53 protein-coding genes (1 of these 53 running past the window's edge) are annotated in these 57,671 nt (G+C 73.5%); 21 read left to right on the forward strand and 32 right to left on the reverse strand.

Annotated features, from left to right (window positions below; translation table 11 throughout):
* The first annotated feature begins 162 nt into the window (after positions 1–162).
* Complete coding sequence (locus ACRYR8_RS03200; RefSeq protein ID WP_432482721.1) at positions 163–918, forward strand: transposase family protein; 756 nt, start codon at positions 163–165, stop codon at positions 916–918.
* Between the two features lie 231 nt (positions 919–1,149).
* Here ACRYR8_RS03200 and ACRYR8_RS03205 read toward each other — a convergent pair whose 3' ends face one another.
* The 6 genes from ACRYR8_RS03205 to ACRYR8_RS03230 form a co-directional block, all read right to left on the reverse strand.
* On the reverse strand, positions 1,150–2,055 hold the full coding sequence (locus ACRYR8_RS03205) for a nucleotidyl transferase AbiEii/AbiGii toxin family protein (RefSeq protein WP_432482627.1): 906 nt from the start codon (positions 2,053–2,055) through the stop codon (positions 1,150–1,152).
* Entirely contained in the window at positions 2,052–2,636 is a 585-nt protein-coding gene (locus ACRYR8_RS03210) for a type IV toxin-antitoxin system AbiEi family antitoxin domain-containing protein (RefSeq protein ID WP_432482628.1), read from the reverse strand. The genes ACRYR8_RS03205 and ACRYR8_RS03210 overlap by 4 nt, the downstream gene beginning before the upstream one ends.
* A gap of 20 nt (positions 2,637–2,656) precedes the next feature.
* Positions 2,657–2,938 carry a TerD family protein gene (locus ACRYR8_RS03215; RefSeq protein WP_432482629.1) on the reverse strand — a complete coding sequence of 94 codons (282 nt, stop codon included), beginning with the start codon at positions 2,936–2,938 and terminating at the stop codon, positions 2,657–2,659.
* Positions 2,939–3,219: 281 nt separating this feature from the next.
* Positions 3,220–4,035 (reverse strand): DUF72 domain-containing protein, encoded by an 816-nt coding sequence (locus ACRYR8_RS03220; protein WP_432482630.1) that lies wholly within the window; start codon positions 4,033–4,035, stop codon positions 3,220–3,222.
* Positions 4,036–4,050: 15 nt separating this feature from the next.
* The gene (gene map, locus ACRYR8_RS03225) at positions 4,051–4,833 is read right to left on the reverse strand and encodes a type I methionyl aminopeptidase (RefSeq protein WP_432482631.1); all 783 of its coding nucleotides are present in this window, start codon (positions 4,831–4,833) and stop codon (positions 4,051–4,053) included.
* 291 nt (positions 4,834–5,124) lie between these two features.
* On the reverse strand, positions 5,125–5,583 hold the full coding sequence (locus ACRYR8_RS03230; protein ID WP_432482632.1) for an Lrp/AsnC family transcriptional regulator: 459 nt from the start codon (positions 5,581–5,583) through the stop codon (positions 5,125–5,127).
* An 85-nt stretch (positions 5,584–5,668) separates the two neighbouring features.
* Between ACRYR8_RS03230 and ACRYR8_RS03235 the strand changes: the two genes are divergently transcribed.
* Positions 5,669–6,103: a rhodanese-like domain-containing protein gene (locus tag ACRYR8_RS03235; protein WP_432482633.1), complete on the forward strand. Its 435-nt coding sequence runs from the start codon at positions 5,669–5,671 to the stop codon at positions 6,101–6,103.
* A 424-nt stretch (positions 6,104–6,527) separates the two neighbouring features.
* On the opposite strand, the gene ACRYR8_RS03240 is transcribed toward ACRYR8_RS03235, so the two are convergent.
* The 7 genes from ACRYR8_RS03240 to ACRYR8_RS03270 form a co-directional block, all read right to left on the reverse strand.
* Complete coding sequence (locus ACRYR8_RS03240; RefSeq protein WP_432482634.1) at positions 6,528–8,174, reverse strand: amidohydrolase; 1,647 nt, start codon at positions 8,172–8,174, stop codon at positions 6,528–6,530.
* A gap of 76 nt (positions 8,175–8,250) precedes the next feature.
* Positions 8,251–8,796 carry a hypothetical protein gene (locus ACRYR8_RS03245; protein ID WP_432482635.1) on the reverse strand — a complete coding sequence of 182 codons (546 nt, stop codon included), beginning with the start codon at positions 8,794–8,796 and terminating at the stop codon, positions 8,251–8,253.
* The gene (locus ACRYR8_RS03250; RefSeq protein WP_432482636.1) at positions 8,793–10,247 is read right to left on the reverse strand and encodes an APC family permease; all 1,455 of its coding nucleotides are present in this window, start codon (positions 10,245–10,247) and stop codon (positions 8,793–8,795) included. The genes ACRYR8_RS03245 and ACRYR8_RS03250 overlap by 4 nt, the downstream gene beginning before the upstream one ends.
* The gene (locus tag ACRYR8_RS03255) at positions 10,240–12,246 is read right to left on the reverse strand and encodes a primary-amine oxidase (RefSeq protein ID WP_432482637.1); all 2,007 of its coding nucleotides are present in this window, start codon (positions 12,244–12,246) and stop codon (positions 10,240–10,242) included. The genes ACRYR8_RS03250 and ACRYR8_RS03255 overlap by 8 nt, the downstream gene beginning before the upstream one ends.
* Positions 12,247–12,381: 135 nt before the next feature.
* On the reverse strand, positions 12,382–12,975 hold the full coding sequence (locus tag ACRYR8_RS03260; RefSeq protein WP_432482638.1) for a TetR/AcrR family transcriptional regulator: 594 nt from the start codon (positions 12,973–12,975) through the stop codon (positions 12,382–12,384).
* 109 nt (positions 12,976–13,084) lie between these two features.
* Positions 13,085–13,909 (reverse strand): MoaF C-terminal domain-containing protein, encoded by an 825-nt coding sequence (locus tag ACRYR8_RS03265; RefSeq protein WP_432482639.1) that lies wholly within the window; start codon positions 13,907–13,909, stop codon positions 13,085–13,087.
* Between the two features lie 163 nt (positions 13,910–14,072).
* Positions 14,073–15,950: an amidohydrolase gene (locus ACRYR8_RS03270; RefSeq protein ID WP_432482640.1), complete on the reverse strand. Its 1,878-nt coding sequence runs from the start codon at positions 15,948–15,950 to the stop codon at positions 14,073–14,075.
* Between the two features lie 441 nt (positions 15,951–16,391).
* On the opposite strand from ACRYR8_RS03270, the gene ACRYR8_RS03275 reads away from it, so the two are divergent.
* On the forward strand, positions 16,392–17,174 hold the full coding sequence (locus ACRYR8_RS03275; RefSeq protein ID WP_432482641.1) for a helix-turn-helix transcriptional regulator: 783 nt from the start codon (positions 16,392–16,394) through the stop codon (positions 17,172–17,174).
* 47 nt (positions 17,175–17,221) lie between these two features.
* Here the strand turns inward: ACRYR8_RS03275 and ACRYR8_RS03280 are convergent, their stop codons facing one another.
* The 6 genes from ACRYR8_RS03280 to ACRYR8_RS03305 all read right to left on the reverse strand — a co-directional run bounded on the left by ACRYR8_RS03280 (position 17,222) and on the right by ACRYR8_RS03305 (position 24,413).
* Positions 17,222–18,667, reverse strand: a complete 1,446-nt coding sequence (locus tag ACRYR8_RS03280; RefSeq protein WP_432482642.1) for an APC family permease — start codon at positions 18,665–18,667, stop codon at positions 17,222–17,224.
* Complete coding sequence (locus ACRYR8_RS03285; RefSeq protein WP_432482643.1) at positions 18,660–18,842, reverse strand: hypothetical protein; 183 nt, start codon at positions 18,840–18,842, stop codon at positions 18,660–18,662. Before ACRYR8_RS03285 ends, ACRYR8_RS03280 begins: the two co-directional genes overlap by 8 nt.
* Positions 18,843–19,150: 308 nt before the next feature.
* Positions 19,151–20,602 (reverse strand): aldehyde dehydrogenase family protein, encoded by a 1,452-nt coding sequence (locus ACRYR8_RS03290; protein ID WP_432482644.1) that lies wholly within the window; start codon positions 20,600–20,602, stop codon positions 19,151–19,153.
* A 201-nt stretch (positions 20,603–20,803) separates the two neighbouring features.
* Positions 20,804–21,655 carry an alpha/beta fold hydrolase gene (locus tag ACRYR8_RS03295; RefSeq protein WP_432482645.1) on the reverse strand — a complete coding sequence of 284 codons (852 nt, stop codon included), beginning with the start codon at positions 21,653–21,655 and terminating at the stop codon, positions 20,804–20,806.
* Between the two features lie 22 nt (positions 21,656–21,677).
* A complete protein-coding gene (locus ACRYR8_RS03300; protein WP_432482646.1) occupies positions 21,678–23,351 on the reverse strand; it encodes a flavin-containing monooxygenase in 1,674 nt (557 codons plus the stop codon).
* A gap of 57 nt (positions 23,352–23,408) precedes the next feature.
* Positions 23,409–24,413, reverse strand: coding sequence for an AraC-like ligand-binding domain-containing protein (locus tag ACRYR8_RS03305; RefSeq protein ID WP_432482647.1), 1,005 nt, complete (start codon positions 24,411–24,413; stop codon positions 23,409–23,411).
* Between the two features lie 337 nt (positions 24,414–24,750).
* On the opposite strand from ACRYR8_RS03305, the gene ACRYR8_RS03310 reads away from it, so the two are divergent.
* The gene (locus tag ACRYR8_RS03310; protein WP_432482648.1) at positions 24,751–26,277 is read left to right on the forward strand and encodes a GMC family oxidoreductase; all 1,527 of its coding nucleotides are present in this window, start codon (positions 24,751–24,753) and stop codon (positions 26,275–26,277) included.
* Positions 26,278–26,295: 18 nt separating this feature from the next.
* On the opposite strand, the gene ACRYR8_RS03315 is transcribed toward ACRYR8_RS03310, so the two are convergent.
* Positions 26,296–27,219, reverse strand: coding sequence for an AraC-like ligand-binding domain-containing protein (locus ACRYR8_RS03315; RefSeq protein WP_432482722.1), 924 nt, complete (start codon positions 27,217–27,219; stop codon positions 26,296–26,298).
* A gap of 143 nt (positions 27,220–27,362) precedes the next feature.
* Positions 27,363–28,082, reverse strand: coding sequence for an IclR family transcriptional regulator (locus tag ACRYR8_RS03320; RefSeq protein ID WP_432482649.1), 720 nt, complete (start codon positions 28,080–28,082; stop codon positions 27,363–27,365).
* 165 nt (positions 28,083–28,247) lie between these two features.
* Here ACRYR8_RS03320 and ACRYR8_RS03325 point away from each other — a divergent pair, with 165 nt between their 5' ends.
* Positions 28,248–30,149, forward strand: a complete 1,902-nt coding sequence (locus ACRYR8_RS03325) for an FAD-binding monooxygenase (RefSeq protein WP_432482650.1) — start codon at positions 28,248–28,250, stop codon at positions 30,147–30,149.
* Here the strand turns inward: ACRYR8_RS03325 and ACRYR8_RS03330 are convergent.
* The 7 genes from ACRYR8_RS03330 to ACRYR8_RS03360 all read right to left on the reverse strand — a co-directional run bounded on the left by ACRYR8_RS03330 (position 30,104) and on the right by ACRYR8_RS03360 (position 39,847).
* Positions 30,104–31,858 (reverse strand): thiamine pyrophosphate-binding protein, encoded by a 1,755-nt coding sequence (locus ACRYR8_RS03330; protein ID WP_432482651.1) that lies wholly within the window; start codon positions 31,856–31,858, stop codon positions 30,104–30,106. The genes ACRYR8_RS03325 and ACRYR8_RS03330 overlap by 46 nt on opposite strands.
* A gap of 155 nt (positions 31,859–32,013) precedes the next feature.
* Positions 32,014–33,336 carry an FAD-binding oxidoreductase gene (locus ACRYR8_RS03335; RefSeq protein WP_432482652.1) on the reverse strand — a complete coding sequence of 441 codons (1,323 nt, stop codon included), beginning with the start codon at positions 33,334–33,336 and terminating at the stop codon, positions 32,014–32,016.
* A 138-nt stretch (positions 33,337–33,474) separates the two neighbouring features.
* On the reverse strand, positions 33,475–34,848 hold the full coding sequence (locus ACRYR8_RS03340) for an MFS transporter (protein WP_432482653.1): 1,374 nt from the start codon (positions 34,846–34,848) through the stop codon (positions 33,475–33,477).
* Between the two features lie 68 nt (positions 34,849–34,916).
* The gene (locus ACRYR8_RS03345) at positions 34,917–36,431 is read right to left on the reverse strand and encodes an NAD-dependent succinate-semialdehyde dehydrogenase (RefSeq protein ID WP_432482654.1); all 1,515 of its coding nucleotides are present in this window, start codon (positions 36,429–36,431) and stop codon (positions 34,917–34,919) included.
* A 31-nt stretch (positions 36,432–36,462) separates the two neighbouring features.
* Positions 36,463–37,524 (reverse strand): 3,4-dihydroxyphenylacetate 2,3-dioxygenase, encoded by a 1,062-nt coding sequence (gene hpaD / locus ACRYR8_RS03350; protein WP_432482655.1) that lies wholly within the window; start codon positions 37,522–37,524, stop codon positions 36,463–36,465.
* Positions 37,525–37,550: 26 nt separating this feature from the next.
* Positions 37,551–39,092 (reverse strand): 5-carboxymethyl-2-hydroxymuconate semialdehyde dehydrogenase, encoded by a 1,542-nt coding sequence (gene hpaE / locus ACRYR8_RS03355; RefSeq protein ID WP_432482656.1) that lies wholly within the window; start codon positions 39,090–39,092, stop codon positions 37,551–37,553.
* A 44-nt stretch (positions 39,093–39,136) separates the two neighbouring features.
* The gene (locus tag ACRYR8_RS03360; protein ID WP_432482657.1) at positions 39,137–39,847 is read right to left on the reverse strand and encodes a GntR family transcriptional regulator; all 711 of its coding nucleotides are present in this window, start codon (positions 39,845–39,847) and stop codon (positions 39,137–39,139) included.
* Between the two features lie 155 nt (positions 39,848–40,002).
* Here ACRYR8_RS03360 and ACRYR8_RS03365 point away from each other — a divergent pair, with 155 nt between their 5' ends.
* The 3 genes from ACRYR8_RS03365 to ACRYR8_RS03375 are packed head-to-tail and all read left to right on the forward strand — an operon-like array spanning position 40,003 to position 43,103.
* Positions 40,003–41,496 (forward strand): fumarylacetoacetate hydrolase family protein, encoded by a 1,494-nt coding sequence (locus tag ACRYR8_RS03365; protein ID WP_432482658.1) that lies wholly within the window; start codon positions 40,003–40,005, stop codon positions 41,494–41,496.
* Positions 41,497–41,526: 30 nt separating this feature from the next.
* Complete coding sequence (gene hpaH / locus ACRYR8_RS03370) at positions 41,527–42,312, forward strand: 2-oxo-hept-4-ene-1,7-dioate hydratase (protein WP_432482659.1); 786 nt, start codon at positions 41,527–41,529, stop codon at positions 42,310–42,312.
* Positions 42,297–43,103: an HpcH/HpaI aldolase family protein gene (locus ACRYR8_RS03375; RefSeq protein WP_432482660.1), complete on the forward strand. Its 807-nt coding sequence runs from the start codon at positions 42,297–42,299 to the stop codon at positions 43,101–43,103. Before hpaH ends, ACRYR8_RS03375 begins: the two co-directional genes overlap by 16 nt.
* Before the next feature lie 26 nt (positions 43,104–43,129).
* Here ACRYR8_RS03375 and ACRYR8_RS03380 read toward each other — a convergent pair whose 3' ends face one another.
* The gene (locus ACRYR8_RS03380) at positions 43,130–43,477 is read right to left on the reverse strand and encodes a cupin domain-containing protein (protein WP_432482661.1); all 348 of its coding nucleotides are present in this window, start codon (positions 43,475–43,477) and stop codon (positions 43,130–43,132) included.
* 320 nt (positions 43,478–43,797) lie between these two features.
* Here ACRYR8_RS03380 and ACRYR8_RS03385 point away from each other — a divergent pair, with 320 nt between their 5' ends.
* The 3 genes from ACRYR8_RS03385 to ACRYR8_RS03395 all read left to right on the forward strand — a co-directional run bounded on the left by ACRYR8_RS03385 (position 43,798) and on the right by ACRYR8_RS03395 (position 48,344).
* Positions 43,798–44,772, forward strand: a complete 975-nt coding sequence (locus tag ACRYR8_RS03385; RefSeq protein WP_432482662.1) for a DUF8832 domain-containing protein — start codon at positions 43,798–43,800, stop codon at positions 44,770–44,772.
* A gap of 82 nt (positions 44,773–44,854) precedes the next feature.
* On the forward strand, positions 44,855–47,248 hold the full coding sequence (locus tag ACRYR8_RS03390; protein ID WP_432482663.1) for a heavy metal translocating P-type ATPase: 2,394 nt from the start codon (positions 44,855–44,857) through the stop codon (positions 47,246–47,248).
* A gap of 226 nt (positions 47,249–47,474) precedes the next feature.
* Complete coding sequence (locus ACRYR8_RS03395) at positions 47,475–48,344, forward strand: methylenetetrahydrofolate reductase (protein ID WP_432482664.1); 870 nt, start codon at positions 47,475–47,477, stop codon at positions 48,342–48,344.
* A 343-nt stretch (positions 48,345–48,687) separates the two neighbouring features.
* Here the strand turns inward: ACRYR8_RS03395 and ACRYR8_RS03400 are convergent, their stop codons facing one another.
* The gene (locus ACRYR8_RS03400; RefSeq protein ID WP_432482665.1) at positions 48,688–49,515 is read right to left on the reverse strand and encodes a helix-turn-helix transcriptional regulator; all 828 of its coding nucleotides are present in this window, start codon (positions 49,513–49,515) and stop codon (positions 48,688–48,690) included.
* Between the two features lie 76 nt (positions 49,516–49,591).
* On the opposite strand from ACRYR8_RS03400, the gene ilvD reads away from it, so the two are divergent.
* Complete coding sequence (gene ilvD / locus ACRYR8_RS03405) at positions 49,592–51,460, forward strand: dihydroxy-acid dehydratase (protein ID WP_432482666.1); 1,869 nt, start codon at positions 49,592–49,594, stop codon at positions 51,458–51,460.
* 116 nt (positions 51,461–51,576) lie between these two features.
* Here the strand turns inward: ilvD and ACRYR8_RS03410 are convergent, their stop codons facing one another.
* Entirely contained in the window at positions 51,577–52,695 is a 1,119-nt protein-coding gene (locus ACRYR8_RS03410; RefSeq protein WP_432482667.1) for a GTP-binding protein, read from the reverse strand.
* 84 nt (positions 52,696–52,779) lie between these two features.
* On the opposite strand from ACRYR8_RS03410, the gene ACRYR8_RS03415 reads away from it, so the two are divergent.
* Complete coding sequence (locus ACRYR8_RS03415) at positions 52,780–53,202, forward strand: hypothetical protein (protein ID WP_432482668.1); 423 nt, start codon at positions 52,780–52,782, stop codon at positions 53,200–53,202.
* Here the strand turns inward: ACRYR8_RS03415 and ACRYR8_RS03420 are convergent.
* Complete coding sequence (locus tag ACRYR8_RS03420; RefSeq protein WP_432482669.1) at positions 53,187–53,441, reverse strand: type B 50S ribosomal protein L31; 255 nt, start codon at positions 53,439–53,441, stop codon at positions 53,187–53,189. The genes ACRYR8_RS03415 and ACRYR8_RS03420 overlap by 16 nt on opposite strands.
* Positions 53,442–53,522: 81 nt before the next feature.
* Here ACRYR8_RS03420 and rpmB point away from each other — a divergent pair, with 81 nt between their 5' ends.
* The 8 genes from rpmB to ACRYR8_RS03460 all read left to right on the forward strand — a co-directional run.
* Positions 53,523–53,759, forward strand: coding sequence for a 50S ribosomal protein L28 (gene rpmB / locus ACRYR8_RS03425; RefSeq protein ID WP_432482670.1), 237 nt, complete (start codon positions 53,523–53,525; stop codon positions 53,757–53,759).
* Positions 53,759–53,926: a 50S ribosomal protein L33 gene (rpmG, locus tag ACRYR8_RS03430; protein WP_432482671.1), complete on the forward strand. Its 168-nt coding sequence runs from the start codon at positions 53,759–53,761 to the stop codon at positions 53,924–53,926. Before rpmB ends, rpmG begins: the two co-directional genes overlap by 1 nt.
* Before the next feature lie 2 nt (positions 53,927–53,928).
* Positions 53,929–54,234, forward strand: a complete 306-nt coding sequence (gene rpsN / locus ACRYR8_RS03435; RefSeq protein ID WP_432482672.1) for a 30S ribosomal protein S14 — start codon at positions 53,929–53,931, stop codon at positions 54,232–54,234.
* A 13-nt stretch (positions 54,235–54,247) separates the two neighbouring features.
* Positions 54,248–54,370: a 50S ribosomal protein L36 gene (locus ACRYR8_RS03440; RefSeq protein ID WP_432482673.1), complete on the forward strand. Its 123-nt coding sequence runs from the start codon at positions 54,248–54,250 to the stop codon at positions 54,368–54,370.
* Between the two features lie 112 nt (positions 54,371–54,482).
* A complete protein-coding gene (locus ACRYR8_RS03445) occupies positions 54,483–55,292 on the forward strand; it encodes an ATP-binding cassette domain-containing protein (protein ID WP_432482674.1) in 810 nt (269 codons plus the stop codon).
* On the forward strand, positions 55,289–56,038 hold the full coding sequence (locus ACRYR8_RS03450) for an ABC transporter ATP-binding protein (protein WP_432482675.1): 750 nt from the start codon (positions 55,289–55,291) through the stop codon (positions 56,036–56,038). Before ACRYR8_RS03445 ends, ACRYR8_RS03450 begins: the two co-directional genes overlap by 4 nt.
* A gap of 47 nt (positions 56,039–56,085) precedes the next feature.
* Entirely contained in the window at positions 56,086–57,594 is a 1,509-nt protein-coding gene (locus tag ACRYR8_RS03455; RefSeq protein WP_432482676.1) for an ABC transporter substrate-binding protein, read from the forward strand.
* Between the two features lie 11 nt (positions 57,595–57,605).
* Positions 57,606–57,671: the 5' end (the start) of an ABC transporter permease subunit gene (locus ACRYR8_RS03460; protein ID WP_432482677.1), read on the forward strand. Its footprint extends 1,722 nt past the window's final position; the window shows 66 of its 1,788 coding nt (coding positions 1–66); the start codon lies at positions 57,606–57,608; its stop codon lies off the right edge, out of view.

Raw genomic sequence — 57,671 nt, forward strand, 5'->3', positions numbered from 1 at the left:
CGAACCGTTTGGTGGGGATCCTGCACGGTTGCTTGAAGTCACGGACCCTCTACAGCGAAACCACTGCCTGGAGCCACCTGATCGGCACAGCCGCTTGACACCGAATGCGCATGGGATGTCTATCGTGCCAGCCTCGACGTCTCCCGCGACCTCGCCCAGACCATCGCCCGACTGGTGTCCGCTCACCGTGCCCACATCGGCACCCGCCGAGGCCGCCGGGTGCTGGGCTGTTTCGCCCAGGCGGTCCTGCTGCTGCGGTTCATGCGCCAACGCGTCGCCGTCGCCGACCTCGCCCGGGACAACGCCGTCAGTCTCAAGACCGCGTACCGCTACCTGCATGAGGCCCTGGACGTCCTCGCCGTTCAGGCACCGGACCTGCCCGAGGTCGTCGCCGCGGCGGTGAACAGAGGAACCGAGCATCTGCTGCTGGACGGCACCCTCATCGAGACCGACCGCGTGAGTGATCCCGGAAGTCGACGTGATCGCTGGTACTCCGGGAAGCACCGCCACCACGGCGGTCTCGTCCAGATCGTCACCGACTCTGACGGACGGCCGTTGTGGGTTTCTCCGGTCGAGCCGGGCTGCACTCACGATCTGACCGCCGCGCGCATCCACGCCCTGCCGGCGCTCTACGCCGCTGCTCGTGATGGTGTCCCCACCCTGGCCGACAAGGCATACACCGGTGCCGGAGCCGGCATCCGGGTGCCCGTGCGGCGTCCTCGCGGTAGGCAGGTTCTCGACGCATCCACCCGGGGCTGGAACTCCTACGTCAACGCCGAACGCGCCTTCGTCGAGCACGGCATCGCTCACCTCAAGACCCGCTGGCGAGCTCTGACCCGGGTCACTCTCTGCCCCTGGCGCATCTCCGCGATCGTCGCTACGGCCCTCGTTCTCAGCCAGATGGAGAACTGTTACTGACAAAGGCTCGATGTGCGTGTAGAGGCTGCTCGTGATGTTCGTCGTGGAGTGGCCCAGTCGACGCTGACGACCTCGATGTCGACGCCGGCGGCAAGGGCCGAGCCGGCGCGCACGTGCCGGAGGTCGTGCGGTCGGATGCGCTCCACACCGACCTCGGCCACGAGCCGGCCGAACAGGTGAGCAACGACGTCGGGTCGCAGCCTCTTGCCGTGACGGATCATGGTGGCACCCTCACGTCCACCGGCGCGCAGTGAAGTCCCAGGCCATCCCCGCCCCGCCGTCCACGAGCGGGTCGGCGAAGGTCGTCACGTCCGCGACGACATCGGCCAAGTTCTCGGGGAGGTGCCGGCCATCGGCGGCCAGCGACGACCGGTAGGTCGCGTAGTTCCGGGCCCGGAGGGCCACGAGGTCGGCAGTGACCGTCGACAGAGCCACGAGTTCGGTCCCGCGGTGATCAGCTGTGGCGGCCAGAGCCTGGGACACGGCCCGCCTCTCGAAGGCGTGGCGGCCGGTCAGCGTCCAGATGTCGGCGTAGTCCTTCATCCGGGAGTTGGCGTCGCCCAGGGCGGTGGCGGTGCAGATCTTCTCCGCGAGCACGGTCTCCAGCGGGTAACCCAGGACGGTCACGGGCGCACTGCCCGGCCGCACGGACGGCAACTGCACCAGGCGGGGCCCGGGAGTGACGGGATCGCCGAAGTTGATGTCGAGGCTCACCTTGATCTGCGCGGTCGCGAGCTCCGCGGTGAACGTGACCCGGACGCCCGCGTACAACCCCTCCTCGCGGATGGTGCGAGTTCGCACGCTCGACGCGTCGAAGGTGATCCCATCGGCCCCGTCGGGATCCGGCCGGGTCGCGATCTCGACGACGGCCGCCGCGATGGTGTCGTGGTCGGCGGGGATCCCCCGTGCCAGAGCGTCGGCATCGACGGTAGGGCGCCGGACGTCGACCGCGGCCAACAGCAGCCCGCCCTTGAGGATGAACTGGTCCGCGAACCGGCTGGCGGCGAGGCGGGCCAGCCAGCGTTCCAAGGCGTAGAACGTGAGCAGCTGCTGGGTCGCCTGCCCCTGCCGGCGGGCGTGGTTCTGCAGGTCGAGGTAGGCGCGGCCGGCGGGGCTGGTGCGGTCGACGGGGGTCACTGGGCTCCGGCGATGTCGAGGGCGGTCAGGGCGGTGGTCGCGATGCGAAGAGCGCGGGCGTAGCGGTAGACCTCGGCTCGGCGCGCGTCCGGACGTGCGAGGTAGCGGTTCAGTGCGCTGTAGGCGACGTCGTGGCCGAACCGGTGGCGCAGGCGCAGGAGGTCGACGACGGTGCGGGCCGGGTCGTAGACGGGCACGAACTCCCCTGGAGCGGCCTCGATCTCGGTGACGCCCAGCTGGTGAGTGGCCGGGTCGAACCGCAGCACGGTGGTCGGGGGCTGGGTGATCCGGGGCGGGTGCGTTCTGCTCGAGACCGCGATCTGCACCTCGAACGGCGCGACGTCGGTGAGGTCGTGGACGGCCGCCGCACTGAGGGTGCAGACCACGGCGTTCGGGGCCCGAAGGTTGATCGCGAGCAGGTCCGGGTGCGTCGGCGGGGGCGCGTCGGCGTGGCGGAACACCCCGCGGGACAGCTCGACGACCTCACCGGTGTCGCGCCAGCGGTACAGCGCACGGGTCGAGACCCCGGCCGTCCGGGCCTGGCCCGCAGTGAACGTCGGCGGGAGCGTGTCGATCTCCACGAGACAAAAGCGTACACCGATTACGTGGAAGTGTACGGATTTGTCTCGGGCTCATCCTCCGAGGCGGCCAGCACCACGAAGGCGGCCTCGTCCGGGACCTCGTCCAGGCCGACGCTGACGCGCTCCTCCGCACCGATCCCGGTGCTGCCGCGCCCGAGGTGGCGCACGGCGCCCTCCGGCGAGGTGGTCTGGTTGGAGAAGACGAGGTGCCCGTCGCTGAGCACCCGGCGGTCGGCCCCCAGCAGCAGCGCGGAGGCGCCGATGTCCGCCACGCCCTCCTCACTCTCGTCCCAGCTGAGCACCGCGCGCGACTGCGGCGAGAAGCTCCCCCTCGACCGCCACGCGCCGCGACGATGGCGGCTGTCGGCACACGCGTGAAGGAACCGCAGCAGGGCGATCACCCGCAGACGGTCCCCGCTCGCACAGGCCCGGCGCCTGCACGCTGCGTGGCTGGCCGCCACGCCCACAGCAGCGACAGGCCGCGCCGAGGAGCGCGCCCGGGCCCGTCTCGTCGCCCCCGTCGATGCGCACGGCCAGAGCGGCGGGACCCACGACCCGCGCGGTCCGCAGCGGGGCCGCGTGCTCACCGCCCCAGTCGCTGCGCGAGGGTGAGCGCGTCGAACGGGGCCCGCCCGGCCATGGTGTTGTCGAAGTAGACGAACACGTCGCGCCCACCCGCCGCCCACCCCTGCACCCGCGCCGCCCAGTCCTCGAGCGCGGCGTCGTCGTAGCCGCTGACGTACAGCTCGGGTGAGCCGTGCAGCCGGACGTACGCGAAGTCGGCGGTCTGCTCCTGCAGCAGCGGCCAGCGCCCGCCGGTGTCGGCGGTGACGAGCGCGACGCCGTGCGCGCGCAGCACCTCGGCGAGCTCCGGGTTCTCGTGGCTGCGGTGGCGCACCTCCACGGCGTGCCGCAGCGGGCGCTCCTCGACGGTTCCGGGCGACGTCGCCGTGCCGGGTGCGACCGCGCGGGAGGCGGCGAGTTCCGCGGCGGCGGTCGTGGTGGGCGGCAGCAGCGCGCAGAACCTCGCCAGCACGTCGGCATCGAAGCGCACGCTCGGCGGCAGCTGCCACAGCACCGGCCCGAGCTTGTCGCCCAGGTCCAGCACCCCGGAGGCGAAGAACGCGGCGAGCGCGTCCCGGACACCCACGAGGCGGTGCTCGTGGGTGACGGCCCGCCAGCCCTTGACGCTGAAGCAGAAACCCGGCGGGGTGCGCCGCGCCCACGACGGGTAGTTCGCGGGGCGCTGCAGGGCGTAGAAGGAGGCGTTCAGCTCCACGGTCGCCAGCCGGTCGGCGAGGTGCTCCAGCTCCCGGCGCTGCGCCAGGCCGGGCGGGTAGAACACCCCGCGCCACTCCGGGTAGGTCCACCCGGACGTGCCGATCCGCACGCGTCCCACGAGCCCGGACCCCGGTCAGGGAGCGGTGAGCACCACGGGGCCGTCCTCGGTGACGGCGACGGTGTGCTCGGCGTGCGAGGCGCGGCGCTTGTCGAGGGTGACGACCGACCAGCCGTCGCGGGCGGTGCGGTACCCCTCGCCGCCCGCCAGCAGCATCGGCTCGATCGCCAGGGTGCTGCCGGGTTCCAGGCGCACCTCGGCGGCGCCGGGCATCGGGCGGTTGGGCACGAACGGCGCCTCGTGCATGCTGCGCCCGATGCCGTGGCCGCCGTGGTCGGGCAGGTGGGAGTAGCCGTGGCGGCGGGCCACCTCGTCGACGGCGCGCGCCACGTCCAGCAGGGTCGCGCCGGGGCGGGCGGCGGCGATGCCCGCAGTCAGGGCTTCCTCGGTGGCCCGCACCAGCCGCACGTCGTCCTCGTGCTGCTGCCCGACGTGGACGGTGATCGCGGAGTCGCCGTTCCAGCCGTCCAGGATCGCGCCGGCGTCGATGCTGAGCAGGTCGCCGTCGTCGAGGCGGCGGCCGGTGGGGCGGCCGTGGACGACGACCTCGTTGACGGACAGGCACAGCACGCCGTTGAACGGCCGCGGCGCCCAGGAGGGGGCGTAGCCGAGGAACGACGGCAGGGCGCCGGCCTCGCGGATGCTCGTCTGCGCGATCTCGTCGAGGTCGCGCAGCTTCGCGCCGGGCACGGCTGCGGCGCGCACCGACTGCAGCGTGCGGGCCACGACGCGACCGGCCTCGCGCATGGCGTCCAGCTCGCCGGCGGTGCGGACGGGGAAGGCGGGCTCATCACTCACCGGTCGAGTATGACGCCGCGTCGGGCACGGGGAGGGCGCGCGTGCCGGGGCGTCCCCCCCGGCCACGAGCGCGCAGGAGTGCGGCGCGAGCTCCTCGGCCGGTCGGGGGGTGACGCCGGGAGCGGCGCTGCCGCCCACCCGTCCATCCCGGTGGTCGCGGACGTCCCGGCGACCGCACCGGGGGATCTTTCCAGCCCCACCGGAACGACGTGCTCCGCTCACCGCGGTGGGCGGTGGAGGCGTCGATGAGGCTTCGTCGGTGGGGCGGGTCCGGCCTGGACGTTCCGGTGCCTACGCGGGGTTGAGGCGTCGGTGCGGCAGTGGGCTGGAGTAGACGACGCTGGTGGTGACGCCACCCAGCGTCGCCAGCTTGCCGGTGATGCGTTCCAGATCGCGCATGGACCGGGCCAGGACCTTCAGGACGAAGCAGTCGTCACCGGTGACGTGGTGGGCCTCGATCACCTCAGGGGTGACCTCGAGCAGGTCGTGGAACGGCTTGTAGTTGCCCGTGGGGTAGGCCAAGCGCACGAACGCGGTCACGGTGTAACCCAACGCTTCGGGGTCCAGGGTGGCGCTGTAGCCGGTGATGACGCCGGTGTCGGTGAGGCGGCGCAGCCGCTCGGCGGTGGCGCTGGCGGAGAGGTTGATCGCGCGGGCCAGGTCGGCGACGCTGATCCGGCCGTCCCGTTGCACCTGTTCCAGGATGCGGTGGTCGGTCGCATCCAGGGTCGGCCGGGAAATCGTCGTCACGATGGCGAAAGTACCAGCGGATCAACGGCTGAACCGCGCGCGATCCGTGGAGGGGCCCTGGCACGTCCGACCTCAGGCGGGTTCGATGGTGGGCATGCCGACCCCGATCTCCGCGGTGGACTTCTTCGCCGCCAAGCTGGCCCACCAGACCGACCCGGCCGATCTCGCCGCAGCTCGCGCCGGCGGTGCAGCGCCGCTGGTGCTCGACGTGCGCTCCGCAGCGGGGTGGAGCCAGGGCCGCATTCCCGGCGCGGTGCACCTGCCCGGCGCGCACGTGCGCGACGGCATCGGGGACCTGGCGCCGGAGCTGGACGCCCCGATCGTCGTCTACTGCTGGGGGCCGGGCTGCAACGGCGCTACCAGGGCCGCCTTCACCCTGGCCTCGATGGGCTACACCCGGGTGCAGGAGCTGATCGGCGGGTTCGAGTACTGGGCTCGCGAGGGGTTGGCGATCGCCACCGGGACCGGACGATCCCGGCGGGCCCCGGACGACCTCGTCGCCCCGGTCCAGGTGCTGTGAGCGGACCCGGCACCGGCGACGACCACGTCGTGCGCGTCGCGTTCACACCGTCGAGGACTGGTGCAGGCGCAGTGGCAGACCCCCGCCTGGAACCGCTCCGCCATCGCCTTCCACGAACGACTCGGGGCAACGCACACGGTGAAGGAGCGGTTCACGTTGACCTTCCTCGATCCCCGGCGCAACGCGTCGCGCGGGTACTTTCGGCGCACCACGCACGACCTCAACGCTGCCCGGCGTCACGTCTTGCCGGTGCTCTCCCCGGTCGGGCTGAGAGGTCCGCCGGCGCTGGCCGACGAGACCTCGATGGGCCGCCAGCGCCGTGAAGCCCCCGGGGACGCGGTGATCGGCGGATCTGGTGTTGCGGCAGCGGGGATCCGCCCCGGCCCCACCGTGGATCCAGCGATCGGGGCCGGGACGGCACCCCTCAGTGGCGACGGTGCACCAGTTCTCCGGCGAACCAGGTCTGCTGCGCCGTGATCGTCGCCAGCTCGTGCGGATCGGTCCGGAACGGGTCGCGGTCGAGGACGACGAAGTCGGCGGACTTGCCGAGCTCCAGGGAGCCGGTGTGCTCCGACAGACCCATGGCCCGCGCCGAGGCGGACGTGTAGACGGTCAGGGCCTCCTCGAGGGTGAGCGCCTGTTCCGGCCACAGCGTCCCGGGGAACTCCCCCGACGGGTCCTCGCGGGTGACGAGCCCCTGGATGCCCAGCCACACGTCCGGGGTGACGCTGACCGGCCAGTCCGAACCGCCCGCCAGGACGGTGCCGTGTTCGAGCAGCCAGCGGTTGGGGTGCATCCGTTCCGCACGCTCGGCGGGCACGCACTTCTTGATGGCGTCCAGGATCACGCCGGGGAACCACAGCGTCGGCGACAGGTCGGCGACGACGTCGAGCTCGGCGAGGCGGGGGACGTCGTCCTCGTGCACGTACTGGCCGTGCGCGATGTGGTAGCGCACGTCGGTGTGCCCCTCGGCGCGCACGGTGGCGATGGCGTCGAGGGTCATCCGCACCGAGGCGTCCCCGGTGCAGTGGATCTTGGCGGACAGGCCCTGGGCGGCCGTGCGACGCAGCACGTCCAGCAGGTCCTCGGCGGGCATCGTCGTGCCACCGCGCCAGCACTCGCCGTGCAGGTCGTCCGGCAGGTACGGCTCGAGGAACGCGGCTGTCCTGGAGGTGGGGACCCCGTCGAGGAAGATCTTCACCGAGTCCGGGAAGTGGTGCGGGCTGCGCACCTCCTCGCGGTGGGCGAACAGCTCCTCGCCGACCGGGTCGGAACCGAAGATGACGTCGTTGACCGGCATGGAGCTGACGACCCACGCCTTCAGCCGGCCGGTGTCGTCCAGGTGCTTCAGCGCCCGGAGCACCTGCAGCGACGTCGCCGCGTCCTGGAAGGCGGTGATGCCGTGGGTGTGGAGGATCTCGATGCCGCGCTCGGAGCAGCGCGCGTCGTCCTCGAGGCTGCCGGTCGCGGTGGCGGCCAGCGCCTTCTCCACCAGCAACCCGCCCGCCTCGATGAGGACACCCGTGGGCTCCCCCGTCGCCGGGTCGCGGTGGACCTGCCCACCGGCCGGATCGGGTGTGCCGGCGTCGATGCCCGCCAGCCGCAGGGCCTCGCTGCTGACCCAGCGGTTGTGGTTGCTGTCGTCGCGCAGCATCGCGGGACGGCCACCCGCTGCAGCGTCCAGGGCCTCGCGCGCCTCTAGGGTGGAGAGCCGGTCCAGCAGGTTGCTGCCCCAGTTGCCGCCGACGACCCACCCGTCCGGTGGCAGGTCGCGGGCGTAGGCGGCGACGGCGTCGAGCGCCGCCTCCAGGGAGTCGGTGGGCAGGAAACGGCACTCGAAGAGGTCGGTTCGGCCGGCGACGGCGTGGTGGTTGTGCACGTCGTGCAGGCCGGGGACGACGAACGCACCGTCGAGGTCGACCACCGTGGCGACGTCCCCCTCGGGTTCGGTGCCGTCCTCGGTTCCGACACCGGCGACCCGGCCGCCGGTGACGGCCAGGGAGGTGGCCCACGGCCGGGCGGGGTCCCCGGTCCAGATGCGGGCGTTGCGGATCAGCAGGTCGATGCTCACGAAGTGCCTCTCATCGGGGTGGGACGGGTCCGCGGGGGCGGGTGGCGGGGCTGCGCCCCGGACTCGGGCTGCGACCTCAGACCGCGACGGCGACCATGACCACCATGCTCCCGGCCATGCCCGCGGCGCAGACGGACGGCAGCAGGCCCGAGCCGTGCCCGGCGGTCCCCTCCCGGCCCGCGCGGCAGCGCAGCAGCGACACCGCGAGCCAGGAGACCGCCACGACCAGGGCGAGCACGGCGGTGGTGGACGCGCCGGTCGCGTGCAGGTGGCCGCTTCCCGCGGGGCCCGGAGCCGGTGCGTGGGACATCGGCATGAGCAGCAGCAGGGAACCGGTGGCCAGCAGGTCGAGCGGCAGCCCCGACCGCCGCTGGGCGCGGCGGTCGGCGGCGGCCCTCGTCCAGGCCCCCACCCAGGAGGCCACCGCGAGCAGCAGGAGCAGCCCGACGGGGACGTCCACCTGCAGCGCGGCCACCAGGCACAGGAACATGGCCGCCGTCATCACGACGTGTGCACCCAGGGCCCGGTCCCGCCACCGGGCCTGGGCCAGGAGCCCGGTGGCGGCCGCGACGAGCCCGGCCAGGGCGGACGCGACGTGGACCGCCGCGAGATCCCCGGTCACGGCTGCGGGGGGTCGGCGACCGGCGTCGGCGGGGCCACCTCCCCGGCCACCGGCCGGCGCCGCAGGGACAGCGACCAGCCGACCGCGAAGGCGGCGACGACCAGGGCGAGGAAGAAGCCGGCGAGGGCTGCGGATCCCCCGATGAGCGTGGTGAAGTTCGCCAGCACCGCCACGAGGATCCCCAGCAGGCCCACGCCGCCGAGGACGGGAGCGGTGCGGGTGTTCCACGTCCGACCGTCGAGCCCGGTCCGCGCGAAGAACACCAGCACGGCCGTGCACGCCAGCAGCATCAGCACCACGACGCTCACGGTCGCCAGACCCGACATCCAGGTGAACAGCTGCGCCACCGGGTCCGCACCGGCGAGCGCGAAGGCCGCCAGGACCACCACCGCCGTGACCGTCTGCGCGAGCGAGCCGGTGTGCGGGGAGCCGTGGCGCCCGTGGGTGCGGGCGAGCGCCCCGGGCAGGGCCCCGTCGCGCCCCAGCGCGAAGAAGTACCGGGAGATGGCGTTGTGGAAGGACAGCAGCGCGGCGAAGAGGCTGGTGAACAGCAGGACCGGCAGCACGTGCCCGCCGAGGGGACCCAGGTACTGGCCGCTGACGACACCGACGACCAGGTCGGCCGGGTGCTCCCCCGCGACGGCCGCCACCCGGGAGGCGCCGACGGCCGTGACGACGGCCCAGCTGGCGAAGGCGTAGAACACGCCGATGAGGACCACCGCGACGTAGGTGGCGACCGGGACGGTGCGCTGCGGGTCGCGGGCCTCCTCGCCGTAGATCGACGTCGCCTCGAACCCGATGAAGGAGGCGATGGCGAACATCAGCGCGATGCCCGGGGAGCCGGTGGCGAAGGACGAGGGGGTGAAGGAGGTCAGCGACGTGCCCTCGGGACCGCCCTGGACGAAGACGGCCACCGACAGGACCGCGACGATGCCGATCTCCAGGACCAGCAGGACGCCGAGGACCTTGGCGCCCAGGTCGATGTTGCGGTAGCCGAGCACGCCGACGACGGCGACGAGCGCGAGGGCCCACAGCCACCACGGCAGGTCCGGGCCGCCGTACTGCACCACCAGGCCCTGCAGCGTCGTGGCCGCCAGGCCGTAGATGCCCGCCTGGATGGCCGTGTAGGTCAGCAGCGCCAGTCCCGCCGAGCCGAGCCCCGCCCGTCGGCCCAGTCCGCGGGTGACGAAGGCGAAGAACGCCCCGGTGTCGGTGACGTGCCGGCTCATCGCGGCGTAGCCGACGCTGAACAGCAGCAGCACGAGAGCCACGACCAGGTATGCCGACGGGGTTCCCGCCCCGTTGCCGATGGCGAGCATCACCGGCAACGCCCCGCCGATGGCGGTCAGCGGTGCCGCGGAGGCGACCACCAGGAAGACGATGCCCGGAACCCCGATGGATCCGCACAACTCGCCGGAGCGCCGCTCCGGTGCCACCGCTGCCTCAGCCACGGTCCTGCCCGCCGCCGCAGCAACCACCGGTCGTGCTCTCGTTCGGGGAGGTGGCGCAGTGCGCGCTGGAGGTGGGCGGGACGTCGAGGGTGGGGTTGCGGTCGAAGAACCCCACCGGCTTGAGCTTGAAGCCGGCGTAGTCGACCGGCATGATCGGCCAGTCCTCCGGGCGGGGGACGTGGGTCAGGCCGAAGGTGTGCCAGAGGACCAGGTCGGTGTTCTCGATGCTGCGGTCGTCGGCCACGAAGGCCGGCAGGCCGGCGCCGCCGTGGTGCTGGTTGACGAAGTCGCCCGCCGAGTACCGCTCCGCGGGGTCGTAGGCGGTCACCCAGAGGTGCTCGGTGGCGAACGCCGCGCGCTTCTGGATCGGGGAGTCGTCGGCGGCCAGCAGCGTCGGCTGCCCCTCGGGGAACAGCGCGTAGGCGACCGGGCGTCCCAGCGCGTTCTCGCGGTCCGGGTTGGACACGTGCCAGACCCGGGCCAGGGAGGGGTCGGCCTTGCGGCGCGCCTGCAGCTCGGTGCGCAGCGGGGTGGCGGTGGTGGTCCAGGCGTTGCCGCGGGGGTTCACCGCGCTCGTCGGCACCCGCTGGACGTCGACCTCCTCGACGAGGTTCTCCTCGCCGTCCACGGCCATGTCCAGCCGGGCGCTGAACAGGTGCTGGTGGTAGGGCGCGCCCAGACCCGGGGCGATCTCCGACGCGTAGGGGTAGCCCTGCCCCGGGTAGGCCGAGGTGAAGACGACGCCGGTCGCCTTGGCCTCGAACTCGATCGTGCCGTCGAGGTAGAGGTACCAGTAGAAACCGTAGTCGTAGTTGCCGATCGTGGTGAAGAACGAGATGACCAGCCGGCGCTGACGGCGCACGCCGGCCTTGCCGGCCCACAGGTCGGTGTGCTTGAAGAGGATGCCGTAGTCCTCCTCGTGGATGCACACCGCGTTCGGCAGCACGCGCGGGTTGCCCAGCTCGTCGGCGATGACGGCGTCGAGGTAGGTGATCTCCCCGACGCAGTCGCAGCCGAGCTCGAGGGCGTTGGCGTAGCGGCCGACGAGGTACTCACCGGTGTCGAAGTAGTTCTGCCAGCTGCGCACCGGGGAGGGGTCGGCGTACGGCACGACCATCTCCGCGATGGAGGCGCGGTGGACGATGGAGCGGTCGCGGTCCTGGTCGCGGTCGAAGAAGGAGATCTGGTGCAGCACGAGCCCTTCGCGGGCGTCGAACCCGACGCGCACGGAGAAGTTCTCCCAGCGCAGCAGGTCGCCGTCCAGCGTGAAGGACGGCCCCTCGGGCTGGGTGATGGAGATGGGTTTCTGCGTGGTGCGGTACTCACCGCGCACCGCCGGGTCGTCGTAGTTGCCCGACCCCTCCGGGACCGGCACGACCCCGAGGTCGACGACCTGGGTGACCTCGCGGGCGATGACGTCGACGTAGCCGACGAGGCCGTCGACCGGGTGCGCCCAGGCGTGGTCCTCGGGGTGGTCCTGGCGGAAGGCGAGCCCGCGCAGGATGCGCTTGCCGACCTCGTCCTCGTACTCGAAGACACCGGCCGAGAGGGGCGCTACGCGCACGTCGGCGACGTCGAGCTCGCGCGCGGCCAGCGCCGCCAGCCACCGCTCGTCGGTGGCGAGCAGCTGCTCGACGAGTTCGAACTCCTCGTCCAGGACGGGCAGCTGCCCGTCGGCCTCGGCGTCCAGGTCGGTGACGGCCTCGACCCGGCGGGCGTCGAGGTCGACGACGACGTCCCTGGCCGCCACGACGCGCACGTCGTGCAGCAGCACCCGAGCGCGGCGCGTCGGCCGGGACGCGGAGGCCCGCGCGGCCCGCAGTTCCTGCTTGGTGGGCTCCTCGAGGCCGACGTACACGAAGCGGGTGTTCTCGTGGATCAGTCCGGCGTCGTCGAGCACGTCGCGGACAGCGGAGATCTCCTGCACGGTCAGCGACGACAAGGGGTGCTGGTCGCCGGCGGCGGAACGGGGGTCGGACGTGGTCACGGTCGTGGTCATGCGGGCCTCCTCGTTGAGTCTCCGACTGTAGAACCAAAGGTACCTGACGGGTTTCCTCCTCGAGAAGTCCTCGTTACATCCGTGTTTCGGCTCCGGAGTCACGACCGTCCGGGCGCGGGTGTCGTCGGGAGCCGGTCAGGGACGGGCCAGCCGGGAGATCCACTCCTCCAGCACCGCCTCCTGGGCCGCCGGCCCGACGGCCGAACCACCGGCGAGGGCCATGACCTGCGCTCCCATCAGCTGGGTCATCAGCTGGTCGGCGAGCACGTCGTCCGTCGTGCTGGTGCGCACCTGACCCAGGTCGCGGCCCTCGCGGAGCCACTCGACGATCATCGACCGCCACACCCCCATCGAGTCCGCGTGGACCGCCTCGAGGGCCTCGTCGACGATGGCCCGGCTCCACACGGACAGCACCATCCGCGCCTCCTCGAGCTGCAGGTCGTCGAGGGGCAGCACCTCGCGGCAGAAGGCGCGCAGGGCCTCCACGCCGTCCAGGCCCGAGACGGCCACCGCGACGCGCTCGTTGGTGGCCGAGTAGACGTGCTCGTACGCCGCCCGCAGCAGCGCCTCCTTGTCGGCGAAGTAGTGCGTGAGCGCGCCGTTGGCGTAGCCGGCCTCCCGGGCGATCTCACGCATGGTGGCGGCATCGATGCCGCGCTCGGCGATGAGGCGCCAGGCTGCCTCGATGATGCGCTGACGGCGCTCGGAGTGGTCGACGAGCTTCGGCATGGTGGACGCAGCTTCTCACCGGGGGGCGGTCACGGGCACCCCGGTCCCGTCGACGCGTCGCCCCGTGCCCCTGGGACCGCTGCTCCCCTCCGGGCCGACCCGGCCGAGCTCAGGCCCAGGCGGACGGGTCGTGGACCGTGCGGGAGAGCAGGGTCTCCCGGGCCCCCATGGCGAGCGAGTTCGGCTCCCCGGTCCCGGTGTCGAGCCCCCAGATGCGGCCCGTGGACCGTCCGCGCCGGAAGTTGATCGCCACGACGCCGTCGCAGGGCACCACCTTCTCCTGCCAGGCGAACAGGTAGACGTCCTCGCGCAGCTTCCAGACCCGACCGCGTTCGGTGTCGGCCAGGCCCCGCTCCGGCCCGGCCAGGCAGTGCCAGGTGTAGGCGCTGTCGGTGAGGTAGACGTGCTCGTAGGCGTTGTCGGGGCCGTACACGTACTGGACGCGCGCCCCCACCAGCTCGGAGGTCCGCTGGTGGCGGGCCGACCGTCCGGCGAGCGAGCCGGTGCGGACGTCCTCGTGGACCCTCGGGCTGCCCGGCGACGCGTCGACCAGGGTGCTGCGGACCACGGTGACCGCGCCGCCCGTGACGTCGAGCGCGATGACGAACGCCGCGGGTTCCGGCTCGGTCACCGCCGCGTGGAGGAGGAACAGTCCGTCGTCGACCTGCTTGACGCTCACCGGGGCGACCACCGCGGCCGGCTCCGAGCGCCCGTCCTCCTCCTCCAGGCGGACACCGGCCTCGCGGTCCAGGGAGATCGACAGGGCGGGGTGAGCGTCGAACTCCGCGCGGAACGACCTGCCGGACAGGGCGTCGGAGTCCGGGAGGTTGTAGTCGCTGAACCCCTGGACGTCCAGGGCGTTGAGCGTGGGCCACCTGTCCGCCGGGGGGTAGTCGACCCCGGCGGGCGGGTTGGCGACGTCGGTCGAGCTCATCGTTCGGTTCCTCTCGGTGGTGTGCTGGTCGTCACGCGTCAGCCGGTCGGCGGGAACGCCGGGGCGCCGGCGCCCAGGACCCCGGTGCCGCCGCCGGCCGGGACCAACCGCCCCGTGCACGGGTGCACGCGGGGCAGGAGGTCCACGGCGAGGTCCGGGCGGGTCAGGCGGTGAAGGGCCGGCCGGTGATCCGGTCGCTGACCCTGCAGCAGCAGGCCCCGGCGCCCAGGCAGTCCGCCCCGTGCCGGCTGCTCATCGCGACGGCGGCAGCAGCGGCCGTGGCAGCCGGACCGGGACCGGACGTCGGGCTCCCGGCCGCGGTGGCGTCGTGCACGACCGTCCCGCCGAGGACCGTGGCGGAGACGGTGAGTCCGGGCAGGTCGTGGGCGTCGACGCCGAGGAGGTCACCCTCGACGATGCAGACGTCGGCGACCATCCCGCGCTGCAGGGTGCCCTTCCAGGCCTCGGCGTGGTCCTGCCAGGCCGGGGTGCGGGTGTAGGAGGTCAGCGCCTCCAGCCGGCTGATCGCCTGCTCGGGACCGGTCACCCCGCCGTACACGCCCTCCCGGGTCTCAGCGCCGAACACGCCGACGAGCCAGTCGGGCATCGTCACGGGCGCGTCCGAGGCGCTGGTGACGCGCACCCCAGCGTCCAGCGCGCTGCGGTAGGGCGCCTGGTAGGCGGACCGCTCGTCCCCCAGGACGGACGCCACGGAGTCGCCGAGCAGGTGCTTGATGGACGCGTTCATGTTCATGCCGATGTCGTGCTGCGCCATGGTCGCCAGCGTCGCCAGGGGGGCGAGGTCGCCGTGGATGACGTAGTGGCGCAGGTCGCTGCGCCGCCGGCTGCGCCCCGTGGCCGCGGTGTAGGCCTCGACGACCGCGTCGATCGTGGCGTCCCCCGTGGCGTGGGTACCGACCTGCATCCCGGCCTCGACCGCCGCGGTGATGATCTCGCCCAGTTCCGCGACCTGCTCCTCGATCGTCGCACCGTCGACGGTGAGCGAACCGTTCGTGCCGTCCAGGTACGGGTCGTGCAGCCACGCCGTCTTCGCGGCCGTCGGGATGCCGTCGCCGAAGACCTTCACCCCACCGACCCGGAGCAGGCGCTCGTCCACCCCTTCCGGGCGCACGAAGGACGCCAGGGTCTCGCGCAACCCCGCGGCGTTCGGGCCGGCGCTGAGCAACGCGGTGATCCGCACGCGGAGGCGCCCCGCAGCGGCCTCGTCGGCGTAGACGGCGAGGGTGTTCAGCCCGATGCCCGGTTCGGTGATGCTCGTGATGCCGCGCTGGTGCAGCAGCGCGGTCCCGGCCCGGACGCTCTCGGCGACCTCCTGCGGGGAGAACGCCGGGACGACCGCGCGCACGAGGTTCTGCGCACCCTCGCGCAGCACACCGGTCGGTTCGCCGTCGGCGTCCTTCTCGATGACGCCACCCGCCGGGGCCACCGTGTCGCGGGTGATCCCGGCCAGCCGCATCGCGACGGTGTTCACCGTCGTGGCGTGGAAGGAGAAGTCGGTGAGCACGACGGGGTGGTCGCCGGAGACCGGGTCCAGGTCCGAGGCGCGCGGCGCACGCGGCAACCGGTTGTCGTTCCAGCCCTGGCCGCGGATCCACGCACCGGGGTCCGCAGTCGCCGCCACGGCGTCGCGGACGACGGCGACGAGTTCTTCGACGGTCCCCGTGTCGACCGGGTAGGAGTAGGGCGGCAGGTTGAGGCTGAGGGAGTTCAGGTGCAGGTGGGAGTCGTTGATCCCCGGCAGGACGGTCCCACCGGCGGCGTCGAGGACCTGGGCGCGCCGGCCGGTCAGTCGCCGGACCTCACGGGCCGAACCGACCGCGATGATCCGTCCGTCGCGCACCGCGAGCGCCTCTGCAGTGCGGCAGCGCTCGTCCATGACGAGGACCCGACCGTTGACGATCACGAGGTCCGCGGGGCCGCGGCCGGCGGCCACGGCACTGGCGGGCGCGGCTCCCGCGACGGCGACTCCGGTCGTGGCGGCGGTAGCGCTCAGCAGTGTTCTACGGGTGAGGTGGGACACGGGGATCTCCTGTCGACGGTGCCGGCGGCGGAATGGCCGGTGGGGCCGGGAATCGGGGATGAGGGTCGAGCGAACCAGCAGCGTCCAGCCACCGCATCCGTAGGAGTACGGACGATGAACCCGGCCCGACCGGGTGAAACTTGTCAGTTGCCCGTCGCGCGCGTAGCGTCGGCGCACCGCCGAGGCCCGGGAGTGGGGTGGCATGGAAACCAGCGCCGTGACGGTCGCCGCGGAGATCGGCGCACTCACCGGCCGACCCGGAACCCCACCGCGGCCGTCCGCGCACTGGAACTCCTGCACCGCGTCGTTCCCAGCGACGCCTCTGCGCTGCAACTCGTCGACGGGGCCAGCACGTCGATCGTCGCCGCTCGCGGTCACGCCGGTGCAGCGGACGAGGAACCTGCGCGGGACTTCCTGCGCGACCCGCACCTGCCCTGGATCATGAATTCGCGACTGCCGCTCTCCCTGTCCACCGACCGCAGCAGTTCCTTCCGCGAAGGTTCCTTCTTCCGGCGCCACCTTGAGCCTCTCGGATTCCGGGACGGCATGTCGGTGCACCTGGTCTTCGGCGGAGAGACCGTGGGGTTCCTGCACCTCTCGGCGATGCGCGAGTCCTTCGGGAACGCCGAGCGGACGATCGCCGCAGCTGTGGAACCCGCCCTGGCCCGGTGGTTGCACCAGGAGCACCGGGCGCCACTGCTGGAACTGTCCGCTCGGGTCCCGCGAGGTTCCTCGGCCGTGGTGGTCGACGGGACACGCACCCGCGAGGTGGCGGGGTACGAACCTCCGCCCTTCCTCGGCGACCCGGCGTTCACCCGGGTGCTGGACAACGTGCGGCTCGACCGCGGGCGCCGACTCACCGCGTGGTGGCCCGACCGCGGTCAGTGGTACCGGTTCGTCGTGGAACCGATGCACTGCGACGACCGGGCGACGGGCGGCGCTGCACTCCTGGTGCACGCCCTCCCCGAAGAACTGCCGGCGGGGCTGACGCGGCGGGAGGTCGACGTGCTGACCTGTCTGGCACTGGGCATGGACGACGCTTCCATCGCGGGCCTCTTCGACATCTCCCTCCGGACGGTGCACTCCCACGTGGAGGCCGTGCGGCGGCGGACCGCCAGTGCGAGCCGGCTGGAGGCGGCGGCGTGGGCGCACCGTGAGGGAGTTCTGCACCCGCTGGCGCAACTGCCGGACGCCGGGGTGGGCAGGCTCTCGCACCGCCGGTGAGGGGCGCGGGGCGAGGTGGAACCGGGCTCCACCTCGCCCGCACCCGTTCACGGTGCCGTGGTGGTCGGAGCGGGCTCCGGAGCCTCCTTCGGCCGTGCCGGCCGGAGGGCGCCGGCCGCACCGGCGGCGAACGCGGCAACCACCAGTCCGAGGAGGACGGCGGCGAGACCGGTCGACCCACCGATGAGCGTCGTGAAGTTCGCGAGCACGCTCACGAGCACCACCAGCAGGCCCACCCCGCCGAGCGCCGGCGCGACGCGGGTGTTCCACTTGCGCCGGTCCACCGCCGACCTGGCGAAGAACACCAGCACCGCCAGGCAGGCCAGCAACATGAGAGCCAGCACGCTCACCGTCGCCAGGCCCGACATCCAGGTGAACAGCTGAGCGACGGGGTCGGCACCGGCCAGGGCGAAGAGGGCCAGGACGGCGACGGCGGAGACGGTCTGCGTGACCGAGCCCGCGTGCGGCGAGCGGTGGCGGTCGTGGGTGCGGCTCAGCAGCTGCGGCAGGGCCCCGGCCCGGCCCAGGGCGAAGCAGTAGCGGGCGATGGCGTTGTGGAACGCCAGCAGCGCGGCGAACAAGCTGGTGAACAGCAGGACGGGCAGGACGTGGTCGCCGAAGCTGCCGAGGTACTGCCCGCTGACGACTCCCACGACGAGGTCGGCGGTGTGCTCCCCGGCGACGGTCTCGACCTGCGAGGGTCCCACGGCGACGACGACGGCCCAGCTGGCGAAGGCGTAGAAGACACCGATGAGCACCACCGCCACGTACGTCGCGATGGGGATGGTGCGCCTCGGATCGCGCGCCTCCTCGCCGTAGATGGCCGTCGCCTCGAAACCGATGAAGGAGGCGATGGCGAACATCAGGGCGATCCCGGGCGATCCGGAGGTGAAGCGGCTCGGGTCGAACGACTGCGGGGAGTACCCCTCGGGTCCGCCCTGGACGAACACGGCGATGCTCAGCAACGCGACGATGCCGATCTCGAGGACCAGCAGGACGCCGAGGACCTTGGCGCCCAGGTCGATGTTGCGGTAGCCGAGCACGCCGACGACGGCGACGAGCGCGAGGGCCCACAGCCACCACGGCAGGTCCGGGCCGCCGTACTGCACCACCAGGCTCTGCAGCGTCGTGGCCGCCAGGCCGTAGATGCCCGCCTGGATGGCCGTGTAGGTCAGCAGCGCCAGTCCGGCCGCACCCAGCCCCGGCGCCCTGCCGAGCCCCTTGGTGACGTACGCGAAGAAGGCGCCGGTGTCGGTGACGTGCCTGCTCATCGCGGCGTAGCCGACGCTGAAGAGCAGCAGAACGGCAGCGACGGCGAGGTAGGCCAGCGGTGTCGCTGGACCGTTGCCGATGGCGAGCATCACCGGCAGGGCGCCGCCGACGGCGGTGAGCGGCGCCGCGGAGGCGACGACGAGGAAGACGATCCCCGGCACGCCGATGGAACCGTGCAACCCACCGGCGCGCCGCTCCGGTGCCACCACCGCCTCAGCCACGGTTCTGCCCGCGGAACGCGAGGGCTGCACGGGCGGAGCGGGTGTTCTCGTGGATCGAGCCGGCGTCCTCGAGCGCGCCGCGGACAGCGGGGCCCTCCTGCTCGGTCGGTGACGGCAGGGGGTGCCGACCGCTGGCGGCGGAACGGCTGTCAGGCGTGGTCGCGGTCGTGGTCATGCGAGCCTCCTCGTTGAGTCTCCGACTGTAGAGTCAACACTGGCCGGTGGGTTTCCTCACCGAGAAGTCCTGGTAACGCGCAGGTTTCGCGCTCCGCGGTCACCACCCCTCCCGCACCGCCTCCTGCGCTGCCGGCCCGGCACGACCGGTCGTCGGCGAACCAGGGCGTCGATGCGGCGACGACGCAGCCGGCCTCACGGTGACCACACGCTCGCACCGGCGCGCTCGCCCGGGTGCGTGGAAGCTGCTGGGCTGGACGCGAGGAGCCGCCCGGACACCGCTCCTCGCGGCGCCGGGCGACGCCCGTGTCAGGCCGTGGGCGCGATCGTGGGAGCGGCGGCGCTGATGACCTGCGGGACCGCCACCGCCTTCAGGCCCTCCACACCGAACTCCAGCCCGTACCCGGAGCCCTTGACCCCGCCGAACGGCACCATGGGGTGCACGCTGCCGTGGGAGTTGATCCACACGGTGCCTGCCTGGATGCGCTCGGCCACGACGCGGGCGGCTGCCGGGTCGGAGGACCACACGGAGGCGCCGAGGCCGACGTCGAGGCGGTTGGCGGAGGCGATCGCCTCCTCCACGTCGCTGTACCGGACGATCGGCAGCGCGGGGCCGAACTGCTCCTCGTCGACCAGCGGGTCGCCGTCGTGGAGGTCGGCGACCAGCGTGATCGGGAAGAACAGCTCCCCCAGTTCGGTCGCCGGCTCACCGCCGGTGACGATCCGCCCGCCGCGCTGCTTGGCGTCCTCCACCAGCCGGGCGACGACGTCGAACTGCTGCTTGTTCTGCAGCGGCCCCAGCACGCTCGTCTCGTCCAGGCTCGGCCCCATCGGCATCTTCCGCGAAACCTCCGCGAGGGCGTCGACGACCCTCTCGTAGAGGGAGTCGTGCACGTACAGCCGCTTGAGCGCCGCGCACGTCTGGCCGGTGTTGATGAACGCGCCCCAGAACAAGCCCTCGGCGATCGCCTCCGGGTCGGCGTCGGGCAGGACGATCCCGGCGTCGTTGCCGCCGAGCTCGAGGGTGAGCCGCGCCAGGTTGCCGGCCGAGCTCTCGATGACCTTGCGGCCGGTGGCGGTGGAACCGGTGAACATCACCTTGTCCACGTCCGGGTGCGAGGCCAGACGCGCGCCGACCTCCCGCTCCCCGGATACGGCGGTGAGGACGCCCTCGGGCAGCTCCTCGCCGAGGATCGACACCAGTGCCAGGACGCTGAGCGGCGTGTGCTCCGAGGGCTTGACCACGACCGTGTTGCCCATGCGCAGCGAGGGGGCGATCTGCCAGACCGTGATCATCAGGGGCCAGTTCCACGGGCCGATCGCTCCGACGACGCCGACCGGGCGGTAGACCAGCTCGGCACGGGTGGTGCCGTCGTCGACGACGACCTGCGGCTCGAGCACCGTGGCGGCGGTGGCGCGCAGCCACGACGAGCAGGCCCCCACCTCGAAGCGGGCGTTGGGTCCGTTCAGCGGCTTGCCCTGCTCACGGGCGAGCAGCCGCGCGAGCGGCTCGGCGACGGCGTCGACGCGGTCGGCCATGCGCAGCAGCACCTGCGAGCGCTGCTCGTGGCCGAGCGCGGCCCAGCCGGGCTGCGCGGCGCGCGCCGCGGTCACGGCCGCGTCGAGGTCCTCGGTGGTCTGGACGGGAGCGTGGCCGAGCACCGCTCCCGTGGCGGGCTCACGGACCTCCCGGCCCTCCCCTTGCACGGCCACCACGCGGGCCAGCAGGTCCTCGGCGGTGGGCGCGTCGGTGACGGTCATGGTGCTCCTTCGCATCATCGCGGGCTCCTCGGTGAGCGGACCGCGGACGTCTGCCACCAGGGTCGCTCGTGCGCGGGTCGGGCGCTTGCCCCTGTGCGTACGAGGCTTGTCCCCGAGCGCACGACCGGCACTTCGTCCACCCCGCGGGCCTGGGCGAGCGCAGCCGCCTTCGTCGTGCCGGCGAAGGCGGCTGCGGCGCGTTCACACCGCGCTCCGCCGTCCGGCGGGCAGTGGGTGCTCGGCGAGGAAGCCGAGCACGATCTCGTCGAAGTCGCCCGGCCGCTCCATGAGGGCGGCGTGGCTGGACCCCGGCCCGGTCAACAGCTCGAAGCGCGCACCTGGGATCAGCTCGGCGACCGCGCGCCCCTCCTCGGGAGGGGTGAGCAGGTCCTGCTCGCCGGCGACGACCAGCGTCGGTGCGGTGACGGCACCCAGCCGGTCCCGCGCGTCGTGGGCGAGGTCGACGTCCCACTGCTCGACCACCGTCGCCATCTGCTCCCCCACGGGGAACAGCGGCTCCAGTTGCTGCCCCATCGTCGCGTACGCGTCGGAGGCGAGCAGCTCGCGCGAGTAGGCGATGCCCAGAGCGGTCAGGGCCGCCGCCCGGTCCCCCGTGCGCCACGGGTGCCGGAGGGCGGTGAACACCGCCTGCTGGTAAGTGCTGGTGCGCCCCCACGTCGCGGCGAGCACGAGGCTGCCCACGCGGTCCGGGTGCCGGATCGCGAGTTCCTGCGCCACGACGCTGCCCAGTGACCACCCCAGCACGTGCGCTCGAGCGATGCCGAGACCCGCGAGGAGGGTGTTCAGGTCCTCGGCGAGCGAGGCGGCGCTCAGCTCGCCCGAACCCCGGGCGGAGCCGCCGATGCCGCGGTGGTCGTAGGTGGTGACGCGGTACCGCCCGGTCAGGGGCGGCAGGATCGGCGCCCACAGGTGCTGGGACTGGCTCGTGCCGCAGACCAGGACGAGCGGCTCACCCGCTCCGTCCTGCAGGACCTCGAGGTGGGTTCCCCCGTGGACGGCGATCGTGCGGGTGCCCGTGTCCACTGCGCTCATGCTGCATCCTCCTCCGGGGTGTTCAGGCGACGACGGGGGCGGACCGGTCGGCGCGGCGTCGTTCCGCTCCGGGCGCGGGTACCGCGCGGAAGCCCTCGTACCCCGCGGCGGCGACCTCGTCGCACTTCTGCCGGTAGGCGCCCACACCGCCCGCGTACGGCATGAACACCCGGGGCTTGCCGGGGACGTTCGCCCCCAGGTACCAGGAGTTCGCCTCCGTGAACAGAGTGGAGTCGGCGACCGCGTTGACGTGTTCGACCCAGGCCTCCTGCGCCTCCTGCGTGGCCTCGAAGACCTCGGTGCCCCGCTCTCGGGACCAGGAGATCGCGTCGGCGATCCACTCGACGTGCTGCTCGATGGACACCACCATGTTGCTGAGCACGGAGGGGCTCCCCGGGCCGGTGACGGTGAACAGGCCGGGGAAGCCGGCGACAGCCAGGCCGAGGTAGGTCTTCGGCCCGGCGCTCCAGGCCTGCCGCAGGCTCCGGCCGTCGCGCCCGCGGATGTCGATGGCCATCAGGGCGCCCGTCATCGCGTCGAACCCGGTGGCGAAGACGATGGCATCGACCTCGTGCTCCGTCTCGCCGACCAGCACGCCTCGCGGGGTGATGCGGCGCAGCGGCTGTTCGTTCAGGTCGATCAGCGTGACGTCGCTGCGGTTGAAGGTCTCGTAGTAGCCGCTGTCCACGCAGACGCGCTTGGCGCCCCACGGGTACCCCCGGGGGAGCAGCTTCTCGGCGGTCTCGGGGTCGTCGACCTTGGCCCGGATCTTGTCGCGGAAGAACGCAGCGGCGGTCTCGTTGGCGGCGCGGTCGACCATGAGGTCGGCGAACGCACCGATCATGGGCAGACCGCCCATGCGCCACCGGGTCTCGTACTGGGTGCGCCGCTCCTCCTCGCTGACGGCCAGCGCCGAGCGGGGGTCGGCGGGCGCTGCCAGCCCCAGTGCCGAGCTGCGCGTGAACTCGCGCCGGGCTGCGAAGTCCTGCTGCAGCCGCTCGAGCTCCTCCTCCCCCAGCTCGTGGTCGAAGGCGGGCACGCTGTAGTTGGCCGTGCGCTGCAGCACCAGCAGCCCGGCGGCCTGCTCGGCGATCAGCGGGATCGACTGGATGCCCGAGGAACCCGTGCCGACGACGGCGACGCGCTCGCCGGTGAAGTCGACGCCGTCCGCGGGCCAGGACGCGGTGTGGTACCAGTCACCGCGGAAGTCCTCCAGGCCCGGCACCATCGGCAACCGCGGGACCGACAGGCAGCCGGTAGCCATGATCAACCAGCGCGCCCGCCACCGCTCGCCCTGCTCGGTCGCCACGGTCCACGTCACGTCCTCCTCCTCGAGCACCGCGCTGACCACGCGGCGCCCCAGGGAGATGTCGCGACGCAGGTCGAAGCGGTCGGCGACGTGGTCGAGGTAGCGCAGCAGCTCCTCCTGCCGCGGGTAGCGCTCGCTCCAGCGCCATTCGCGCACCAGGTCCTCGGAGAAGGAGAACTGGTAGTCCGTGCTCTCCACGTCGCAGCGCGCCCCCGGGTAGCGGTTCCAGTACCAGGTACCCCCCACGCCGTGACCGGCTTCCAGGACCCGGACCGACAGACCGCGGCCCCGGAGCTCGTGCAGGGCGTGGAGCCCCGCGAACCCCGCTCCGACGACGACGACGTCGACCTCCTGCTGCGGTGCCTGCTGCTGCGCGTCCTGCGTCATGGCCACTCCTCCTCGAGCGCGGACCGGGACGTCCCACGCCCCTGGGAGGGCCGGGACTCACCCCATGCTCGGTGCAGGCGCCGGAGCGGTCTTGTCCCTCGGTGGCGGAGCACTTGTCGTGGAGCGCGAGGTGGCGGCCGCCCGCCAAGCGGTGGGCGTGGTGCCGTAGGCGCGGCGGAACGCCTTGCTGAACTGGGCCGCGTCCGGCATCCCCCACCGGCTGGCCACCTCCGACACGGGCAGGTGCGCCAGCGCCGGGTCGCACAGGTCCTCCCGGCAGTGCTCCAGCCGCCGGTGCCGGATCCACGCCGCGACCGTGAAGTCCTCGTCCTCGAACAGCGCGTGCAGCGACCTCAGGGAGAGGTAGTGCGCGGCGGCGATGGACGCCGGCGAGAGGGCCGGGTCGTGCAGGTTCTCCTCGACGTGGGCGTGGATCCGTCGGCGGAGGACCTCACGGGAGGACTCCTCCTCCCCGAGGTGGGCGTCGATGAGGCTGGCGGTGAGTTCCAGCGCAGCGTGGGAGACGCGCGACACCGCCGCCGGCGGCAGGCCGGCCAGACCCGTCGGCAACCCGCGCAGGAACCCGCTCAGCAGGGCGCCGACCCCCTGCGTACCGTCGAGCCGGACAGCCGACAGGGCCTCCACGTCGCGGAGGCGGAACTGCAGCGCATCGCGGGGGAACATGGCGACGACGAAGCGGAAGTCCTCCTCGAAGAGGATCGAGTACGGCCGCGAGGTGTCGTAGAGGGTGATGTCACCAGGCCGCAGCAGCAGCTCCCGACCGTTCTGGCGCACCAGACCCGTGCCCGACAGTTGGAAGGAGAGCTTGAAGTACTGCCCGAGCGAGTCGCTCACCTGGTTGCGCGAGCGCTCCACCAGGTGCGGGGACGCGGAGATGTCCCAGACGCGGAACCGGTCGTGACCGGCTGAACGGATGCGCCCGTGGAAGGCGCCGGCCCGCGGCAGCGCGAGCCGCAGGGGCGGGAAGGAGCGCTCCACGGCTGCACCCCAGCCCTCGAAGCCCTCGCCCGTGCCCACGTCGTGCTGCTCGGTTCCGGTCACGCCCCAGCGCATGATCGTCTCCCTCCCGGTGCGGTGCTCCAGCGGGATCGCCTCGGGGAGCGGCCGCGGACACTCCTGCACCTCTTCCCACCGGCTCTCCGGCGAGCCGAGCGGTGGACGGGTCGGAGTCTCGCACGACTCGCTGCCCCGCGGTGAGCCGTGGGCGCGGCGCCCGGGGCGACGGTGCTCGACCACGGGCGGGGGCACCGGGCCCTTGTGCCCCAGCGAGAGCCCCTTGTCCCGGGGCGCAGGAACGTGCGCGACCCCGTGACGGGCCGCGCACGCCGGGGCACGGTGGTGCGCGACCAGTGCGCCGCAGCCGTCGAAGGAGACGACCTTGAGCGAGACGACCCCGTCCTACGACACCATCGTCGTCGGCGCCGGCTCAGCCGGTTCCGTGATCACCCGGCGTCTCGTCGACGCGGGTCAGCGCGTGCTCCTGCTGGAGGCCGGTGGGGACGACCTGAACCCGGCGATCCACGACGTCGGCCGCCTCGGGGAGCTGTGGCACAGCACCGACGACTGGGACTACTACACGATCCCGCAGGTCCACGCCGCCGACCGCCGGCTGCACCTGCCGCGCGGCAAGGTCGTCGGCGGATCGCACGCCCTGAACGCCACCATCTACGTGCGCGGGCACGCCTCGGACTACGACGCGTGGGCCGACTCCGGGTGCGAGGGCTGGTCCTGGGCCGACGTGCTGCCCGTGTTCAAGGCGATCGAGGACTACGACGGCGGCGCCAGCGAGGTGCGCGGCAAGGGCGGCCCGCTCGACGTCGTCGGCGGTTACCCGCTGGCGCCGATCCAGAGCTCCATCCTGGAGGCGGCCCGGCAGAGCGGGGTCCCCGTCAACCCGGACTACAACTCCGGCGAGCTGGACGGGGTCTCCCAGCAGCAGATCACCGTTCGCGACGGACGGCGTCTCACCACCTACACGGCGTACGTGCGCCCGGTGATCGGCTCGGCGGACCTCGACGTCGTGACCGGCGCGCACGTGCACCGCCTGCTGGTGGAAGGCGGTCGCGTCGTCGGCCTGGAGTACGAGACCGGCGGGGAGGTCGTCCGGCAGCACGCCGGCCGCGTCGTCCTCTCGGCCGGAGCCATCGGCTCCCCCCGCATCCTGCTGCTCAGCGGGATCGGTCCGGCTGCGGAACTGGAGGCCGTGGGGGTGCGCCCGGTGCTGGACCTGCCGGGGGTGGGCAAGAACCTGCACGACCACTTCCTGTCCCCGGTCATCTTCACCACCACCCGTCGTGAGATCGACCCACCCACCGGCGGCTCCTCGATCACCCAGACGCACCTGTTCGCCCGCAGCCGCCCGGGGCTGGAGGTCCCCGATACCCAGCCGATCCACTTCAGCGTGCCGATGTACGAGCCGTGGATGCGGGGACCCGCGACGGGTTTCTCCCTGATGGCCGGGCTGGTGCGACCGGAGAGCCGTGGCGAGCTGCGGCTGTCCGGCCCCTCCCCCGACGACGAGGTGCTCATCGACCCCGCCGCCCTGTCGGAGGCGACCGACCTGGACGCGCTGGTGTTCTCGGTGCGCCAGTGCCGCGAGATCGGCGCCGCAGCCGCGCTGGCCGCGGAGTGGGGTGCGCAGGAGCTCTACCCCGGGCCGGGCGTGCGCACCGACGAGGAGTTGCGGGACTACGTGCGCCGCACCGTGATCACCTACCACCACCAGGTGGGCACCTGCCGCATGGGCGTCGACGACCGCGCCGTCGTGGACCCGCAGCTCGCCGTGCGCGGGATCGAGGGCCTGCACGTCGCGGACGCCTCGGTGATGCCGCGCATCACCTCCGGGAACACCAACGCGCCGAGCGTCCTCATCGGCGAGAAGGCCGCTGCGCACCTGGTGCGGTGAAGGCGCCGGCCCGCGGCCTCACTCGCGGTGCAGCGCGCCGCGGGTGCGCGAGGGCGGTTCGCCGTAGGCGGACTTGTAGGCGTGCGAGAAGTGCGCCGGGTCGGGGAAGCCCCACCGGGCGCCGATCGCGGCGACGGGCCGCTCGAGCTGCCCGGGGTCGGTCAGGTCGCGCCGGCAGCGTTCCAGCCGGCGCGCCCTGATCCAGCCGGAGACGGTCGCCCCCTCGGCGCGGAACAGGGCGTGCAGGTGCCGCGTGGAGACGTGGTGCGCCGCGGCGATGCTCGCCGGGTTCAGCCCGGGGTCGGCCAGGTGCGCCTCGATGTGGTCGTGCACGCGGGCGAGCAGGGCGTGCCGCCGGGCGTCCACGCTGCCGCGCACGTCCAGCTCCGTGGCGACCATCGTGCTCACCAGGTCCAGCGCGTGCGTGCTCAGGCGCGTGCGGGCGGGACCGGGGAGCCGGTCGAGCTGCTCGCCCACGTGCGCGAGGAAGGGCGCCACGACCGCGCCGAGGCCCTGCGCACCGCTGAACCGCGTCGCCGTCAGCTCGCGGACCCGCTCCGGCGGCAGGCCGAGCAGCGAGTGCGGGAACATGAGGACCACCGCGCGGAAGTCGTCGTCGAACGCCATGGAGTACGGGCGGGACGTGTCGTACACCGCCAGGTCGCCGGCGCCCAGGACCGCCTCACGGCCCTCCTGCACCAGCAGGCAGCTGCCCTCCAGCTGCACGCTGACCTTGAAGTGCGCGACCCCTCCCCGCTGCACGAGCTCAGCGGTGCGCTCCACGAGGTGGCGGCGGGCGTCGACCTCGGTCACCTCGACCTTGCCCGCGGTCGTGCGGCGCAGGCGCGCGCGGAAGCGGTCCGGGGCGTTCGTGCTCACCCGCAGCGGGACGAAGGTGGAGGAGACCGCGTCGCTGAAGGCGTCGATGCCCTGCAGCTGCAGGTGACCACCCCCACCGGGGCGGGTGCTGGGAGCCGTCGGAGCCACGTGGACCTCCCTCTCCTCGGACGTCGCCACGACGCCGTGGCGATCCGGACGATGTTAACCGGGGCACCACCACCGGGGAGTTCCCCGCACCGGCTCGTTCACCCGAGCGCACCCGTCGCACCACCACCGCCGCGCCCCAGCGCCGCGGACAGCTCGCCGGCCGCGGTGGACAGGCGCTCGGCGACGTGCTCCTCGTCGAGCACGGTGCCGTCGATGTAGACGACCGCGAGGGCACACGGCTCCTCCAGGTGCGCCGGCACCGGCACCGCGACCGCCCGCAGACCCGGGATCACTTCGTCGTGGGAGATCGCCCAGCCGCGGCGGCGCACCGCGGCGACCTCGGCGGCGCGCGCCCCCTCGGCCGGCGCGGGGCGGGCGGCGAGCAGCGCCAGGCCCGGGGCCCCCCGCTGCAGGGGGTGGACGGTCCCCGGCCGCTGGGCGAGGCTCGCACCGGGGCGCCGCGGTTCCACGCTGGCCAGCGTCACGCAGTCCTCGCCGCGGGCGACCACCGCGAAGGCGGTGACACCCAGGTCCGCCGCGACGGCCTCCAGCACCGGTTCGGCCGCGGCACGCAGGTCCGGGAGCACCGAGCGCGACAGCACGGCGAGCCCGACGCCCGGGCGGTAGCGCCCGGCCGGGTCCCGGTCCACGAGGCGGTGGGCCTCCAGTGTGCGCAGCAGCCGGTAGGCGATGGAGCGGTGCAGCCCGAGACCGGCGGCGACGTCGTCGACGCTCCGGGACCGCTCCGCCTCGGCGAGCAGCTCCAGGACCCGCAACCCGCGCGACAGCGTCTGCGACAGCGCTCCCTCGACCGCCACGCCCTCCCCCTCGTCGAAACCCGTCGTCGCCGACGACCATACCGAGGCGCCGGCCTTGACGGTTCCCGCGGCCGTCCCTACGGTTGTTCCACATCAGAGTTCACAGTTCTGATATCGAACGCGCCGACGACGGCGCAGGCGGCCACAGAGAGGTGGGCACAGCCCGTGCAGTTCCACCACCACGGATACGTCTCCGGCGACCCGCGCACCCAGCCCGCAGCCGGCGTCGGGCTCGACCGCCCGGACGAGCTGCCCGACGAGGTCGACGTGCTGATCGTCGGGACCGGCCCGGCCGGCATGATCACCGCGGCCCAGCTCTCCCGCTTCCCCGGCGTGGTCACCCGCATCGTCGACCGGCGCGAGGGCCGCCTGGCCATCGGCCAGGCCGACGGCATCCAGGCCCGCAGCGTGGAGACGTTCCAGGCGTTCGGCTTCGCCGACAGGATCACCGCCGAGGCGTACCGGATCACCGAGACCGCCTTCTGGAAGCCGGACCGGGACGACCCCGCGCGCATCGTCCGCACCGCGCTGACGCCCGACGACCCCTCGGGCATCAGCGAGTTCCCGCACCTCATCGTCAACCAGGCCCGCGTGCTCGACTACTTCGCCGAGTTCATGGCGCACTCCCCCACCCGGATGCGCCCGGACTACGGCTACGAGTTCAGCGGCCTGCAGGTCCACGAGGACGGCGAGCACACCGTCGAGGTCACCCTCGTCCACACGGCGGGCGAGCGCGCGGGCCAGAGCCGCACCGTCCGGGCCAAGTACGTCGTCGGTGCCGACGGTGCGCGCAGCAAGGTGCGGGCCTCGATCGGCTGCACGCTCGCCGGCGCCGCCGCCAACCACGCCTGGGGCGTCATGGACGCCCTGGCCGTGACCGACTTCCCCGACATCCGGCGCAAGTGCGCCATCCAGTCCGCCACGGGCGGCAGCATCCTGCTCATCCCGCGCGAGGGCGGGCACCTGTTCCGCATGTACGTCGACCTCGGCGAGGTCCCCGAGGGCGGCAGCAGCGCGGTCCGCAGCACCACGATCGAGCAGATCATCGCCACCGCGCAGGAGATCCTGCACCCGTACACCCTCGACGTCCGCGATGTCGCCTGGCACAGCGTCTACGAGGTCGGCCACCGCCTGACGGACCGCTTCGACGACGTCCTGCCCGAGGAGGCAGGCACCCGCACGCCACGCGTGTTCATCATGGGCGACGCCTGTCACACCCACAGCGCCAAGGCCGGTCAGGGCATGAACGTGTCCATGCAGGACGGCTTCAACCTGGCCTGGAAGCTCGGGCACGTCCTGGAGGGGCGCAGCCCGGAGAGCCTGCTGGGCACCTACTCGGCCGAGCGGCAGGTCGCCGCCCAGGCCCTCATCGACTTCGACCGCGAGTGGTCCACGCTCATGGCCAAGAAGCCCGAGGAGATGGCGGACCCCGGCGAGCTGGAGAGGTACTACGTCGGCACCGCCGAGAACCTCGCCGGTCTCGCGGTCCAGTACGCCCCCTCCCAGCTGGTGGCCGAGCCCGCCCACCAGCAGCTCGCGACCGGCTTCCCCGTCGGCAGGCGCTTCAAGTCCGCGCCCGTCGTCCGAGTCTGCGACGGCAACCCCGTCCACCTCGGCCACCACGCCACGGCCGACGGGCGCTGGCGGATCTACGTCTTCGCCGACGCGGCCCGGGCCGGCACGGGTTCGGCCGTCGACCGGCTCGCGCAGTGGCTCACCGACGCCGCCGACTCCCCGCTGGCCGCCACCCCCGCTGACGCCGACCTGGACGCGTGGTTCGACGTGAAGGTGGTCTACCAGCAGGCCCACCCCGAGGTCGACATCACCGCCGTCCCGGAGGTGTTCAAGCCCCGGACCGGGCCGTTCGAGCTGATCGACCACGAGAAGGTCTACGCCGCCGATCCGGCGGCGGACGTCTTCGAGGTGCGGGGGGTGGACCGCGGCGGTGCCGTCGTGGTGGTGCGCCCGGACCAGTACGTGGCGAACGTGCTGCCGCTGGACGCGCACGCGGAACTCGCGGCCTACTTCGCGCCGCTGCTGCGCCTGCCGGTGGCCCGCGGCGCCTGAACCCCGGGCCGGTCACCGCCCTCCTCGGGGCGGCGACCGGCGCTCGCCGCCTGCTCCGCGGCCGTGTTCACCGCGATGATCTCCTCCTGGTAGGGCGCCACGACGCTCGCGCTGATCCGGCAGTCGAGGAGGAAGACGCCCTCGCGCCCGGAGGTGAGCCACTCCGTCAGGCGTTCCAGGTCCTCCACGGTGCGCGCCACCGCCGCTTCGGCACCCACGGCGCGGGCCAGCCCGGCGAAGTCCACCTCGGGGATCAGCATCGGCTCGAGCGCCAGGCCCTGCGCGCCGTACAGGCTCACCTCGGCGTTGTACGCGGCGTCGTTCCAGACGACGACCACGCCCCGGCGGGCGGTGCGCACCACGCTCTCCAGGTCGGCCAGAGCCATGAGGCAGCCGCCGTCCCCCGTCGACAGGACGATCGTGGAGCCCGGACAGGCCCGTGCTGCGCCGACGGCACTCGCCAGGCCCAGCCCGATCGTCTGGTACGCGGTACCGACCATCTGCATGCGGTGTGGCTCCGCCACCGGCCAGTAGGAGTTGGCCCAGCCGATGAAGTGACCACCGTCGGAGACGACGACGCGGTCCTCGGGCAGGACCTCCGCCAGCCGGGTGGCCACGGTGCGGGGGTCGAGCCGCCCGTCCGGTGCCACCCCGGCACCCGGGTGCCGGCGGTGCAGCCCGCGCTGCGTCAGCGCAGCGGCCGCGGCGCGCCACTCGGGGGCCGCGTTCGCTCCGGCGGGCAGGGCGTCGAGCACGGCCCGCACGGCGGCGGTGGCACCGCCCCGGACGAACCGCGTCACCACCGGGTGGGTCGGCCCCTCCGCCTCGTCGATCTGCACCACCCGGGCGCCGGCACCGAAGAGGCGACCGAAACGTGTCGTGAACTGGTTCAGGCCCGCGCCGACGACGAGGACGACGTCCGCCTCGCCCACCACCGCCATCGCCTCCTCGTCGCCGAAACCCCCGGTGACACCGAGGTCGAAGCGCGGGTCGGGGAAGACGCTGCGCGCCGTCGCCGTGGTGCCCGTGACGGCACCGAGAGCCTGCGCGAGCTCCCCGAGGACGGCACCCGCACCGGCCAGGACGGCGCCGCGCCCGGCCAGCAGGAACGGTCGCCGGGCGGAAGCCAGGTCCGCTGCCGCGGCAGCGGCCGCAGCGAGGTCCACGTCCACCGGCGCGGGCGCCCGGAGCGCCGGCAGCTCCCCGGCACCGGGTACCGGTCCGGCCTCGCGCGCCGCGACGTCGTAGGGAATCGCCACGACCACCGGAGCGCGCTCGCTCACGGCGTGCTGCAGCGCCGCGGTCGTCACGGCGACCGCGTCGTCCGGGCCGACGGTGAAGGTGCGCACACCGACCCCCGCGGCGATCGCTCCCTGGTCCACGTCCCACGGTCGTGGACCCGCGGCCGGCCGGTCGCCCACGACGAGCACGAGGGGTGTTCGCGCCTGCACCGCCTCGGCGAGCGGGGTGACTGCGTTGGTGAAACCCGCGCCGTACGTGGTGGTCGCGACGGCGGTGCGGCCGCTCGCGCGGCAGTAGGCGTCGGCCGCGGCGACGGCGGCCGCCTCGTGGCGGACCGGGGTGAACCGCACCCGTCCCGCGGTGCGCAGGGCGTCGATGAAGCGGGCGTTGCCGTTGCCCATCAGGCCGAAGGCATCGGTGACGTGCGGGGCGAGGGCGTGGGCGACCAGGGCGGACGTGGTGGACACGTGGACTCCGGAGGACGGTGCGGGAGGTTTCCATGTGTGTCTCGCGGAACCACCGCTTCGTGCCCCTTTTGCGGGCACCGGGACCGTCGCCCGGACGTCACCACCCTAGGACGGGAACCCGCTCGCCGGAAGCCCGTCCGGAACGGTCGTGGCGGTCACGCGCACCCGCCTGGTCGAGACTTCGGCGCGAAGACCTTGCCGGGGTTCAGGATGCCCGCCGGGTCGAAGACCTCCTCGATCCGCCGCTGCAGGTCGAGCTGGTCCTCCCCCAGCTCGTCGCCCAGCCACCGGCGCTTGAGCACGCCGATGCCGTGTTCCCCGGAGAGGGTCCCGCCCACCTCCAGGGCGAACTCGAACAGCTCCCCGGCCGCCCGCCGGACCACCTCGGGCACCTCCTCGCCCTGGAAGGCGAAGGTGGGGTGCAGGTTGCCGTCCCCCGCGTGGCAGACGGTCTGGATGACGAGGCCGTAGCGCTCCTCCAGCTCACGCACCCGTGCGAACACCGCGCTCATCGCCTCCAGCGGAACGGCGACGTCCTCCACCAGCAACGTCCCCAGGGCCTCGATGGCCGGGAACGCCTGCCGGCGCACGGCCATCAGCCGGGCACCCTCGTCGGGGTCCGTCGTGAGCTCCGCATCGCCCCCGGCGGCGACGGCGAGGGCCAGCACCGCCTCCCCCTCCTCGAGGGCAGCGCTGCCGTCGGTCTGCACCAGCAGCAGCGCGCCGCCCCGGGGGAGCAGGTCGGTCCCGCTGTACCGGCCGACGCACTCCAGCGTGCGGCGGTCCATCAACTCCATGACCGCGGGTGTCCACCCGGCTGCCACGACGCTCGCGGCGGCCGCCGCGGCCCGCTCGACGGAGGGGAAGGACGCGCTGATCGTGGCGACCGCGCCCCGCACGAGCGGACGCAGTTTCAGGGTGCACTCGACGATCACCCCGAGCGTTCCCTCGGAGCCGACCACCAGCGCGCACAGGTCCAGGCCGGTGACCCCCTTGACGGTGTCGTGACCGACGCCGATGAGCCGGCCGTCGGCCAGCACCACCTTCAGCGACAGCACGGCATCGCGGGTCACGCCGTACTTGGCGCAGAGCAGGCCCCCGGCGTTGGTGGCGATGTTCCCGCCGACGGTCGAGATCTCCCGGCTGGACGGGTCGGGGGGCCACCACAACCCCTGCCCGGCCAGCAGGCGGTTCAGATCGGCGTTGAGCACGCCGGGCTCGACCACCGCCAGGCGGTTCTGCGGGGAGATCCGCAGCACGCGGTCCATCCCGCGCGTGGACAGCACGATCTCCCCGCTGCCCGCGATCGCCCCACCGGCCAGGCCGGTACCCGCCCCGCGCGTGACCACCGGGACGCCGTGCGCGCTGGCGGTGCGGCAGGTGTGCTGGACGTCGGCGATCGAGCCCGCCTCGACGACGCACAGCGGGGGAGCGTCGCTCGAGCGGCCGGAGCGGTCCCGGCGGTACTGCTCCAGCACCGCGGGTGAGGTCCCGCACCCGGCCCGGCATCCCCACGTCCAGGTCGGCGACGACCCCCGTGGTGGCCTTCGGCACGCCGTCGGCGTCAGCGCTCATCCGGGTCCTCCAGGTCGGTCGGTGCGCGTCCGGCGCGTGGATCAGGTGTGACGCACGCCGTAGATCGGGTTCTTCGCCTGTTCCTCCTCGTTCTCCGGCCCCAGGTCGATGCCCCGGCGGTCCCGGATCAGCAGGGTGGCGGCGAACGCCACGACGGTCAGCCCGGTGAGGTACCAGCCGACGGAGTACACCGTTCCGGTCTCCTGGACGAGCGCGGTCGCGATGGTCGGCGCGAACGCGCCGCCGAGGATCGCTCCCAGGGCGTAGGAGATCGACACCCCCGAGTAGCGGATGGAGGCCGGGAACAACTCGGAGAAGAACGCCGACTGCGGGCCGTACGTCAGCCCGGTACCGATGCTGAAGATCCCCAGGCCCAGCGCCAGGAACTGGGCGTCGCCGGTGTTGACCAGGGCGAGCATCGGGAAGATCGCCGCCAGCTGGCAGATCCAGCCGACGATGTACGTGTTCCGCCGGCCGATGCGGTCGGACACGACCCCGGCCGTCCACGTCGAGACCAGCCACACCACGGCGGAGAACAGCACGGCGAGCAGGACGGAGGTGCGGTCCATGCCGAGCGGGCCGTCGGGGTTCGTGGAGTAGTTCTGGATGAACCCACCGGTGGTCATGTACCCGGCCGCGTTGTTGCCCGCGAAGGTCAGCGCGGCGAGCAGGACGAGCAGGGCGTGCTTGTGGAACAGCCGCACAAGGGGCACGCGGGTCCTGGCGCCGCGGACCGCGATCTCCCGGAAGACTGGGCTCTCCTCGACACCGCGGCGGATGAGGATGCCCACGACCAGCAGCACGACGCTGAGCAGGAACGGCACCCGCCAGCCCCACTCGACGAACGCCTCGCCCCGGGCGAAGACCCCGCTCATGAGGGCCAGGACACCCGAGGCCAGCAGCATGCCCAGCGGCACTCCGATCTGCGGGTAGGCGCCGAACTTGCCGCGCCTGTCGACGGGTGCGTTCTCGACCGCCATCAGCACGGCCCCGCCCCACTCACCCCCGGCCGACAGCCCCTGCAGGATGCGCAGCAGGATCAGCAGGACCGGGGCGACGACACCGGCCTGGGCGTAGGTCGGCAGCACGCCGATGAGCGTCGTGGACCCACCCATGAGCAGCAGCGTGAGGACGAGCATGCGCTTGCGGCCGAGCTTGTCCCCGAAGTGCCCCGCCAGAGCCGCACCGAGCGGGCGGAACAGGAAGCTGAGCCCGACGGTGGCGAACGAGAGCAGGATCGCGATCGATCCGCCGGCAGGCTCGAAGAAGTTCTGCGCGAACACCAGGCCTGCGGCGTTGGCGTAGATGAAGAAGTCGTACCACTCGACGGTCGTGCCGACGACGGTCGCGGTGGCGACCCGACGCCGCTCGGCGGCCAACGTGGACTGCGGTGTTCTGGAGGTGGTGGCGGACACTGATGACTCCTTCGTCACGGTGGGGACCTGCGTGCTCGTGCCCGCCCCACCGGGCGGGCACGAGCCGATCACACCGGGAAACCGACGTACTTGGTCTCCAGGTACTCCTCGATTCCCTCGGAACCGCCCTCGCGGCCGAACCCGGAGGCCTTGATGCCACCGAACGGCGCGGCGGCGTTGGAGATGACCCCGGCGTTCAGGCCCACCATCCCCGTGTCCAGCGCCTCGGCCACCCGCATGCCGCGGGAAAAACCCTCGGTGAAGACGTACCCGACGAGACCGTACTCGGTGTCGTTGGCCAGAGCGACACCCTCCTCCTCGGTGTCGAAGGCGACCACCGGTGCGACCGGCCCGAAGGTCTCCTCCGTCAGCAGCCGTGCACCGGCCGGCACCGCCGTGACGACGGTGGGGGCGTAGAAGTAGCCCTCCTCCCCCACGCCCGCACCTCCGGTGAGCACCTCGGCACCCGCACTCACCGCCTCGCTGACGCGGGCGGCGACGTCCTCGCGGGCGCGCGCGTCGATGAGGGGCCCGACCTGCACGCCCTCCTCGGTGCCGCGGCCGACGCGCAGCGCGCTCATCCGCTCGGCCAGTCGGCGCGAGAACTCCTCCGCGACGTCGCGCTGGGCGTAGAAGCGGTTCGCGGCCGTGCACGCCTCACCCATGTTGCGCATCTTCGCGGCCACGGCGCCCTCGACCGCCGCGTCCAGGTCGGCGTCGTCGAAGACGAGGAAGGGTGCGTTGCCGCCCAGCTCCATGGAGGTTCGCAGCAGGCGGTCCGCCGACTGGCGCACCAGCGCCTGCCCCACCGGCGTGGAGCCGGTGAACGTCAGCTTGCGCAGCCGCGGGTCGGCGATGAGCGGGGCCATCACCTGGCTGGTGCGCGAGGTGGTGACCACGTTGAGGACCCCGTCGGGCACACCGGCCTCCTGGAGGACCCGCGCCAGGGCCAGCATCGTCAGCGGCGTCTGGGTGGCCGGCTTGACGACGATGGTGCAGCCGGCGGCCAGGGCCGGGCCGATCTTGCGGGTGCCCATGGCCAACGGGAAGTTCCAGGGCGTGATCGCCAGGCACGGGCCCACCGGCTGCTTCATCGTCAGCATCCGCGAGCCGCCGGCCGGGTTCTGGGCGTAGCGCCCCGAGATGCGCGAGGCCTCCTCGGAGAACCAGCGCAGGAACTCCGCGCCGTAGGCCACCTCGCCGCGGGCCTCGGCCAGCGGCTTGCCCATCTCCAGCGTCATCAGCAGCGCGAAGTCCTCCGCGCGTTCGGTGACCGCGTCGAAGGCACGGCGCAGGACCTCCGCGCGCTGCCGGGGCGGGGTGCGCGCCCAGTCGTGCTGGGCGGCCACCGCGGCGTCGAGGGCGGCGACGCCGTCCTCGACCGAGGCGTCGGCGATGCTGGTCAGCACCTGCCCGGTGGCCGGGTCCTCCACGGTCAGCGTGCCGGCGCTGCCGTCGCGCCAGGTGCCCCCGATGAACAACTGCGTCGGCACGTCCCGCAGCAGCCGCTGCTCGCGCTCGGCGCCGCCGCTCACGGCGTTGCCCGCGCCGCTGGTCGTTCCGCCCGTCGTCGTGCTCGTCATGCGTCCTCCTCCTCGCCTCCTGCTCCGCGCCTCAGACCTGGTGGCCGACCTTGAAGCCCTGCTCCACCTCGTCCCTGCGGGTGTAGGAGAAGCCGTCGGCACCGATCGTCACGTCGGCCTCGCGGTCGTCCTCGCGCTCGACGACCTCACGGGGGTTGCCGTCCAGGTCCAGCACCGTGGACGCGTTGGAGTACCAGGAGGGCACGACGGGGTTCCCCCACCAGTCGCGGCGCTGGTTGTCGTGCACGTCCCAGGTGATGACCGGGTTGTCCGGGTCACCGGTGTAGTAGTCGTGCGTGTAGATCTCGATGCGGTGCCCGTCCGGGTCGAGCAGGTACAGGTAGAACGCGTTCGAGACGCCGTGCCGACCCGGGCCGCGCTCGATCTGGTCGGAGCGGCGGACCGCGCCGAGGTGGTCGCACAGGTGCAGGATCTGGCTGCGCTCGTGAGTGGCGAACGCGATGTGGTGCATCCGGGGGCCGTCACCACCGGTGAGCGCCACGTCGTGCACGGTGGGCTTGCGGTACATCCAGGCCGCGTAGACGGTGCCCTCCTCGTCCTCGATGTCCTCGGACACCTTGAAGCCGAGGCCCTCGTAGTACTCCCGCGCGGCGGGCACGTCCGGGGTGACGACGTTGAAGTGGTCCAGCCGGGAGATGGCACCGGCGCCGTGGACGTCGTAGCGCTGGGTGAAGCGCTCGACGTGCTCGGCGTCGTGGAAGAACTCCACGGGGAAACCCAGGGGGTCCTCGACCTGGACGGCTTCCCCGATGCCCTTCGTGGTGCCGGCCGGCACCCGGCGCACCGGCACCTCCAGGGCGCGGTAGTAGTCCTCCGCCAGGTCGAGGTCCCCCGGCGTGCGCACCCGGTAGGCGAGCTTGGCGCAGGCCGCGACAGGACCCCTGCGGATGACCAGGGAGTGGTGCAGGTACTCCTCGAAGGCGCGCAGGTAGAGCGCGTCCTCGGTCTCGGCGGTCACCACCAGCCCGAGCAGCTCGGTGTAGAACCACTTCGACCTCTCGAGGTCGGTGACGACGAGCTCCGCGTAGGCGCAGCGGATGACGTCGGGCGGGGTGGGCAGGGCGTCGGTCACGGTGATCTCCTCGTCGAGAGTCTCGGTCAGTAGTCGATCTCGCTGGCGGCGCGCGCGCCGAAGCGGGTGGTGTGCACGTCGCCCAGGGTGATGTGGACGGCCTGCTGCTCGGTGTAGAAGTCGATGGAGCGGTAGCCGCCCTCGTGGCCGAGGCCGGAGGCCTTCACCCCGCCGAAGGGGCTGCGCAGGTCGCGCACGTTGTGGGAGTTCAACCACACCATGCCGGCCTCGATGGAGTGCGCGACGCGGTGCCCGCGCTGCAGGTCCGAGGTCCAGACGTAGCCGGCCAGGCCGTACTTGACGTCGTTGGCCAGGCGGACGGCGTCGGCCTCGTCCTCGAAGGGCGTGATCGCCACCACGGGCCCGAAGATCTCCTCCTGGAAGATCCGGGCCGTGGAGGGGACGTCGGCGAACACGGTGGGCGCCAGGTAGTTGCCGACCGGCAGGTGCTCGGGACGGCCACCACCGGCGACCAGCCGGCCCTCGGTCTTGCCGACCTCGACGTAGCCCAGGACGCGCTCGTAGTGCTCCGGGTGCACCAGAGCCCCGACCTCGGTGGCCGGGTCGTGCGGGTTCCCCACGACGATGTTCTTCGCACGGGCGGCGTAGCGCTCGACGAACTCGTCGTAGACGCTGCGCTCGACCAGGATGCGCGAGCCGGCGGTGCAGCGCTCACCGTTGAGGGAGAAGACGCCGAACAGCGTGGAGTCCAGCGCGGCTTCGAGGTCCGCGTCGGCGAACACGACCGCCGGCGACTTGCCGCCGAGCTCCATCGACATGCCCTTGAGGTGGGCCGCGGAGTTGCGGAAGATGAGCTGACCCGTGGTCGTCTCGCCGGTGAAGGAGATCAGGCGGGTGCCCGGGTGCTTGACGAGGGCGTCGCCGGCCTCCTCGCCGATGCCGTTGACGAGGTTGAAGACGCCCTTCGGCAGGCCTGCCTCGGTGAAGATCTGCGCCCACAGGCTCGCTGACAGCGGGGTGAACTCCGCGGGCTTGAGGACCACGGTGCACCCGGAGGCGATGGAGGGGGCCAGCTTCCAGCTCTCCAGCATGAACGGGGTGTTCCACGGCGTGATGAGCCCCGCGACGCCGACCGGCTTGCGGTTGACGTAGTTGACCTGCTTGCCGGGCACCTTGTACGCGTCGTCGGTCTGGGCGACGATCAGGTCCGCGAAGAAGCGGAAGTTCTCCGCCGCGCGCTGCGCCTGCCCGAGGGCCTGGGTGATGGGCAGGCCGGTGTCGAAGGTCTCCAGTTCCGCCAGGCGTGCGTCGGACGCCTCGACCAGGTCGGCGATCCTGTTGAGGACGCGGGCGCGGGCGCGGGGCGCCATCGTCGGCCAGGGGCCGTCCTCGAAGGCGCGGCCGGCGGCGCGCACGGCGGCGTCGACGTCGGCGGCCTGGCCCGCGGAGGCGGTGGCGTAGTTCTCGTTGGAGACCGGGTCGAGCACGTCGAAGGTCTCGCCGCCGGCGGAGTCGCGCAGCTCGCCGTCGATGAAGTGCTGCAGGTGGGTGGGCAGCCCGTCGGGCACGTGGCGGGCGGTCGCCTCGGTCGCGGTGTCCGTGGTCACGGTTTCCTCCTGGTCGTCGTCGGGGAGCGTCGCGGGGCGGCGGGTCAGCCGGGCGGGCGGACCTCGGGGGGGTGGGCGGCTTCGTGGGCGAGCACCGCCGTGAGGGTGGCCGCGCGGTGCGCGCGGGCGGCCTGCTCGACGGCGGCGGGGTCGGCGCCGGAGGCGATGAGCTCGATGAGCCCGTCGTGCTCGGCGACGGACCGGCGGGTGCGCTCGGGGACCATCGAGAACACGCTGGTGCGCAACGTGCTCAGCCGGCGCCAACCGCGGTCGACGAGGTCGAGCAGGTGCGGGTTGGGGCAGGGAGCGGCCAGCGTCCGGTGCAGCCGCTGGTTGAGCTGGGTGAAGCGCTGGGTGTCGAAGTCCCCGCGGGTCAGTCCGCGCAGCTCGGCGCGCATGAGCTCGTTGAGCCGGCGCGCCTCCTGCAGGTCGTCGGCGGTCAGCAGCGGGACGGCCTGCCCGACGGCCGCCCCCTCGACGACGGCGAGGGTCTCCATGGTCCAGCGGTACTCCACGGGGTCCAGGCCGCGGACGGTGGCGCCGACGTTGCGCTCGAACTCGACGAGGTCCTCCGCCTCCAGGCGCCGGACGGCCTCCCGGACCGGCACCGAGGAGGAGCCCAGCTCCTTGGCCAGCGCCCCCAGGACGAGCCGGTACCCGGGCGTGTACTGCCCCGAGAGGATCCGCTCGCGGATCAGCTCGTAGGCCGTTTCCACCTTGGACGTGGCGGCCCCGGCGACGGGTCCAGGGGTCATCAGCGCTGCCTCCACGTCGTCGTCAGGGCACCTAGCGGATCAACATCGTATATCTTAATGTACACGCAGGGACCGTCAAGGTTCTGCCGCGAGGTCCCGCTGCACGTGCGGCACGATCGCGTGCGACCCCGGCCACGAACGTCAGGAGAGCGTCGATGACGACCCAGCCCGACCACGACCCGCGTTTCGCCGCCCTCCCCGCCGGTCGCCCCGGCAAGGTGGTGGCCGTCCACCTCAGCTACGCCTCCCGGGCCGACCAGCGGGGCCGGCGACCCGCCGCCCCCTCCTACTTCCTCAAGCCCTCGAGCTCCCTCGCCGCCGGCGGCGGCACGGTCGAACGGCCGGCGGGCACGGAACTCCTGGCTTTCGAGGGGGAGATCGCCCTGGTCATCGGCGAACCGGCCCGACGCGTGCCCGTCGAGCAGGCGTGGCGGCACGTCTCGCACGTCACCGCGGCCAACGACCTCGGGCTGTACGACCTGCGCGCCAACGACAAGGGCTCCAACGTCCGCTCCAAGGGCGGCGACGGCTTCACCCCCCTGGGGCCGCGGCTCATCGACGCCTCGGACCTCGACCCCGCGGCGATCCGGGTCCGCACGTGGGTGAACGGCACCCCGGCACAGGACGACACCAGCGCGGCCGTGCTCTTCCCGCTGCCGCAGATCGTCGCCGACCTCTCCCAGCACTTCACGCTCGAGACCGGCGACGTGATCCTGACCGGGACGCCCGCCGGGTCCAGCGTCGTCGTCCCCGGCGACGTCGTCGAGGTCGAGGTCGACGTCGTGGGTGGTGCGCGCGCCGGCGCCACCTCCGGGCGACTGGTGACGACCGTCGTCCAGGGCGAGCACGCCTTCGACGCCGACCTCGGCTCGCTGCCCGCCGTCGACGACGAGCAGCGCGTGGAGGCGTGGGGCTCGCGCGAGGCGGCCGGCCTGCCGCCGGCGGCCGCACCCGGCCTCGACGACGACCTGCGCGCCAAGCTGGAGAGGACCCCGGTGGCCGCCCTGTCGGCGCAGCTGCGCAAGCGGGGCCTGAACAACGTCAGCATCGACGGCGTGCACCCGACCCACCCCGACCGCAAGCTCGTCGGGACGGCGAAGACGCTGCGGTTCGTGCCGAACCGCGAGGACCTCTTCGCCTCGCACGGCGGTGGTTTCAACGCCCAGAAGCGGGCCTTCGACGCCGTCGAGCCCGGCGAGGTCCTCGTCATCGAGGCCCGCGGCGAGTCCGGCTCGGGAACCCTCGGCGACATCCTCGCCATCCGGGCCAACGCCCGGGGAGCGGCGGGCATCGTGACCGACGGCGGTGTGCGCGACGCCGACGCCGTGGCTGCCGTGGGTCTTCCCGTGTACTCCCGCGGAGCCCACCCCGCCGTCCTGGGCCGCAAGCACGTCCCGTGGGACGTCGACGTCACCATCGCCTGCGGCGGGGCCGCGGTGCAGCCCGGGGACGTCATCGTCGGCGACTCCGACGGGGTCGTCGTCGTCCCCCGCGCCCTCGCCGAGGAGGTCGTCGACGCCGCCCTCGCGCAGGAGCAGGAGGACGCCTGGATCGCCCAGCAGGTCGCTGCGGGCAACCCCGTCGACGGGCTGTTCCCCATGAACGCGCAGTGGCGGCAGAAGTACGCCGAGCGCGACGGCGCCCGCTGAGCCGAACCCCACGACTGGAGGAGGACGTCGATGTTGCCCCCCGAGACGATCACGGCGATCGCCGACGAGCTCGCCGCCGCCGAGCGCGACCGCACCACGGTGCCCCTGCTCACCGCCCGCCACCCCGGCATGGCCGTCGAGGACTCCTACGCCGTGCAGGCCGAGTGGCGCCGACGGGCCATCGCCGCCGGCCGCCGCCCCGTCGGCCGGAAGATCGGCCTGACCTCGAAGGTCATGCAGGTGGCCACCGGCATCACCGAGCCGGACTACGGAGCGATCTTCGCCGACATGGTGTTCGAGAACGGCAGCACCATCGAGCACGCCCGCTTCTCCAACGTCCGCATCGAGGTGGAGCTCGCGTTCGTCCTGCGCGAGCCGCTCTCCGGCCCCCACGTCTCGATCTTCGACGTGCTGCGCGCCACGGAGTACGTCGTCCCCGCGCTGGAGGTCCTGTCCTCGAGGATCGAGATGCGGGGCAGGACGATCGTCGACACGATCAGCGACAACGCCGCCATGGGCGGCATGGTCGTCGGCGGTAACCCGGTGGCCCCCGACGCCGTCGACCTGCGCTGGGTCTCGGCCCTGCTCTACCGCAACGAGACCATCGAGGAGTCGGGCGTCGCGGCGGCCGTCCTCAACCACCCCGCCAGCGGCGTCGCGTGGCTGGCGCAGAAGCTGGCCCAGCACGACGACCACCTGGCGGCCGGGGAGGTCGTCCTCGCCGGCTCGTTCACCCGGCCGGTGTGGGTGCACCCCGGGGACACCGTGCTCGCCGACTACGGAAGGCTGGGGACGATCTCGTGCCGCTTCGCCTGAACCCCACGCTGAGGGACCGGCTGGGCGCCACCGACCGTGCGCTGTTCGGCGGCTGGGTCTGCTCCGGCTCCCCCGTCATGGCCGAGATCATGGCCGGGTCCGGTCTGGACTGGGTGCTCATCGACATGGAGCACGCCCCGAACGGGCTGGAGTCCACCCTCGCCCAGCTCCACGCCGTCTCGGGCTACCCCGTGACGCCCGTCGTGCGCGTACCCGCCGCGGACGACGTCCTGCTCAAGCAGGTGCTGGACCTGGGAGCCCAGACCGTCCTGGTCCCCATGGTCTCCACCGCCGAGCAGGCCCGTGCCGCGGTCGCGGCCACGCAGTACCCGCCCGCCGGGCGCCGGGGCGTGGGCAGCGCACTGGCCCGCTCGGCCCGGTGGAACCGGGTCGACGGCTACCTGCGGAACGCCGCGGAGCACGTGTCCGTCGTCGTGCAGGTCGAGACCGCAGAAGGTGTCGAGAACGCCGGGGAGATCGCCGCGACGCCGGGCATCGACGGCGTCTTCGTCGGCCCCAGCGACCTCGCGGCGTCCATGGGCCTGCTCGGCGCTCAGACGCACCCGGACGTCGTGGCCGCCGCGCACCGGGCTCTGCGGGCCGTGATCGCCGCCGGCAAGCCCGTGGGGGTCAACGCCTTCGACCCCGGAGCCGCTCGCGCCTACGCCGCCGCCGGAGCACGCTTCGTGCTGGTGGGCGCCGACGTCGCCCTCGTGGCCAGGGCGTCGGAGCAGCTCGCGACCGAGTTCATCGCGACGTCCGGGGAGGACGCCCAGCGCCCCTCGTACTGAGGTCCGCGGACCGGGTGCGCCTCCGCTCAGCCGGAGGGCCAGCGGATCGTGATCGTGGTCGTCTCCTGCGTCTGCGAGGACTCCCACGTGTGCGACTCCCCGGGGTACCAGATGACGTAGTCCCCGGACTCGCGCAGCACCGCCTCACCCCCACGGAACTTGATCCGCTGGGCACCGCTCACCAGCACGCACAGCGACGTCTGCCGCTCCGGCTGCGTCCACTCGTCGTCCCGGGAGCCGGGGGCCAGGCGCGCCCACTTCACCTCCACGTCACCGCTGGCGAGCTCCGGTGCGCGCCCGGCCTTGAAGTGCCCGACGAGCCAGCCCCCGTCATCGGCGCCGTCGACGTCCGCGTTGCCCGCGTGCCAGCTCACGCCCACGATCCTGCCGCTGGCTGCGCCCGCCGACCAGCCGGCCCTCGACTGCACGAGCCTGCGGCTGCTCCACCGGAATACCCCGGGGCCGCGCGCGTTGCAGGATGTACCCCCAGGGGGTACCGACGAGTCGAAGGGAGGCCGGTCATGACCACGACCGAGCACGCCGTCAGCAGCGCGGCGCACGGACGCTGCGCCGGGGTGGTGACCGCCGGGGTCACCGGGACCCCGGACGTCACCGGTGCCCGGGGGGACGCGGGCGCCGTCAGGGCGACCGCCCAGCGCGGCCGGCCGGCGCGGACCCCGGGGAGGTGGTCCCGGTGAACACCCCCACCAAGCTCGGCGCCTTCGGCCTCGGCCTGCTCGTCGTCTTCGGTGCCGCGGCCGGCATCGGCGCCGCCGTCGGGCCCGTCGGCCCGGCCACGGCCCCCCACGGCAGCGCCACGCACACCGGTCCGCACGAGGAGCCCCCGGCGGCTGCCGCGCAGGGCGCTCCCACCGCGACCGGCGCGGCCCTGCCCGGCGGCCTGCAGGTCTCCCAGGACGGCTACACCCTCGACGTGCCCGGCGAGCTGCCGGCCGGTTCGGCCACGCCGCTGTCGTTCCGGGTCCTGGGTCCCGACGGGCGCCCGGTGACCGCCTACGACACCGCCCACGACGAGGACCTCCACCTGATCGCGGTGCGCCGGGACCTGACCGGCTACCAGCACGTGCACCCGCGGCTGTCGGACGACGGCACCTGGTCGGTCCCGCTGGACCTGACCGCCGGCACCTGGCGGGTGTTCGCCGACTTCGACCCCGCCGGCGAGGACGCCGCGCTCGTGCTGGGCGCCGACGTCGCCGTCGCCGGCGACCACGAACCCCGGCCGCTGCCCGCCCCGTCGACCACCGCCGAGGTCGACGGGTACACCGTGACCCTCGACGGGCAGCTGCTCGCGGGCCGGGAGAGCGAGCTGACGTTGTCCGTCAGCCGCGACGGCGGACCGGTCGGCGACCTGCAGCCCTACCTGGGCGCCTACGGGCACCTGGTCGCCCTGCGCGCCGGCGACCTGGCCCACCTGCACGTGCACCCGGCCGGTGGGCCCGGGGACGGCACCACCGCACCCGGCCCGGACGTCACCTTCCACGCCACCGCCCCCTCGGCAGGCGCCTACCGGTTGTTCCTGGACTTCCAGCACGGCGACGTCGTGCGCACCGCCGAGTTCACCGTCCACGTCGGCGGGACCGCGAGCGCGAGCGGTGCCGGCACCGCTGAGGACACCGGCGACGACGGCCACGAGCACGACCACGGCTGAGGTCACGACCAGGGTGAGGACCACGGCCGGGTCCACGGCCGGGTCCTCCACCGCTCCCGAGCACCGCCGGAGGAAGAACGAGATGGGATCCGCGACTCAGAGGACGACCCCGCCGGCGGCGACCGGCACGAGCCAGGTCGAGCTGGTGATCGGCGGGATGACCTGCGCCTCGTGCGCGGCCCGCGTCGAGAAGAAGCTGAACAAGCTCGACGGCGTCGTCGCCACCGTCAACTACGCCACCGAGAAGGCGCGGGTCAGCTTCGGCGGCGACCTCACCCCCGCCGACCTCATCGCCACGGTCGAGAAGACCGGGTACACCGCCGAACTGCCCCCGCCCCCGGAGGCCGGGACCGACGCGGAGCGGGCGAACGGCCCGGCACCCGACGACCACGTCCGCGGCCTGCGGCAGCGGCTCGTCGTCTCCGCGGTCCTCAGCGCCCCCGTCATCGCGGCGGCGATGGTCCCGGCGCTGCAGTTCACCCACTGGCAGTGGCTGTCGCTGACCCTGGCCGCACCGGTGGTGGTGTGGGGTGCTTGGCCGTTCCACAGGGCGGCGTGGACCAACCTGCGCCACGGCGCCTCCACCATGGACACCCTCGTCTCCCTGGGCACCCTCGCCGCGCTGGCCTGGTCGCTGTACGCGCTGTTCCTCGGCACCGCCGGCGAACCCGGGATGACGCACCCCTTCGAGCTGACCGTCGCGCGCACCGACGGCTCGGCCAACATCTACCTCGAGGCGGCCGCCGGGGTCACCACGTTCATCCTCGCCGGGCGCTACTTCGAGGCGCGTTCCAAGCGCCGGGCCGGCGCCGCGCTGCGCGCCCTGCTCGAACTGGGCGCCAAGGAGGTCTCGGTGCTGCGCGGCGGCGTCGAGGCGCGGATCCCCGCCGACCAGCTGGCCGTCGGGGACCTGTTCGTCGTCCGCCCCGGGGAGAAGATCGCCACCGACGGCGTCATCGCCGAAGGCTCCTCGGCCGTGGACGCCTCGATGCTCACCGGCGAGTCCGTGCCGGTCGAGGTCGGCACCGGCGACGCCGTCGTCGGCGCCACCGTCAACGCCGGCGGCCGGCTCGTCGTCCGGGCCACCAGCATCGGCGCCGACACCCAGCTGGCGCAGATGGCGCGCCTGGTCGAGGACGCCCAGAACGGCAAGGCCGAGGTGCAGCGCCTGGCCGACCGGGTCTCCGGGGTTTTCGTGCCCGTCGTCATCGCCCTCGCCGTGGCCACCCTCGGCTTCTGGATCGGCACCGGTGGCGGGCCGGCCGCCGCCTTCACCGCCGCGGTCGCCGTGCTGATCATCGCCTGCCCCTGCGCGCTTGGCCTCGCCACCCCGACCGCGCTGATGGTCGGCACCGGCCGCGGCGCCCAGCTGGGCATCCTGATCAAGGGCCCCGAGGTGCTGGAGAACACCCGCAGGGTCGACACCGTCGTGCTGGACAAGACCGGCACCGTCACCACCGGGAAGATGACCCTGCTCGACGTCGTCCCCGCCGCCGGTGAGGACCCGCTCCAGGTGCTGCGGCTCGCGGGTGCGCTGGAGGACGCCTCCGAGCACCCCGTCGCCCGGGCCGTCGCCGAGGGCGCCCGGGACCGGGTCGGCACCCTGCCGGCCGTGGAGGGCTTCACCAACGTCGAGGGCTTGGGCGTGCAGGGCGTCGTCACCACCGACGGGCGGAGCCACGCGGTGCTCGTCGGGCGCCCCCGGCTGCTGGCCGAGCGGTCCCAGCAGCTCGACGACGACCTGGAACGGGCGAGGGCCGCGGCCGAGGCCGAGGGGAGGACCGCGGTCGCGGTCGGCTGGGACGGCGCCGCCCGCGGCGTCCTGGTGGTCGCCGACGCCGTCAAGGAGACCTCCGCCGAGGCCGTCCGCCGGCTGCGGGGCCTGGGCCTGACCCCGGTGCTGCTGACCGGCGACAACGCCACCCTCGCCCGCTCGGTCGCGCAGGCGGTCGGCATCGCCCCCGGCCCCGAGACCGTGATCGCCGAGGTGCTGCCCGCCGACAAGGTCGACGTCGTCAAGCGGCTGCAGGCGCGGGGCAGGGTCGTGGCGATGGTCGGCGACGGCGTCAACGACGCGGCCGCCCTGGCCCAGGCCGACCTGGGCCTGGCCATGGGCACGGGCACCGACGTGGCGATCGAGGCCAGCGACCTCACCCTGGTCCGCGGTGACCTGCGGGCCGCCGCCGACGCCATCCGGCTCTCGCGCAGGACGCTGGGCACCATCAAGGGCAACCTGTTCTGGGCCTTCGCCTACAACGTCGCCGCCCTGCCGCTGGCCGCCGCCGGCCTGCTCAACCCGATGCTCGCGGGTGCGGCGATGGCGTTCTCCTCGGTGTTCGTGGTCTCCAACAGCCTGCGGCTGCGCCGCTTCAAGGCCCTCGCCGACGACCCGGCCGACGGAGGAGCCGGGGCTGCCGCCGGCGGCTCCAGCACGACGGGTCCGCGGTCGGGCAGGCAAGGCGGTTCATCCCGGTGACCAGTCGCGGTCTCATCACCAGCGACGGGGTTCCCTTGCGCAACGGCGAGGACAGCCACACCCTCACCGGGGTGCCGGCCACCCAGGACGGGGTGAAGCACCGCGCACGCGCCGGCGACCACGACGTCGCCTTCGAGACCCACCCCGACTCCTGGTTCCGGCCGGTTGGAGGACCGCCGCGCCCCACGAGCAGTGCGCACGGCACCATGACCACCCGAGGAGCATCGTGGAAGCAGTTCACCCCGAACCCGGTGCAGCACTGCACGACGTGTTGCAGGACTTCTCCCTGGAGATGACGGGAAAGGACGTCCCCCGACTGCAGGAGGCTCGTGCCGCGATCCCGCCCGGCACGCGGATCAACGTCACCCACCTGGCCAACGAGGACCTGCAGATGCGCGTCGCGGCGGCCGAGGCCGTCCGCGACTGCGGCTTCGTCCCCGTGCCGCACATCTCCGCGCGCCGACTGGAGTCCGCTCAGGAGCTCCAGACGTTCCTGGAGGCGCTGCAGCGGGCCGGCGCCAGCAGCGACGTCTTCGTCGTGGGTGGCGACCCGCCCACACCGGCAGGACCGTACGAGGACTCCCTGGCGGTGATCCGCTCCGGGTTGCTGCAGCAGCACGGCGTCCGGCACGTCAGCGTCAGCGGGTACCCCGAAGGTCATCCGGACATCACCGACCCCGTCCTGTGGCAGGCCATCGAGGCCAAGGCCACCGCCCTGCGCGAGCAGGGCCTGCGCGGGAGCGTCACCACCCAGTTCGGCTTCGACGTCGACCCGGTGTTCACCTGGCTGGAGGAGGTTCGCGCTCGAGGCATCGACCTGCCGGTGCGCATCGGCGTACCCGGCCCGGCCGGGATCCGACGCCTGCTGGGCTACGCCCAGCGCTTCGGCGTGGGCACCAGCGCAGGCATCGCGAAGAAGTACGGCTTCTCCATCACCAACCTCGTGGGAACCGCAGGACCGGCCACCTTCGTCCGGACCCTGACCGAGCGCTACGACCCTCAGCGCCACGGCGGTCTGCGCCTGCACTTCTACACCTTCGGCGGTCTGAAGGCCACGTCCGAGTGGATCGGCGAGTTCCGGGGGGAGCGGCAGTGACCACCACCCAGACCCCGCCCGCGCGTGGCGGTGCCGCCGGCGGCGAGAACCCGGTCCGTCCGGTCGTGCACGGACCGGACCGGGGTCTTCGACGCGGTGACCTCGGTGCAGAGCGAGCACGGCACGAACACCGTCCCCCTGGACCAGTTCTCCGACGACCGCCCAGGGCGGGTGGCGATCCTCGCCGGGGCACGCGCTGCGGCGGGCGTGCGCGGGCTCATCGGGCCGAGCACGCCGAGCCCGGCACCACGGTCTTCGACGTCGGCACCCACCGCACCGGGAACGGGCTCCGCGGTGACGTGCGGTTCGAGCAGGTGCGCCCGCGGCGTCCCTCCCGGCGTCCTCACAGCAGCGTCGCCCACCGCGCCGGCGTGCACCCGTCGTCGATCGGCGTGTACACCACGACCTGCAGGTCGGGGTGGTCGGCGGGCGTCAGCTGGTGGTGCTCGAGCCGCAGGTCGCCGGTGCGCGGGTGGTGGAACAGCCGCTCGCGGGAGGTGAAGCCGCGCACGTCGTGGTCGCTCCAGCCCGCCTCGAAGCGCGCGCTGGCCGAGCGCAGCCGCTGCACGAGCGCGGCGACGCCGGTCTCCCCCAGCCGGGGGCCGGCCTCGGCGCGGAACTCCGCCAGGAAGCGGCGGCTGTCCTCCTCCCAGCGCGGCAGCAGTCGGCGCACGGACGGGTCGGTGAAGACCAGCCACAACAGGTTGCGGTCCTCGTCGGCCACCTCGGCGATGCCGGGGTAGAGCGCGGCGTAGGCGGCGTTCCACCCGACGATGTGCCAGTCCGAGGCGATCGCGAAGGCGGCCAGGCCCACCTGGGCGTCCAGCAGGCGCTGCACGTGCGCGGGTGCCGTGCGCGGCGCGGCGGCCGCGGACGGCCTGGGCGCTGAGTAGCCCGCCAGGGAGAGCACGTACGCGTGCTCGGCCTCCGACAGCCGCAGGGTGCGCGCGAGGGCGTCCAGCACCTGCCGGGAGGGGTGGGTGTCGCGGCCCTGCTCCAGCCAGGTGTACCAGGTCACCGAGACGCCGGAGAGCGCCGCGACCTCCTCGCGGCGCAGACCCGGGCTGCGCCGGCGCGGCCCGGCCGGCAGGCCGAGGTCGGCCGGTCCGAGCTGGCCGCGTCGACTGCGGAGCAGGGCCCCCAGTTCGCCCCGCCGGGTCTCGCCGCTCACCACCCCATCCTAGTAGTGGCAGCACTAGCACCAGCGCCGTCTTCCGGTCGGCGCAGCGGTCCCGCACCGTGGTCCCGTGCCCCCCTTGAGGTCCCGGACCGTCACCCACGGCCGCAACATGGCCGGCGCCCGCGCGCTGCTTCGCGCCGCCGGCGTGGCGCGCGAGGACTTCGGCAAGCCGATCGTCGCCGTCGCCAACAGCTTCACCGAGTTCGTCCCCGGCCACACCCACCTGCAACCGGTGGGCCGCATCGTCTCCGACGCCGTCAAGGCCGCGGGCGGGGTGCCGCGCGAGTTCAACACGATCGCCGTCGACGACGGCATCGCGATGGGCCACGACGGCATGCTGTACTCGCTGCCCTCGCGCGACCTGATCGCGGACTCGGTCGAGTACATGGTCGAGGCGCACCGCGCCGACGCGCTGATCTGCATCAGCAACTGCGACAAGATCACCCCGGGCATGCTCATGGCCGCGCTGCGCCTGAACATCCCCACCGTGTTCGTCTCCGGCGGCCCCATGGAGGGCGGTAGCGCCGTCCTGGTCGACGGGACCGTGCGCAGCCGGCTGAACCTCGTCTCCGCCATCGCGGACGCCGTGAACACCGAGGTCTCCGACGCCGACATCGCCCGCATCGAGGAAGCGGCCTGCCCCACCTGCGGCTCCTGCTCGGGCATGTTCACCGCGAACTCCATGAACTGCCTCACCGAGGCCCTCGGCCTGGCGCTGCCCGGCAACGGCTCGATCCTGGCCACGCACACCGCTCGCCGGAAGCTGTACGAGGACGCGGGGAGCACCGTCGTGGACATCGCGAAGCGGTACTACGACCAGGACGACGCCACCGTCCTGCCCCGCGACGTCGCCTCCCGCGCCGCGTTCGACAACGCCATGTCGCTGGACATCGCGATGGGCGGCTCCACCAACACCATCCTGCACCTGCTGGCCGCCGCCCAGGAGGCCGGGCTGGACTACACCCTCGCCGACATCGAGCAGCGCTCGCGGACCGTGCCGTGCCTGACGAAGGTCGCCCCCAACGGCACGTACCTCATGGAGGACGTGCACCGCGCCGGGGGCATCCCCGCGATCCTCGGCGAGCTGGACCGCGCCGGCCTGCTCGACCACGACGTCACCACGGTGCACTCGGCCTCGGTCGAGGAGTGGCTGAAGAACTGGGACGTGCGCGGCGGTTCGCCCTCCCCCGAGGCCGTGGAGATGTTCCACGCCGCTCCGGGGTGCGTGCGCTCGGCGCAGGCGTTCTCGCAGTCCGAGCGATGGGAGAGCCTCGACCTGGACGCCGAGGGCGGTTGCATCCGCGACGTCGCCCACGCGCACTCCGCCGACGGCGGCCTGGCGGTGCTGCGCGGCAACCTCTCCCCCGACGGCGCCGTCGTGAAGACCGCCGGCGTGGACGAGTCGATCTGGACGTTCTCCGGCCCGGCCGTCGTGGTCGAGTCCCAGGAGGACGCCGTCGAGGCGATCCTCACCGGCCGCATCACCGCGGGCGACGTGGTGGTCATCCGCTACGAGGGTCCCCGCGGCGGGCCGGGCATGCAGGAGATGCTGTACCCCACCTCGTACCTGAAGGGCCGCGGCCTGGGGAAGGTGTGCGCGCTCATCACCGACGGCCGCTTCTCCGGCGGCACCTCCGGTCTGTCCATCGGGCACGTCTCCCCCGAGGCCGCCGCCGGCGGCACCATCGCCCTCGTCGAGGACGGCGACACCGTCGTCATCGACATCCCGAACCGCGTGCTGCGGCTGGACGTGCCCGACGAGGTCCTCGCGCAGCGCCGCGCCGCCCTCGAAGCGGGCCGGGGCTACCGCCCGGCGGCGGCACGCCCCCGCAGGGTCTCCTCGGCGCTGAAGGCGTACGCGGCACTGGCGCTCTCGGCGGACAAGGGCGCCGTGCGCGACGTCGGCCGGTTCGAGGCGAGCGCCCCGCCGCGCTGAACCCCACCGGTGGCGTGAGCCACCGGTCCGCCCGCCGCCCCCCCTCGCGGGCGCGGGGCGCGGCGGGCGGAGGGCGGCCGGGCCGGCAGGCGGTAGCGCACCGGCCGGGCGGAGTCTCACTCGACCACGACGCCGGGGTCGGCGGGGTGCCCGGCGCGCGACCCCAGCCACGGCTCGAACCCGTCCTCACCGCCACCCGGGGCGCAGGATCGGGCGCGCTCGCGCTCCTCCCGCTCGGTGGTCAGCACGGCGGTGAAGGCGCGGCGCAGCCGGTCGCGGTCGTCGGCCCGGGTGCCGGTGACGACGAGGTGGGTGCGGCGCTCCCCCGGGCCCCAGGTGCCCAGGTCGCCGATGCTCAGCTGGCCACCGGCGCCGTCCCACGCGCACACCGTGCTCGGCCGGGTGGACAGCCAGAAGGTCCCGCGGGCCCGCAGCCGCCCGGCGCCGAGGTCCTCGACGCGCTCCAGCAACCGGCCGGGGTGGAAGGCGCGCGGGGAGGTGAGCTCCAGCGTCCACACCTCCGCGGTGTCGGCGACGGGATGGCGGCGCGCGGCGCGCAGGTCGCTGCGGGGGCCGGCGCCGCGCGCGGTGCGCAGGGTTCGGGTCAGCGCGGCACCGTCGGTCCGCCCCAGCGGGGTCACCGGCACCCGGGGCCCGCACAGGTGGCGCAGCAGGGTCGCGGCGCGCGGCGCGAGCGCGGTGTCGGTGAGCACCAGGTCCGCCTCGTCGAGCTGGTGGGCCAGCACCTCGCCCAGGGCGCGGTCGTCGTCCTCGCCGGCCGCCAGGCCGCGCTCGGCCAGCAGGGCGTCGCCGAGCAGGTCGTCCTCGAGGCTCGCCCCGCTCACCGCGGCGACCACGCCCCGGACGGCGACGCACCCGGCGCTCTCCCCGCCGACGGCCAGGGCCTGGACCAGGGCGGTGGGCTCGGCGCCCACCGGCAGCGCGAGGACCAGCGAGCGCCAGCGGCCGGAGGCGGCGACGGCCGAGACGGTCGGCAGGACGTCCTCGCGCTGCGCGCAGTCGAGGCAGGTGTGCTCCAGCGGCACCACCACGTCCTCGACGACGCCCGAGAGGTCGCTGACCACCCGGCGCAGGCCGTCGGCGGCGGTGGGTCCCAGGTCGTAGCGCAGCACGGCCGCGCCGGGCACGTCGCACACGACCGCCGCGGTGGCCACGTCGCGCAGCACCGGGTCGAGGGAGGTCACGACGGTGACGGGCAGCGGGTGGGGGTGCACACGAACCTCCTATTGAGAACGTTTCTCGTCTAGAGTCGACCGTACCAGTCCGCGCCAGCCCCGAGACGACCCCCGGAGGACCCCGTGCACGCCTCGCCCCGCCCTTCGCCCCGCACCACGCCCCGCACCGCGCCGACCGGCCCGGGCGACTCCGTCGGGTGGGTGTTCGTGGCGCACCCGGAGGTGGGCCTGCTGCACCGGCTGCGCCGCGTCGTGCGGGGCTCGAGGGCGCTGGTGCTCGTGCACCTGGACGCCGGGACCGTCCTGCCGTTCCGCGCCCAGGTGGGGGTGGGTCTGCAGGAAGCACCCTCCGCACCGACCCGGGTGCTGTGCTTCGGCCGGCTCGGGGCCACGGAGGTCGCCGCGCTGCTGACCTGGCTGGCCGGGCCCGCACCCGACCTGGCGACCGCCCCCGCGGGCCTGCACCACCGGATCGCCGTGGGGCAGGCCGCGGGCGCGCCCCGCGCGGTGAGCGGGACCCGCGGGGCCGGTCAGCGGCGCCCGTAGCGACGGCGGAACTTCTCCACGCGCCCCTCGGAGTCCAGCACCCGGGCGGTGCCCGTCCAGAAGGGGTGGCTGGCGGCCGAGACGTCCACGTCGAAGACCGGGTGGGTGGCGCCGTCCTCCCACTCGACGGTGGGCAGGTCACCGCGCCCGGCGAGCGTGGAGCGCGACAGGAACGCGGTTCCGGCGGACTTGTCGCGGAACACCACGAACCCGTAGGCGGGGTGCAGGTCCTTCTTCACGGTTCTCCTCCTCGATGATGTTGAGACTCATTGTCGATAGTAGGGTGCACGGGAACCGCACCCCACCGGAGGGAGACACGCATGTCCGCCCGCTGCCAGGTCACCGGGGCCGTCCCGGGCTTCGGCAAGTCCGTCTCGCACTCGCACCGGCGCACCAGCCGGCGCTTCGACCCCAACGTCCAGCGCAAGAAGTACTCCGTGCCCTCGCTGGGGCGCACCGTGACGCTCACGCTGTCCGCGCGCGGCATCAGGACGATCGACCGCCGCGGCATCGAGGCGGTCCTGGCCGACCTGCGCACCCGCGGGGAGGCGTTCTGATGGCGAAGCCCCAGGACGTGCGCCCGGTCATCAAGCTCCGCTCCACCGCGGGCACGGGCTACACGTACGTCACCCGCAAGAACCGCCGCAACGACCCGGACCGCATGGTCGTCCGCAAGTACGACCCCGTGCTGCGCCGGCACGTCGACTTCCGCGAGGAGCGCTGAGCGTGGCGAAGAAGAGCGCGATCGCGAAGAACGACCAGCGCCGCGCCGTCGTCGAGCGCCACGCCGAGCGCCGCGCGCAGCTCAAGCGCGCCGCGCTCGACGCGAGCGCGAGCGAGGAGCAGCGGGCCGCCGCCCGCCTGGCGCTGCAGCGCCTGCCGCGCGACGCCAGCCCCACCCGGGTGCGCAACCGCGACGCCGTCGACGGCCGTCCCCGCGGGACCCTGCGCACGTTCGGGATCTCACGCGTCCGGCTGCGGGAGATGGCCCACGCGGGCGAGCTGCCCGGCGTCACGAAGTCCAGCTGGTGAGAGGAGCAGGACGGTGAAGGTGCGCGCGTCCCTCAAGAGCCTGAAGCGGAAGGAGGGTTCCATCGTCGTGCGGCGGCACGGCAAGGTCCACGTGGTCAACAGGCGCAACCCCCGCTGGAAGGCGCGGCAGGGCTGACGGGCACCCCTCACCGGGCCGCGGCGCCGGGCGGCCCGGTGAGGGTGAGAAGCATTACCGTCATCGTCTACAGTTGCGGTGCTCGACACCACCCCCGCCTGGAGGACCCGACGTGACGCTGCTCGACGTGCGCGCCCTGCGCGTGCGGGGCGCCGCGGGCCACCTGGTGCACGGGGTCGACCTCGCGGTCGGCGCCGGCCGTCGCGTCGCCGTGCTCGGGCCCTCCGGCTCGGGCAAGTCGCTCACCGCCGCCGCCGTGCTGGGACTGCTGCCGCCGGCGCTGCGCGCCACGGGGAGCGTGCGCCTCGACGGGGAGGAGGTCCTCGGCGTGCCCGCCGCGCGCCGCGCCGCGCGGCTGCGCCCGGGAACGGTGCGCCAGGACTCCGCCGGCGCGCTGCACCCCCTGCTGCCGGTCGGGCGCCAGCTGGCGCTGCCGGTGCCCGGCACGCGCCGCGCCGCGCGCACCGCGGTGCTCGAGACCCTGCGCGCGCTGGGGTTCCGCGAACCCGCGCGGATCGCCGCCGCGCTGCCCTCGGAGCTGTCCGGCGGGCAGCGCCAGCGCGTCTGCCTGGCCCTGGCCCTGGCCACGCCCTCGGCGCTGCTGGTGGCCGACGAGCCCACCACCGCCCTCGACGTCGTCACCCAGGCCGGGGTGCTGGACCTGCTGCGCGAGCGCACCGGTCCCGGCCCCGGGCGCGCGCTGCTCCTCGTCACCCACGACGTCGCCGTGGCCGCCGCGCTGTGCGAGGAGGTCGTCGTCCTGGACGAGGGGCGCGTGGTCGAGCACGCCCCGCTGGAGCACTTCCTGGCCGCGCCGGCGCACGAGCGCACCCGCGAACTGCTCACCGCGGCCCGCGCCGTCGAGCGGCACCTGCCCACCCGCCCCGGCGCCTCCGCGGGCGCACGCGCGGTGACGTCGTGACGCTGCTGACGTGCACCGGCCTGTCCCGGCACGTGCTGCGCGAGGTGGACCTGAGCATCGCCCCGGGCGAGCGGGTGGGCCTGGTCGGCGAGTCCGGCGCCGGCAAGACGACCCTGCTGCGGGCGCTGCTGGCGCTGGAGGACCCCGACGCGGGAACCGTGACCTGCGAGGGGCGCGCCGTCCGGCCGGGCCCGGCGCGACGGCTGCGCTGGTACCGCCGCCTCGTGCAGCACGTCCCCCAGGACCCCGCCACGACGCTCGACCCCCGCGCGAGCGCGCGCGAGCTGGTGGCGCTGCCGGTGCACCGCCTGGGCACGCCCGGGGAGCGCGGTCGCGCCGCCCGGCTCGTCGAGGACGCGCTCGACCTCGTCGGCCTGCCCGCCGACCGCCGCGACGCCCGCCCCCGGGAGCTCTCCGGCGGCCAGGCGCAGCGGGTCGCCATCGCCCGCGCCCTGGTGCTGCACCCGCGGCTGCTGCTGGCCGACGAACCCGTCAGCGGGCTGGACCTGCCGCTGCGCGCCCTCGTGCTGGACACCCTGCGCAGCGTCTCCGAGCAGCGCGGCAGCGCCCTGCTCCTGGTCTCGCACGACGTCGCGGCCGTCGCCGCGCTGTGCGAACGCACCCTCGTGCTCGCCGACGGCCGCGTGGTGGAGGACGCCCCCACCGCCGAACTGCTCGTCACCCCGCGGCACCCGGCCGCCCGCGCCCTCGTGGACGCCGTGCCCCTGCTGCCCGACCTGCCCTGAACCCGGCGAAACCCCTCACCCCCGCCCCCGAGCCCTGGAGGAAACCGGTGCGCGTCCGCTCCACCCTGCCCGTCGTCGGCGTCAGCGCCCTGCTCCTGTCCGGTTGCTTCTCCGCCCCGCAGGGCGGCGGTCCCACCGGCGCCGCCGCGGCCGGCGGTGAGCGGATCAGCGTCGTCCACATGCAGCCGCCGCGCTCGGGGCTGACCCCGTTCAGCGACGACGCGTTCAAGCTGTCGCGCTGGTCGACCGCCGAGACCCTCGTCGCGCTCGACGAGGCCGGCGACGCCCGGCCCGCGCTGGCCACCGCCTGGGAGCAGGTCGCCCCGAGCACGTGGCGCTTCGAGCTGCGCGAGGGCGTGACGTTCCACGACGGCACCGACCTGACGACCGAGCAGGTCGTCGCGGCGCTGACCGCCGCCACGCGGGCCAGCCCGAAGCCCCGCATCCTCGACGGCGTGGAGATGACCGTCGAGGCCGACCCGGCCGACCCCGCCGGCGCCGTGCTCGTGCGCACCGCCGACGTGGACCCCCTCGTGCCGCAACGCCTCTCCAGCCCGCAGCTGTCGATCCTGGCCGCTGCCGCGTACCGCCCCGACGGCACCGTCGACCCCGTCGGCCACGGCACCGGCCCGTTCGAGCTCGTCGCCGTGGACGGCACCTCCAGCGCCACGCTGGACCGCTACGACGGCTACTGGGGCGGGGTCGCGAGCGCCGCCGGGATCGACGTGGCCTTCGTGCCCGACGGCACCGCCCGCGCTGCCGCCCTGCGCACCGGCACGGCCGACGTCGTGGAGGCCGTGCCCGTCTCGCAGGCCTCCCTGCTGGACGAGGACCAGGTCTTCGAGGTGCCGATGCCGCGCACGAACACGCTCTACCTGAACACCGAGCGCGGCGCGTTCACCGACCCCGCGGTCCGCGCCGCCGCCCGCGACGCGGTCGACCGAGGGACGATCGTGGACACCGTCTACGAGGGCCGCGCCGACGTCGCGCAGGGCCTGCTCGGCCCGGCGCTGCCGTGGGCGGCCGAGGGCCGGCCGGAACGCACCGAGACCCCCGCGGGCGACCCCGCGGGCGCGGAGGTCGTGCTGGCGACGTTCACCGACCGCGCCGAGCTGCCCGAGGTCGCGGTGCAGCTGCAGCAGCAGCTGGAGGCCGCCGGCTTCACCGTGCGCCAGGTGGTGCGCGAGTACTCGCAGATCGAGTCCGACGCGCTGGCCGGTGCGTTCGACGCGTTCATCCTGTCGCGCGCGACCGTCCTGGACTCCGGGGACCCGGTCGCCTACATGTACTCCGACTTCGCCTGCGAGGGGTCGTTCAACATCGCGCAGCTGTGCGACCCGGCGATCGACGCCGCCCTGCAGCGCGCCGCGCAGACCCCCACGGGCGAGGCGCGCCGCGCGGCGATCCTCGAGGCCGAGCGGCTGGTGCTGGAGTCCGACGCGGCGATCCCGATGCTGCACGAGCGCGTGGTCCAGGGCGAGTCCGGCGACTTCACCGGCGTGGCGCGCGACTCCCGCGAGCGCGAGCTCGTCACCGCCGAGACCGCTCCCCGCTGATGCGCCCGCCGGTGCCGCTCGCCCCCCGGACCCTGGTGCGCCCGCTCTCGCGGGTGCTGACCGTCGTCGCCGTCGTC

It is taken from the genome of Kineococcus esterisolvens (genome assembly GCF_050871405.1).
In the GTDB taxonomy this organism is placed as follows: domain Bacteria; phylum Actinomycetota; class Actinomycetes; order Actinomycetales; family Kineococcaceae; genus Kineococcus.

Bases quoted from the DNA above. Each gene is read 5' to 3' on its own strand.
- ACRYR8_RS03365 (WP_432482658.1), top strand. From the start codon at position 40,003: ATGACGACCCAGCCCGACCACGACCCGCGTTTCGCCGCCCTCCCCGCC.
- ACRYR8_RS03275 (WP_432482641.1), top strand. From the start codon at position 16,392: ATGAATTCGCGACTGCCGCTCTCCCTGTCCACCGACCGCAGCAGTTCC.
- ACRYR8_RS03290 (WP_432482644.1), bottom strand. From the start codon at position 20,602: ATGACCGTCACCGACGCGCCCACCGCCGAGGACCTGCTGGCCCGCGTG.
- ACRYR8_RS03255 (WP_432482637.1), bottom strand. From the start codon at position 12,246: ATGACCACGACCGTGACCACGTCCGACCCCCGTTCCGCCGCCGGCGAC.
- ACRYR8_RS03295 (WP_432482645.1), bottom strand. From the start codon at position 21,655: ATGAGCGCAGTGGACACGGGCACCCGCACGATCGCCGTCCACGGGGGA.
- ACRYR8_RS03345 (WP_432482654.1), bottom strand. From the start codon at position 36,431: ATGACGAGCACGACGACGGGCGGAACGACCAGCGGCGCGGGCAACGCC.
- hpaH (WP_432482659.1), top strand. From the start codon at position 41,527: ATGTTGCCCCCCGAGACGATCACGGCGATCGCCGACGAGCTCGCCGCC.
- rpmB (WP_432482670.1), top strand. From the start codon at position 53,523: ATGTCCGCCCGCTGCCAGGTCACCGGGGCCGTCCCGGGCTTCGGCAAG.
- ACRYR8_RS03265 (WP_432482639.1), bottom strand. From the start codon at position 13,909: ATGAGCTCGACCGACGTCGCCAACCCGCCCGCCGGGGTCGACTACCCC.
- ACRYR8_RS03300 (WP_432482646.1), bottom strand. From the start codon at position 23,351: ATGACGCAGGACGCGCAGCAGCAGGCACCGCAGCAGGAGGTCGACGTC.
- ACRYR8_RS03285 (WP_432482643.1), bottom strand. From the start codon at position 18,842: ATGACCACGACCGCGACCACGCCTGACAGCCGTTCCGCCGCCAGCGGT.
- rpmG (WP_432482671.1), top strand. From the start codon at position 53,759: ATGGCGAAGCCCCAGGACGTGCGCCCGGTCATCAAGCTCCGCTCCACC.
- ACRYR8_RS03260 (WP_432482638.1), bottom strand. From the start codon at position 12,975: ATGCCGAAGCTCGTCGACCACTCCGAGCGCCGTCAGCGCATCATCGAG.
- ACRYR8_RS03235 (WP_432482633.1), top strand. From the start codon at position 5,669: ATGGTGGGCATGCCGACCCCGATCTCCGCGGTGGACTTCTTCGCCGCC.
- ACRYR8_RS03360 (WP_432482657.1), bottom strand. From the start codon at position 39,847: ATGACCCCTGGACCCGTCGCCGGGGCCGCCACGTCCAAGGTGGAAACG.
- ACRYR8_RS03390 (WP_432482663.1), top strand. From the start codon at position 44,855: ATGGGATCCGCGACTCAGAGGACGACCCCGCCGGCGGCGACCGGCACG.